The organism is Streptomyces sp. NPDC047917, from assembly GCF_043204345.1.
GTDB classification, from domain to species: Bacteria; Actinomycetota; Actinomycetes; order Streptomycetales; family Streptomycetaceae; genus Streptomyces; species Streptomyces sanglieri.
Map to the genome: position 1 here is coordinate 56,847 of NZ_JBIDCA010000018.1, position 56,085 is coordinate 112,931.

The window sequence follows — 56,085 nt, forward strand, 5'->3', positions numbered from 1 at the left end:
TCTCACCGGCGCGACAGCGCCAGTTCCGTTCCAGTACGGACATGCCGGCCTCGGCCAGCAGCCGCACCGCCAGATCCTCGCCGTACCGCCCGAGTGCCCCCCGTGCGTTCATTTCGGCACCACCTCCGGGACCGACTCTGACGCGTCCGGTCCCGATCGGTGGATCTTGGTGGAAAACCCCGGGATTGTGGATATCCCGGCCACCCGTAGGTGCGAATCAAGAGCGGACCGAAGGCGGACCGCATCGGACCCGGGCGGACCGCACCGAACCAGGAGGCGAACCACATCGGGTCAAGGGGCGGATCGCCGCCCCCGGAGGGCTCAGCCGCCCGGGGGGGGCTCAGCCGCCCGGGAGTTCGAGATCGCTCTTGTTGAGCTCCTCGATGTTGACGTCCTTGAAGGTCAGCACCCGGACCTGCTTGACGAACCGCGCGGGCCGGTACATGTCCCACACCCAGGCGTCCGCCATCGATACTTCGAAAAACACCTCGCCCTGGACCGAGTGCACCTGCATCTCGTAGTCATTGGTGAGGTAGAAGCGCCGTTCGGTCTCGATCACATATTTGAACAGACCGACGACATCTCGGTACTCCCGGTAGAGCTTCAGCTCCATCTCGGTCTCGTACTTTTCGAGGTCCTCGGCGCTCATTGGCATGTTCCCCTTCAGCCGTGCGTCCCCCCATTGTGCGCCAGGCCCCCGGCCCCCCGGGCCCTTAGGCGGTTTCGGGGTCGAGAACCAATGGCGTACGCGGAGGACCCTCGTCGAGCAGCGTGCGCAGCAACTCGGCGAGCCTGGTCGGGTACACCGTCTCACGCGCCGCCGACAGTTCGGCGGAGGTCCACCACCTCAGACCCGCGACACTGCGTTGCTCCAGCCCGGTCTGCCCACTGGTATCGGTGGCGGTCTGCCTCGTACGGGCCAGGAAATACCACTCGTCCTGATCCCAGCGGCGCCCGTCGAACGGGAACGAGCACATCCGCTGCCAGAGCAGCGGCCCCAGCTCGACCTCGGTGATCCCGGTCTCCTCCGCCAGCTCGCGCAGCGCGGCCTCCTCCCGGGTCTCGTCGCCCTCCACGCCGCCGCCCGGGGTGAACCACCAGGTGCTCGCCGGATCCGCCGGTTCGAAGCCGTGCACCAGCAGGATCCGGTCCTCGGGGTCCAGGAGGATCACGCGAGCGACCTTCCGCTTCTCAGTGCGCACCGGCGGGCACCCTTCCGCCCTTGTCCCGCGACGCCCGCGAAACCCGTGCGGCGATCGGGCCGTACGCCGCACCGCCCAGGATCAGCACCACGCCCACGAGCACCGCCGCGAGCTGCAACCTCAGCGGTCCGGTCGCCGACACCCCGCCGGGGAGGGCGGCGAAGGCCTCCGGACGCTCGATCATGCCGTTCATCGGCCAGGCGATGGCGTCCACCCTGGCCTGTACCGCGTCGCGGGGGACGGAGCCCTGGCCGGCGTCGTCCAGGTGCACCCGGGAGTCCAGCGACGCGCTGCGCTCGTCGCCCAGCAGGAAGAGCTGCCCCTTGGGCACCTCCGCCGTGAAGTTCTCCGCCGAGGCGAGGCCCTTGGTGTGCAGATACGGTTCGTCAATGGGCTGGCCGTTGACCGTGAGCCGGCCGCCCTTCCCGCAGCAGGCGATCTTGTCGCCGCCGACCCCGACGACCCGCTTCACCATCGGCATGTCGCCCCACACCGGATCGGTGAAGACCACCACGTCGCCGCGGCGCACCTCGCTGCCGTCGATGCGCTGCGCGAGCACCCGGTCGCCGGCGTTCACCGTCGGTGTCATCGACCCGGTCGGCACCGTGTACGGCTTGTAGACCACCGCCCCCCAGGCGAACCCGCCGAGGAAGAGCACACAGCCGACGGCCACGGCCAGCCCCGACAGCATGCTGCCGAGACGGCCGTGGCCGTCACCCGTACGTCCTTGTCCGCTCATCCCAGCGTCCCCCACTCCGGAGATCGACAATCGCTGATCCGAGTGGGCACCCTACCCGGCGGTACGCCCGCCGGTCAGCCTCCTGCGGCGCCACAGTACGAGAGGCAGCGCACCCGCGATACCGACGGCTCCCGGGGCCAGGCCCGCCGCCGCGCTGATCCCCGGCTGGTCGAAGGTGTCCGGGACCGCCAGCGTCGCCCAGCGGTTCATCGGCCAGGCCACGACCACGGCGCGCCCCACGACGTCCTTGACGGGCACGAAGCCCTTGGTCGCCTCGTCCGTGTGGTACCGCGAGTCCAGGGAGTTCTGCCGGTGGTCGCCCATCACCCAGATCTTGCCCTCGGGCACCTTGAAGGGCCCGAAGGGCTTGTCGTCACAGGCCGTGTTGCCGGGGAAGATGTACGGCTCGTCGAGCGCCTTCCCGTTGACCTTGACCGGACCGCCCTTGGCGCACTCCACGGTGTCGCCGCCGACCGCGATCGTCCGCTTGATCAGGTCCTTCTCCTTGGACGACGGCATCAGACCGATGAAGCTCAGGAAGTCCTGCACCACGTTCGACTCGGGGGTCGGTTCCCCGGCGAGCCAGTTGTCCGGGTCGTGGAAGACGACGACCTCGCCGCGCTCGGGCTCCGAGCCGAACCACGGGGTCAGCTTGTCCACCAGCACCCGGTCACCCCGCTGGAGCGTGTTCTGCATCGAGTCCGAGGGGATCGAGAACGCCTGCACCAGGAACGTCTTGATCAGCAGCGCGAGCACCAGGGCGACGACGATCAGCAGGGGCAGCTCCTTCCAGAAGGGGCGCTGCTTCCTCGCCGCCTTCTTGCCGTCCCCGTCCGGAGCCCGATCGTCCTCGGACGCGTCCGGATCCGGCACCCCTCCCACCGGAGCGACCGCCGGACCTCCCACCGGACCGGCCGCGGAATCCACCGCCGGTTCGACGGCAGGATCGGCGGACCGGTCGGGCTCCTTCGCGGAGTCTCCCTGTCCAGGTCGTGCACCGGCAGCCACGTCACTCACATCCAGTCCTCACTATGCGCCCCCGCCTTCTCCAGGACCCCGTCCGTTCAAAGGCCCACTGCCCCGAACAACGAGCGGGAGTTCCTGAGGCCCATGAAGAACACCCGGCGAGCGTCCCGCAACTATCCGATCTTGCCGTTTCCTCGGTCACAACGCCATCGCTCTGCCACGACGTCATCGTTCAGCCCCGCCGAACCTGTGCGGCCCGATGGATCATGACGGGACGTCAGTCACGTCCGCCGCTCGGAGGACAGCCGGATCCGCCTGCGCCAGAGCACGACCGGCACGGCCCCGGCGATACCGATCGCACCGGGCGCCATGGCCATCACGGCGTCAAGGCCCGGCTGGTCGAAGGTCTTCGGGATCGGCAGCGTCGCCCAGCGGTTGATCGGCCACGCCACGACGAAGGCCCGGCCGACGACCTCGTCGTTGGAGACCGTGCCGTTGCCCGGAAGTTCCTGGTGGTAGCGGGAGTCGCGGGAGTCCTGGCGGTGGTCGCCCATCACCCAGATCCGGCCCTCGGGCACCTTGATCGGGCCGAACGGCTCGTCGTTGCACGCCGTGTTGCCGGGGAAGATGAACGACTGGTCGTCCAGGGCCTTGCCGTTGACCACGACGGGGCCGTTCTCCTTGCACTCCACCGTGTCGCCACCGATGGCGATGACCCGCTTGATCAGGTCCTTCTCCTCGGCGGACGGCATCAGTCCGATGAAGCTGAGGAACTTCTGGACCACGTTCGGGTGGACCTCCTCGGTGTCGTCCAGCCAGCCGCCCGGGTCGTGGAAGACGACGACCTCGCCGCGCTCGGGCTCCGAGCCGAACCACGGGGTCAGCTTGTCCACCAGCACCCGGTCGCCCCGCTGGAGCGTGTTCTGCATCGAGTCCGAGGGGATCGAGAACGCCTGCACCAGGAACGTCTTGATCAGCAGCGCGAGCACCAGGGCGATGACGATCAGCAGGGGCAGCTCCTTCCAGAAGGAGCGCTGCTTCTTCATGGCCTTGCCGCCGCCGTCCGGAGTGGCGCCGTCACTCCCCGCGCGGCCCGCCGTCCCGGCGGACTCGGCATGCCCCGCATGGTCCGGCCGGTCCTCGGGCTCCTCGTGTCCGGATCGTGCGCCGACGGCCAAATCCCCCACATCCACTCCTCACTCCGTGCCACGCCTGCGTCCCAGCCGGTGCAGGCCCACCACTCCCATAACGAGCGGGAGTTCCGCAGGGGTCGGGAGAGGGATCATTCCGTTGAGATCCCGGGACGACACACTATTCGACCGGGCCGTCGCGCCGGCTGTCCCGGCGCGCGCGTCAGGCACCGAGCCGAACGTCGCCGGCTCCTCCAGTTTCCGCCAGTGACCGACCGGCCAGGCGATCACCACGGCCCGTCCGACGACCTCGTCCTCGGACACGGTGCCGTGTTCCGGCTCGTCCAGGTGATAGCGCGAGTCGGCCGAGTCGGACCGGTGGTCCCCCATCACGAAGATCCGGCCCTCCGGAACCTTTACCTCGAATTTGATGAGGGAGGGAGGATTCCCGGGATAGAGATAGGGCTCGTCGAGAGGTACGCCGTTGACGGTGACCCGGCCGTCCTTGCCGCAGCACTTCACCGTGTCGCCACCGACCGCGATCACCCGTTTGATCAGATCCTGTTCGTCGTCGGAGGGCAGCAGCCCGATGAAGGTCAGCGTCTCCTTCACCTGCTTGACGACGACGGGCGGTTCCTTCTTGTCTACGTTCTCCTGCTTCAGCCAGCCGCCCGGGTCCTTGAAGACGACGACATCGCCGCGCTGCGGCCGGGATCCGAACCAGGGCGTCAGCTTGTCCACGAGCACCCGGTCACCGATCCGGATGGTCTGCTCCATCGACCCGGACGGGATCACGAAGGCCTGCACCAGGAACGTCTTGAGCACCAGCGCGAGAACCAGTGCCACGACGATCAGCAGCGGGATCTCCCCCACCGCGGCCCCGCGCCGCCGCCGCTTGACCTTGCGGGCCAGCTTCCGCCGCGCCGCTCTGGTGGGCAGCGAGCCGGTGGCCGTCGGCTCCGTCCCGGGCTCCGACCCGCGGCGCCCGAGGCCGCGGTTACCCATGGCCCCCGCCCGGCGGCCCCACGGCGGCGAAGGCGGCGCTGTCCGGCAGCGAGCCCAGCCTGCTCGGCGGCCAGCCGATCCAGTCCACCCTGCCGATCACCATGTCGACCGGGACCATGCCACCGCCCGGCTCGCCCAGGTGGTCACGCGAGTCGCGGGAGTTGCTGCGGTGGTCGCCCATCATCCACAGCTTGCCGTCGGGCACGACGATGTCGAAGCGGACCTGGGAGGGAGCGTCCCCGGGATGCAGATAGTTCTCGACGACGGGCCGGCCGTTCACTTCGATCCGGTCCTCCTCGTCGCAGCAGACCACCCGGTCGCCGCCCACTCCCACCACCCGCTTCACGTAGTCGGTCTCGGCGGGCTCGGCCAGGCCCAGGGAGGCGGCCACCGAGTGCATCAGACCGGTGACGGGGTTCTTCGGCGGAGGCTCCTGGACGAACGATCCGGTGCCGTCGAAGACCACCACGTCGCCGCGCTGAGGCAGGGAGCCGGAGCCGTAGGCCAGCTTGTTCACCAGCACCCGGTCCCCCACCCGCAGCGTGGGCTCCATCGAGCCGCTGGGGATCAGGAAGGGCTGCACCACGTAGTTGCTCAGGAGCAGCACGAAGACCGCGCAGGCGGCCCCGAGCGCGGCGGTCCGCCGCCAGGAGATCGCGGCGGTCGGGAGTTCCGGGATACGCGAGGAGCGCGACCCCTCCTCCGGCGCCTTTGCGGGTGCGGAGGAGCGGTCGCGCTCCGAGGGCTTTGCTTCCGTGTCCATCGGGGCCAGAGCCTATCCGGCCGACCTGTGGACCTGGGAGTCAGCTCAGTTGTCGCGCTTCTCCTTGATCTTCGCGGCCTTGCCGCGGAGCTCACGGAGGTAGTACAGCTTGGCGCGGCGGACGTCACCGCGGGTGACGAGCTCGATCTTCTCGAAGATCGGGCTGTGCACCGGGAAGGTGCGCTCGACGCCGACGCTGAAGGAGACCTTGCGGACCGTGAAGGTCTCGCTGACGCCCGCACCCTGGCGGCGGATGACTACGCCCTTGAACTGCTGGATACGGGAGCGGTTGCCCTCGATCACTCGGACGTGGACGTTGACGGTGTCACCGGCGCGGAACGACGGGAGGTCGGTGCGCAGCGATGCGGCGTTGACGCCATCGAGCAGGGAAGCCATGTTGTCTGCTTTCTTCGCCGATGCCACAGGTCATCGACGGGAGATAGTGAGAGATGGGGTGCTGATCGCGTCGGGCGGACGTCGTTCCCCCTGTGGCAGGGGCGTACGCCGGACGTACAGCAGCGGCCTATTCTTCCACGGCCGCGGGCCTGCGCCAAAATCGGCCGCCGGGCTCCGGTGACCAGCCGAGGATCGAGAGCATCTCGCGGTCCTTCTTGTCGAACCCCTCGGCCTCGCAGCGCTCGATCAGATCGGGCCGGTTGACGGCGGTACGGCGGAACGCCTCGTCCCGGCGCCAGCGGGCGATCCGCCCGTGGTGACCGCTGAGCAGCACTTCCGGGATGCCCCGGCCGCGCCACTCGGGCGGCTTGGTGTAGACGGGCCCTTCCAGCAGGTTGGCCATCGCGCCGGGGGCGAAGGAGTCGTCCCGGTGCGATTCGGCGTTGCCGAGCACTCCGGGCAGCAGCCGGGCGACCGCCTCGGTGATCACCAGTACCGCGGCCTCGCCGCCGGCCAGCACGTAGTCCCCGATGGACACCTCGACGACCGGCATCCGGGTGGCGTACTCCTCCGTCACCCGCCGGTCGATGCCCTCGTAGCGGGCCGGGGTGAAGATCAGCCACGGCCGCTCGGAGAGCTCGACGGCCAGCTCCTGGGTGAACGGGCGGCCGCTGGGGGTGGGCACCACCAGCACCGGGGAGTGCGCCCCGGCCTCGTACCCGCCCGCCAGGGCGTCGTCCAGCGCCTCGCCCCACGGTTCGGTCTTCATGACCATGCCGGGGCCGCCGCCGTACGGGGTGTCGTCTACCGTGTTGTGCCGGTCGTACGTCCAGTCGCGCAGGTCGTGCACATGGACGTCGAGGCGGCCGCGGGCGCGGGCCTTGCCGACGAGGGAGACGTTCAGTGGTTCCAGGTACTCCGGGAAGATCGTGACGACGTCGAGGCGCATCAGTCGTCCTTCCCGGCCGCGGGAGCCCCGTCGCCGCCCTCTTCGCCGCCTTCTTCCCCGTCCCGGGCGGAGGCGATCACGGCCTGGTCCTCGTCGATCAGGCCGGGCGGCGGGGCGATCACCGCGCGCTGCTCCGCCAGGTCGATCTCGGTGACGATCTCCTCGACGAACGGGATCATCACCTCGCTGCCGTCCGGCCGCTCGACGATGAAGAGGTCCTGGGACGGCAGATGCGTGATCTCGGTGATCCGGCCGATCTCGGTACCGTCGGCGAGGACCACATCGAGGTCCATCAGCTGGTGGTCGTAGAACTCCTCGGGGTCCTCGGGGAGTTCCGCCGGGTCGACGTCGGCGATCAGCAGCGTGTTGCGCAGGGCCTCGGCGGCCGTGCGGTCGCGCACGCCCTCGAAGCGCAGCAGCAGCCGTCCGCTGTGCACCCGGCCGGTCTCGATCGTCAGCGGTCCGGCGCCGGCCGGTTCGGTGGCGAGCACGGCCCCGGGCCCGAGCCGCAACTCCGGCTCGTCCGTACGGACCTCGACGGTGACCTCGCCCTTGATGCCATGGGCCCGGCCGATCCGCGCGACTACCAACTGCACCTTGTGTCTCTCCTGTCATACGACGACGGGCCGGGGTGGGCGCATGGCCCTCCCCGGCCCGTGCCGGTGTTCAACTCTGTCAGCGAACCTGATCCACATCGACGAGGTCGACGCGGATGCCACGGCCGCCGATGGCGCCCACGACGGTACGCAGTGCGCGAGCGGTGCGGCCGTTGCGGCCGATCACCTTGCCGAGGTCGTCGGGGTGGACCCGGACCTCCAGCACGCGACCACGGCGCAGGTTGCGCGAGGCGACCTGCACATCGTCAGGGTTGTCGACGATGCCCTTCACGAGGTGCTCGAGAGCCTCCTCGAGCATGCTCAGGCCTCGGTCGACTCGGCGGGCGCAGCCGCGTCAGCAGCCTCGTCCGCCTTCTTGTCGGACTTCTTCGCCTTCTGCGTGATGGCCTCGCCCTTGGACTCGTCGCCGCCGTCCTTGGTCAGGGCCTCGAACAGGGCGCGCTTGTCGGCCTTGGGCTCCGGCTGCAGCAGCGGCGCGGGGGCCGGGAGGCCCTTGTGCGCCTGCCAGTCACCGGTGAGCTTCAGGATCGCGAGAACCGGCTCGGTCGGCTGGGCGCCGACGGACAGCCAGTACTGCGCACGCTCCGAGTTGACCTCGATGCGCGAGGGGTTCTGCACCGGGTGGTACAGACCGATCTCCTCGATGGCCCGGCCGTCACGGCGGGTACGGGAGTCGGCGACGACGATGCGGTAGTGAGGCGAACGGATCTTGCCCAGACGCTTCAGCTTGATCTTGACTGCCACGGAAGTGGTGTCTCCTGGTCTATGACGTGGGTGGGCACAACGAAGATGCCACGTGGGGTTGCGGTACTCGGGTGCCCGATGGACGCGTCAGCCGGAGGAGAGAGGGGTCCTATGCGACTGTCGAGTACAGCTAGCCATTGTGCCACACCGCGCCGGGTCACCCCACCGCGACCACTGCTTCCGGGATACGGAAGGGCTTCCCGCATCCTCCGCAGACGATCGGCGCCTGTGCCAGGACCGACGGGACGACCCGCACATTGCGGCCGCAGTCGCAGACGGCCTTGACGCGGACGCCCCCGCCGGAGGAGCCGTGCCGGGCGGCGGGCCCGCGGAAGGAACGCTTGGTGTCGGCGGCGGTGGCGACCGTGTGCGCCTTGAGGGCGCGCTGCAGCCGCTCGATCGTCGGACGGTAGCGGCGCTTGGCCTCGGGGTTGAGCGCGACCAGCGAGAAGCCACTGCTGGGGTGGGGCTCCTCGGCGTGGTCGAGGCCCAGCTCCTCGGCGATCGCGAGGAATCTGCGGTTGTGGTAGCGGCCGGCGCGCGAAGTGTCGCGGACGCCTCGCGCGGCGGCGATGCCGTGGACTGCCTCATGGAGCAGTCGCTCGAAGGAGAGTTCGGCGCCGCAGGCGGACGAGGACTCTCCGATCAGGGACTCGGGCGCGGCTAGATCCGGCAGCTCGGGGTGGTACCGCTGAATGTCGGCCCACGCCTGTGCCAGCTCTGCGGCAAGTACAGGTGGTGTCGTGCTCACGTCGTGACAACGAGCGCGAGTGCCCCGGTGTTCCGATTCCGGGCCATCCCAAATAATTTGCACGTACCAGTCAGTTGCCCTTGCATGCGCCCCGACGAGGGCGGGTGCGCAGATCTGCGGAGAAGCCTCACAGCTCGCACCAAGGTGGTACGTAGCGACGCGTACGCCCGGACGCGTAGGCGGCCACCGTACGCCGAGGGCCCGGGTGGCCGGGGTGGCGGGTGGGGCGTCAGTAGGCGCGTGCCACCAGGGCGACATTACCGGGCTCGTCGTCCGCCCCGGGCACCGACCCGTCCCCGGCGACCAGACACCGTACGGACACCCCGTGCTCCGCGAGCCGGGCCTCGCCCGCCGGGCCGAGCGCCGACCAGGCGATGCGCGCCCAGCCGCCCGCGGCCGCCGCCTCCACGGCCTCCGCCACCGTCGTCACGTCGCTGGTGGCCGACTCGCGGCGGCTCCGGGACTCCCGCAGCAGCGCCGCCTGGTCCTCCTCCAGGAGGGCCGGGAGCAGCGCGGGCAGGGCCTCGACGGGGACCGGCTCCTTCCCGCCGGGAATGCGCCGGGCCAGCGTCGCGGTGCCGCTCGCCAGATCGCGCGGGCCGATCTCGATCCGCACCGGCACCCCCTTCAGCTCCCAGTCGACCGCACGGCGGCCGAACGGGGTGTCGGTGCGGTCGTCGGTCCCGGTCCTGACCCCCGCCGCGCGCAGCCGCTCCGCGACGGTCCGGACCGCGTCCAGGACGGCCGCGTCCTCCTTGACCGCGAGAACGACCGCCTGGACGGGGGCGAGCCGCGGCGGGACGCGGAGCCCGTGGTCGTCTCCGTGGGCCATGATCAGACCGCCGACCATCCGGGTCGAGGAGCCCCAGGAGGTCTGCCGCACGAGCTCCTGCCGCCCGTCCCGGGACAGATAGCGGGTGTGGAACGCCTTGGCGAAATTGGTGCCGAGCTCGTGGCTCGTACCCATCTGGAGGGCCTTGCCGTCCCGCATCATCGCTTCGAGGGTGAGCGTGTTGACGGCCCCGGCGAACCGCTCGGCCGGGGTCTTGCGGCCGAGGACGACATCGATGCCCAGCACGTTGACCATGAAGTCCGCGTAGACCTCGCGGTGGATGTACGCGGCGAAGTCCCGGGCCTCCTCGTCGGTGGCATGGGCGGTGTGGCCCTCCTGCCAGAGGAATTCCGTCGTACGGAGGAAGATCCGCGGGCGCATCTCCCAGCGCACCACGTTGGCCCACTGGTTGATCAGGAGCGGCAGATCGCGGTAGCTCTGCACCCACTTCGAGAAGTACTCGTTCACGATCGTCTCGGAGGTCGGCCGCACCACCACGGGCTCTTCGAGCTCTTTCCCGCCGCCGTGGGTGACCGTCGCGAGCTCCGGCGCGAAGCCCTCGACGTGCTCGGCCTCGCGTGTCAGGTAAGACTGGGGGATGAGGAGCGGGAAGTAGGCGTTCCGGGCGCCCGCCTGTTTGATACGGGCATCCATCTCCTGCTGCATCCGCTCCCACAGGCTGTATCCGTACGGCCGGATGACCATGGTGCCGCGCACCGGGCCGTTGTCCGCGAGTTCGGCCTTGTTGATCAGATCCTGGTACCAGCGGGGAAAGTCCTCGGCCTGGGGCGTGAGAACGGGTGCCTTTGCCATGGCGCGCATCGTACGGCGACACCGCCCACCGCACGGGGCGACGGACCCCGGTGCCGCGGGCCTTCCCCACGGACACGTCACCGCCCCGCGCAACCATTGCCATCGCACCCCTGGACGAGGACGCGGACGCGCAGTTCTCTGACATACGGGGAGCGGGAGCACACACAGCGGGGGCATCCACTCGGGCACTACCGATCGGACACGGCCGACCTCTCGGCGGATTGGGGCGCTTTCCATGACACCCACGCTCGTCCGGCACCACAGCCACGCGGAAACGTCCACCCGGACGGACTCCGGCGACCGTGCCCGGGACTGGGCCGAGATCCAGGAGCGGATGCTGGCACCGCTGTACGAAGCGGTGTACGAGCGGCTCGAAGTGGGATCCGGTACCCGGCTGCTCTCCCTGGGCTGCGGCTCCGGTCTCGCGCTGCTGATCGCGGCCGCCCGGGGCGCGCGCGTCACCGGCGTGGACACCGACCTCGAACGTCTGGCGCTCGCCCGGACCCGGCTGCTGCCCGATCCGGGCAGCGCCGCCGCTCCCCCGGCCGGGCACCCGCGGCTCCTGGAGGGTGATCCGTCCGGGGCCCGGCCGTCCGACGGGATGCCGTACAACCTGATCACCGCGTTCACCCCGATCGGCTGCTCGTCCGACGACGGCGAGGGGCTGGTGGCCGAGCTGCGGTCCTCGGTTCCGCTGGCCGCGCGGGGCAGCACCGTGGTGCTCACCGGCTGGGGTCCGCCGGAGCGCTGTGCGACGGCGCCGGTGCTGCGGGTGGCGGGGCGGCTCTCCGACCGGGACCGGGCCCCCCGGGACGGCGACTGGCGGCCGTCGGGCCGGGACGACCTGGAGGAGCTGGCCTTCCGGGCCGGGCTGAATCCCGACGGCTCGGGCCGGGTGGCGTGCCCCTTCGGGTACGCGGACCCGGACAGCGCGGTACGGGGGCTGCTCTCCACCCGGCTCTTCGACGCGGCGGTCCGGGCGACGGACCGTACCCAGGTGGAGAAGGAGGTCGCGCAGGCGCTCCGCCCGCACCGCCGCCGGGACGGCACGGTCTGGATGCCGAACGTCTTCCGCTATCTCGTGTGCACCACCTGAACGGCCGCGGTGGCCGTCACTTCGCCAGCCGGGTGATGCCGGCCGCCCGGTACGCCTCGGCCTCGTCCAGCGTCTCGTTCGCGAGGAGCGCGGCGGAGAGCGAGTCCAGCCGGTCCCGGTTCTCGCGCAGCAGCCGGCAGGCCACCTCGTAGCACTCGTCGACGATCCGCCGCATCTCGCCGTCCACCGCGTCGAGCGTGGCGGGGGCCGCCGACAGTCCGTACGCCTGCTGGGCGTCGCTCGGGATCGCCGTCAGTCTGCCCACCTTGTGGCTCATGCCCCAGCGGCCGACCATGCCGCGGGCCAGGTTGGTGACCTGTTCCAGATCGCTCTCCGCGCCGGTGGTGATCACGCCGAAGACCACCTGTTCGGCCGCCATGCCGCCGAGCGCCCCGACGATGCGGCCGCGCAGGTACTCCTCGGTGTACGCGTACTTGTCGGCGTCCGGCGTCGAGAGCGTGACGCCCAGCGCGCGGCCGCGCGGCACGATGGTGACCTTGCGGACCGGGTCGGCGCCCGGCTGGACCATGCCCAGCAGGGCGTGGCCGCTCTCGTGGTACGCGGTCCTGCGGCGTTCCTCGTCGGACATGACCAGTGAGCGTTCGGCGCCGAGCTGGACCTTTTCCAGGGCGTCCGAGAAGTCGGGCTGGGTGACCTCGGACTGCCGGCGCTTGACCGCCAGGAGCGCGGCCTCGTTGGCCAGGTTGGCGAGGTCCGCGCCGGTCATGCCGGGCGTCGTGCCGGCCACCTGTGCCAGGTTCACATCGGGGGCGAGCGGGATCTGCCGGGTGTGGATCTCCAGGATCGCCTCCCGGCCGCTCCGGTCCGGCGGGCTGACCTGCACGATCCGGTCGAAGCGGCCGGGCCGGGTGAGGGCGGGGTCGAGCACGTCGGCGCGGTTGGTGGCGGCGAGCACGACGACGCCCTCCGAACCGGAGAAGCCGTCCATCTCGGTGAGGATCTGGTTGAGGGTCTGCTCGCGCTCGTCGTGGCCGCCCATGCCGGAGCCGCCGCCGCGGGCCCGGCCGATGGTGTCGATCTCGTCGATGAAGACGATGGCGGGGGCGACCTTGCGCGCCTCGGCGAACAGTTCCCGGACCCGGCTCGCGCCGACGCCGACGATCATCTCGATGAACTCGGAGGCCGACGCCGAGAAGAACGGCACCCCGGCCTCACCGGCGACGGCCCGGGCCAGCAGGGTCTTGCCGGTGCCGGGCGGCCCCGCGAGCAGCACCCCGCCGGGCATCCGGGCGCCCATCTTCCGGTAGGCCTGCGGGTTCTTCAGGAAGTCCACGACGTCGTTGAGCTCGCCCTCGACCTCGTCGATCCCGGCCACGTCCTTGAAGGTGGTGCGCTTGCCGTCCTCCAGTTCGACGGGCTTGGGCGGGGCCTTGCGGCCGAAGCCGCCCATCCCGCCGCCCATGCCCCTGGACATCCGCCGGGCGATGAACACCCAGAGCACGACGAGCAGCAGCATGGGTGCGAGGGAGATCAGCAGGTTGGCGAGGAAGCTGCGCTGCTGGACGACCGGCTCGGCGGTGACCGTGACGTCGTCCTTGACCAGTTCGGCCCAGAGGTTGTCGTCCGCGAAGGCCGGGCGCTGGGTTTCGAACTTGGTGTACTTGTCGTCGCTCCCCGGGACCTTCGCCTCCTTCTTGAGCTGCCCCTGGATGGCGTCGCCCTTGGAGTAGATCTTGGAGACATTGCCCGCGGTGACCTGCTTGCTGAACTCCGTGTACGCGATCGTCCGCTGCTCCTCCCCGTTGAAGAAGGAGAGCACCAGGTTGGCGATCAGATAGACGGCGAGCGCGGTCAGCAGCAGTCCGCCCCAGCCTCCGGGCATCTTCCGGCCGGGCGGCTGGGGCGGTGGGGCACCCTCGGAGCGCCACGGCTGATCGGTCCGGTCGCGGGGCGGTACGGGGTTGGTCACGCGCGCTCCTCTGCCGACTGCCGTTGAGGCGACAGTAAGGGAGGAAGGCGGACAAAGCCCTCCCAGGGCCTGCCCGATGGGCCCTTGGAGGGACGGCGTACGACAGCCGTGGCGAACCCGGGCCTGCCCGGCCCGGGTCCATCCGGTCCGGGTTCAGCCAGACCGGGTTCAGCCAGACCGGGTTCAGCCGGTCCGGGTTCAGCCCATGAACTTCTTGAACTCGTCCGGCAGCTCGAAGTTCTTGTCGTCCTGCGCGGGCAGACCGAACGCGCCACCCTGCGCCGCCTGCTCGCGACGGGCGGCAGCGGCCTGCTCCTCGGCCTTGCGCTTCATCGGGTTACCGCTCTTGCGCTTGCCCTTGGCCTGCTTGACCTGCTTCTTCTGCCGACCGGGGCCACCGCCCATGCCCGGCATCCCGGGCATCCCCGGCATGCCGCCGCCCTGGGCCATCTTCGACATCATCTTGCGCGCGTCGAAGAACCGCTCCACCAGGTTCTTCACCGCGCTGACCTCGACACCGGAACCCTTGGCGATACGGGCCCGGCGCGAGCCGTTGATGATCGTCGGTTCGGCGCGCTCCTTCGGGGTCATCGACTTGATGATCGCGGCGGTGCGGTCCACGTCGCGCTCGTCGATGTTGTTGATCTGGTCCTTGATCTGCCCCATGCCGGGCAGCATGCCGAGCAGCTTGGAGATGGAGCCCATCTTCCTGACCTGCTCCATCTGGGCCAGGAAGTCGTCGAGCGTGAAGTCCTTGCCCTTGCTGGACGCCAGCTTGGAGGCCATTTTGGCGGCCTCTTCCTGGCTGAAGGTCTTCTCCGCCTGCTCGATCAGGGTGAGCAGGTCACCCATGTCGAGGATGCGGGATGCCATCCGGTCGGGGTGGAAGGCGTCGAACTCGTCGAGCTTCTCACCGTTCGACGCGAACATGATCTGCTTGCCCGTGACATGGGCGATCGACAGCGCCGCACCACCGCGGGCGTCACCGTCGAGCTTGGAGAGCACCACGCCGTCGAAGCCGACGCCGTCGCGGAAGGCCTCGGCGGTGTTGACCGCGTCCTGGCCGATCATCGCGTCGACGACGAAGAGGATCTCGTCGGGGCTGACGGCGTCGCGGATGTCCGCGGCCTGCTGCATCAGCTCCTGGTCGATACCGAGGCGGCCCGCGGTGTCGACGACGACCACGTCGTACTGCTTGGACCGGGCGAACTCGATCGAGTCCTTGGCGACCTGGACCGGGTCGCCGACCCCGTTGCCCGGCTCGGGCGCGTACACCGCGACACCGGCGCGGTCGGCGACGACGCTGAGCTGGTTGACGGCGTTGGGGCGCTGGAGGTCACAGGCGACGAGCAGCGGGGAGTGGCCCTGGCCCTTGAGCCAGAGGCCGAGCTTTCCGGCGAGGGTGGTCTTACCGGCACCCTGGAGACCGGCGAGCATGATCACGGTGGGCGCGGTCTTGGCGAACCGCAGCCGCCGGGTCTCGCCGCCGAGGATGGAGACGAGCTCCTCGTTGACGATCTTGACGACCTGCTGGGCCGGGTTCAGCGCCTGGGAGACCTCGACGCCGCGCGCCCGCTCCTTGACGTTGGCGATGAAGGCGCGGACCACCGGCAGCGCGACGTCCGCTTCGAGCAGGGCGATACGGATCTCGCGAGCCGTGGCGTCGATGTCCGCCTCGGACAAGCGGCCCTTGCCCCTGAGGTTCTTGAAAGTCGCGGCAAGGCGGTCGGAGAGAGTATCGAACACGGCGCTCGTCGGTCCTCAGGGTCGGGGGCAAACAGGATTCGGTACCCCAGGGTATCCGGCTCGGCAGAAACGATGACCCCCTGCCCGGCAAATCCCGGGGCGGACCACCCGCGCACGGTTCCCGCGTCACGCCCGGAGCGCGGTCTCCACCGCGTCCGCCACCGCGAGCGCCCGTTCCCCGGGCAGCGGCTTCCCGTCGGTGTCCGTGACGTAGAAGGCGTCCACCGCGTTCGCCCCCAGGGTCGACGCATGGGCGCTGCGCACCCGTACCCCGCTCTGCTCCAGCGCCCGGCCGATCCGGTGCAGCAGCCCCGGGGCGTCCTGGGCCCGCACCTCGATCACCGTCGCCAGCCGGGAGCCGGCCGCCGCGACGGTCACCCTGGGCGGCGGGGCCTTCACCCCGCGGCGGCGCGGGTAGGCGGCCTCGCGCTCGGCGAGCCGGGCCCGGATGTCCAGGGAGCCGTCCAGGGCGCGTACGAGGTCGGCGCGGAGCCGGGCGGCCTGCGGCAGGGAGCCGTACTCGGCCGCGACCCGCCAGCTGAGCAGCAGCACGTCCGCGGGGCCGCCCAGCCGGGTGGGCAGTTCCACGGCGCGCAGGTCGGCGGCACGCACGGTGAGGCGGTGCAGGGCGAGGACGCCCGCCGCCGCGGGCAGCACGCCGGGCCGGTCGGGCAGGGCGATGTGCAGCTCGACGCCGACGGGTTCCGGTTCGCCGTCCTCGTCCGGGGCCCCGGCCTGGGCGCGCAGGGCGAGGACCGGGCCGCCGGTGCGCAGGGCCTCGATCGCGAGGCGTTCCTGTTCGGCGCCGGGTGCGGCGGGTTCCGGTTCCTGGGGGGCCTGACCGGCGAGCACGGCGGCGACACGTCCCACCAGGTCGCCGACCAGGGAGGCGCGCCAGGAGGACCAGGCGGCGGGCCCGGTGGCGAGCGCGTCGGCCTCGGTGAGCACGTGCAGGAGTTCCAGGGTGGTGGCGGAGCCGACGGCGGTGGCGACGGAGCGGACGGTCGCCGGGTCGTCGAGGTCGCGCCGGGTGGCGGTCTCGACGAGCAGCAGATGGTGGCGTACGAGAGTGGCGATGATGCCCACGTCGTGCTGGTCGAAGCCGATCCGGGCGGCCGTGTCCCGGGCGATGACCTCACCGGCCGCGGAGTGGTCGCCGGGCCAGCCCTTGCCGATGTCGTGCAGCAGCGCGGCGACCAGGAGCAGATCGGGGCGGCCGACGCGGCGGGTGAGGGCGCCGGCGCGGACGGCCGCTTCGACGAGGTGACGGTCGACGGTCCAGGTGTGGACGGGGTTGCGCTGGGGGCGGCAGCGGACGCGTTCCCAGTCCGGGAGCAGCCGGGTGATGAGCCCTTCGGCTTCGAGCGCCTCCCAGACGGGGACGGTGGCCTCGCCCGCGCCGAGGAGGGTGACGAATTCCTCGCGGGCCTCGGCGGGCCAGGGCACCGGCAGCGGCTGCGCGGCGGTGGCGAGCCGGCGTACGACGTGGCGGGAGAGCGGGAGCTCGGACTGGGCTGCCGCGGCGGCGGCGCGCAGCGTCAGGACGGGGTCGCGTTCGGGGCGGGCGGTGCGGGCGAGGACCACTTCGCCGTCGGCCTCGACGACGCCCTCGGCGAGCGGGGTCCGTTCCGGGGCGGACGCCCTGCCGCCGCCGAGGAGCGCGCGCAGCCTGGGGCGCACGGACCGGGCGCGCAGGACCCGGTCGACCTCGCGCCAGGTGATGTCGGTGGCGTACGAGATGGTGCGGGCGGCCTCGTAGACCTGGCGGAGCAGGGCGTCCGCGTCGAGGAGTCCGAGGGCGTCCGCGACCTGGTCCTGTTCCTGGAGGGCGAGGCGGTCGGTGGCGCGGCCGGTGGTGAGGTGGAGGGCGTCCCGGGCGTCGGACAGGACGCGGCGGGCGTCGGCGAGCCCTTCGCGGGGGGCGTCGGCGACCCAGGACGCGGCTACGGCGCGCAGTGCGGTGGCGTCCCGCAGTCCGCCGCGGGCCTCCTTGAGGTCGGGTTCGAGGAGGAATTGCAGCTCGCCCTGGCGTTCGGCGCGTTCGCGGCAGAGTTCGTGGAGTGCGGGCAGGCGTTTGGGGGCCTGGTTGCGCCAGTCGGCGAGGATCGCGGTGCGCATCGCGGCGACGAGCCCGAGGTCCCCGGCGACGGGCCGGGCGTCGAGCAGTCCGAGCTGGACCTTGAGGTCCTCGGCCGCGGTCCCGCGCGCCTCGGCGGGGCTGCGCACCGAGTGGTCGAGGGCGAGGCCGAGGTCCCAGACGGGATACCAGACCCGGTCGGCGAGGGCGGCGACGGACGCGGGGTCGGTGTTCCCGTCGTGCAGGAGCAGCAGGTCGAGGTCGCTGCGCGGGGAGAGCTCCCCGCGTCCGTAGCCGCCGACGGCGACGAGGGCGGCACCGTGGACGCCGGTCTCCGCGGCCGCGGTGGTGAACAGCGCGGTGAGCCAGTCGTCGGTGAGCGAGGCGAGGGCCGCACGGCGCGGCGGCCCGGACCGCGCCTCCTCCTGGAGAAGGCGCAGCCGGGCCGCCGCGTAGCCGCCGGGTTCCGGGTCTGCGGATCCGGTGGTGGTCTCGGTGCTCGTCACCCGGCTGCCTTTCGTTTCGGGACCGTCGGTGTTCCGGGACCGTCGGCCTTCGGGACCGCCGGTCTTCGGAGCCATCGCTGCTTCGGGACCGTCGGATCTTTCGGGACCGTCGAGTCTTCAGAGCCACAGATCTTCGGAACCACAGGTCCTCAGAACCACAGGTCACTCAGAACCACAGGTCCTCAGAACCACAGATCTTCGGGACCACAGATCTTCGGGGCCAAAGGTCAGAGCGCGTCCGGGCCGCGTTCGCCCGTGCGTACCCGGACCGCGGTCTCGACCGGCACGCTCCAGACCTTGCCGTCACCGATCTTGCCGGTGCGGGCGGCCTTCACGACGGCGTCGATGAGCTGTTCGGAGTCCTCGTCCTCGACCAGGACCTCGATCCGGATCTTGGGCACGAGGTCGACGGTGTACTCGGCGCCCCGGTAGACCTCGGTGTGGCCGCGCTGGCGTCCGTATCCGCTGGCCTCGGTGACCGTGAGGCCCTGGACGCCGAAGGCCTGGAGGGCCTCCTTGATCTCGTCCAGCCGGTGTGGCTTCACGACCGCGGTGATGAGCTTCATGCGTCCACCTTCTTCGTCTTCGCTGCTGCCGAGCCGCCCGGTGCGGAGCTCGTGGTGCGTGGGGCCGTGCCGCCGCCCGCTCCGCTGAAGTCGTACGCCGTCTCGGCGTGTTCGACCTGGTCGATGCCGGAGATCTCGTCGTCCTCGGGGACCCGCATCCCGATCGTCCGGTCCAGTAGGAAGGCCAGGATCGCGGAGACGACCAGAGAGTACGCGAGGACGGCGAGGACGCCGACGGCCTGCTTGCCGAGCTGTTCGAGGCCGCCGCCGTAGAAGAGGCCCTTGGCGTCGGACTGGACGCCGCCGGTGGCGAAGAGACCGACGAGGAGGGAGCCGGCGATGCCGCCGACGAGGTGGACGCCGACCACGTCCAGGGAGTCGTCGTAGCCGAAGCGGTACTTCAGTCCGACGGCCATGGCGCAGAGCACACCGGCGATCGCACCGACCGCGATCGCGCCGAGCGGGCTGACCGCGCCACCCGACGGGGTGATGGCGACGAGCCCGGCGACCGCGCCGGACGCGGCGCCGAGGGTGGTGAAGGAGCCGTGGCGGAGCTTCTCGTAGCCGAGCCAGGCGAGCATCGCGGCGGCGGTGGCGACCTGGGTGTTGACGAACATCACCGCGCCGACACCGTCGTCGTTGCCGAGCCACGAGCCGGCGTTGAAACCGAACCAGCCGAACCAGAGCAGCCCGGCGCCGAGCATGACCAGCGGCAGGCTGTGCGGCCGCATCGGGTCCTTCTTGAAGCCGACGCGCCTGCCGATGACGAGGATCACGCCGAGTGCCGCCGCACCCGCGTTGATGTGGACGGCCGTGCCGCCCGCGAAGTCGATGACGCCCATCTCGAACAGCCAGCCGCCCGCGCCCCAGACCCAGTGGGCGACGGGGAAGTAGACGACGGTGACCCAGAGCGTGATGAACAGGGCCCACGAGGTGAATTTGACCCGGTCGGCGAGGGCGCCGCTGATCAGGGCCGGGGTGAGCACGGCGAACATCAGCTGGAACACGGCGAACACGTAGACCGGGATCGTGTAGCCGTCCCAGAGCTGGGTGACGCCGATCCCGCTGAGCCCGAGGTAGTCCGAGCTCCAGCCGACGACGGAGCCCAGGTCGGTGCCGAAGGCGAGGCTGAAACCGAAGAGCACCCACAGGACGGTGACGATCCCGAGGCTGATGAAACTCATCATCAGCATGTTGAGGGTGCTCTTGACGCGGACCATGCCTCCGTAGAAGAAGGCCAGGGCCGGGGTCATCAGCATCACCAGGGCGGAGCAGATCAGCATGAACCCGGTGTTGGCGGCAGACAGTGTCGGGGTGTCTGCGGCAAGCGTCGTGATGCCTGGGGGCATCGGCGTCTCCTCGTCGTCGGTGCGGCCGCGTGCGGGCGATGGGAGCGGCACCACGTGCGGGACCACTGGGGAAAGGGTGCGGGCCGGTTATGGACCAGAGACTCGCCCGGTGCGGTTTCCGCCGATGCCGCACGGTGTTTCACCGTGGTGACGAAGAGGTCCGGTGTGTTACGTCGCCATGAACCGGCGGTGGCCAGACCGGCGTCGGGCCCGTCCCGCGGCCGGGGCCGCATACGGTGCGGTTACGACTCTCCCGCACGGGCACGGCAACGCGAACCGGCCACGCCGACCACCCGCTGACCTGGCAATCGGGGGAGCCGAAATCGGTCCGTGCGGGGCGGTCGCCGTGGCCGGGGCCGGGGGTGCTGCTCAGACCGCTTCGGCGGTCTCCGGCAGCTGCTCGGTGAGGAGATCGGTGAGCTCGGCGACATCGGGGATGTCCCCGAAGTCCCTGGCGGCGGTGTCGACGGTCTTGCGGAGCCGGGTGTTGACGCGCTCCGAGCGGATCTTCCTGGCGACGCGCAGGGCCTTCCCGGCCAGCACCGTGGACTGTTCGGGCTCGCGCTTGAGGAGGTGGACGGTGGCGAGACCGATCAGGTTGAGCGCGTAGGAGCGCTGGTGCTCGTCGTCGTCGCCGAAGAGCTGGACGGCCTTCTCCATCAGGGGCTCGGCGAGCGAGGCGTACGTGGGGCTGCGGCCCGCCACATAGGCGAGATCGCGGTAGGAGTGGGAGTTCTCGCCGTTGAGCTCGGCCTCCGAGAAGAAGCGGATCCAGTCGGGCTCGGGCTCGCCGTCGATGCCCACGTCGAGGAAGGTGTCCTCGGCCATCCGGACCGCTCGTTTGCACTTGCTGGGCTGGCCCATGTTGGCGTACGCGCGGGCCTCCATCGCGTACAGCATGGCCTGGGTGCGCGGGGTGGCGCAGTCCCGGCTGCCGTACTGCGCGAGGTGGATCAGTTCGAGGGCGTCGTCGGGCCGTCCGAGGTGGATCATCTGACGGCTCATGCTGGACAGGACGTACGAGCCCAGCGGTTTGTCACCGGCCTCCTTGGAGGCGTGCAGCGCGAGGACGAAGTACTTCTGCGCGGTGGGCTGGAGGCCGACGTCGTAGCTCATCCAGCCGGCCAGCTCGGCCAGCTCGGCGGCGCACCGGAAGAGCCGCTTGGCGGTGGCCTCCGGCTGCGGTTCCTGGAGCAGGTCGGTGACCTCGTGGAGCTGTCCGACGACGGCCTTGCGGCGCAGTCCGCCCCCGCACTGCGCGTCCCACTGGCGGAACATCGCGGTGGTGGACTCCAGCAGATCGAGCTCGGGGCCGGAGAGCCTGGAGGGGCGGCGGGACGTCGCCGGGTCCGGCTCGGCGGGGCCGGCGGCGGAGACGGGGACCAGCCAGCGCTGCATGGGCTCGATGAGCGAGGGTCCGGCGGCCAGGGCGAGCGAGGAACCGAGGAATCCCCGGCGGGCGAGCATCAGGTCGCTGCGGGAGAACTCGCTGAGCAGGGCGACGGTCTGCGGGCCCGCCCAGGGCAGGTCGACGCCGGACACGGACGGCGACTGGTGCGCGGAGCGCAGTCCGAGGTCCTCGATGGCGACGACCGAGCCGAAACGCTCCGAGAAGAGCTCGGAGAGGATGCGCGGGATCGGCTCGCGCGGCTGCTCGCCGTCGAGCCAGCGCCGCACCCGGGAGGTGTCGGTGCTGATGTGGTGGGCGCCCATCTGCCGCGCCCGGCGGTTGACCTGGCGGGCCAGCTCGCCCTTCGACCAGCCGCTTCGCACGAACCATGAGCTCAATTGCCCGTTGGGGCGCTTGCCGGCATTCGAATCGCCTGCGCCGCTGCCACTCACTGGAACGCCCCCATCCGCCGAATACCTGTCGCGCGAACCATTACCAGAATGCCCTGAGCCGATGCCGCCCATGCGGAGGTCGCGCACCATCGAACATGAAATCGGGTTGCCTCCGGCATACCCACGGGCGCACATACTTCCATGGTTCGTGTACCGACGGTAATCCTACGATCACCCCCCGGGCGAGGGCGCTTACAGAAACGCCACCATTCGCCACCCCTTCGAATGAACGCCACCCCTGTTGGACGCGATTCACTTGACACACGGCGATCCACAAGGGGCGCAGTGAGGCGCAACGGGGCGCGCGAAGAATGGCGCACAACCCCGAATACCACCGGCGTACTCCGGATCACCGACGGCGACGGAGCGTCACGACTCCAGTCCGCGTCGTAACCACCGGCGAGTCGGACCCGTTGGAGGGGGCATGGGCTTCACGATCGGCGGCATCCGGGAGATGCGCACCGGCTCACGGCGCCGCGGCCGTGCGGCCGAGTACACGGCGGTGGCCGAGTGCACGGGACTGTGGGGCTGGGCCGTCGCGCCGGGCGCTCGGGCAGCGGCCGGGCGCTGCTCCTGCGGGCAGCCCGGCTGCCCCTCCCCCGGCGCCCATCCGCTGGACTTCGCCCCCGAGGTCCCCGCCGGCGCCACCCTCGACGCGGCCGCCGACGTCTGGGCCCGGACGCCGGGCGCCTCGATGCTGCTGCCGGTCGGGCGCACCTTCGACGTCCTCGATGTCGCCGAGGCGGCCGGGCGCCGGGCCCTGGTGCGGATGGAGCGGATGGGGCTGCCGCTCGGCCCGGTCGCGGTGACCCCCGGCGGGCGGGCGCAGTTCTTCGTGGCCCCGGGCGCCGCCGCCGAGCTCCCGCAACTGCTGTACCGGATGGGCTGGGACGACGCGGGGCTGGACCTGCGGGCGCTGGGGCCCGGCTGCCACATCACCGCCCCGCCGTCCGACGAGGGCGGCCTGGGCCCGGTCCGGTGGCTGCGCCCCCCGGAGCTGGACACGGCGACCGCGCCGCCGCAGGCCCGGCTGCTGCTGGGCACGCTGGCGTACAGCTGCCATCGCGCACCGCTCTGCGGCTGAGCCGGGGCCGGACACGCGGGGCGGGCCCGGCCCCGACCGCGGACACCCCCTGAAGCCGAGGAGCCCGGCCGCTGCTGTGCAGCGCGGCCGGGCTCCTCGTGTACGGCGTACGGGGGTCAGTCCCCGATCAGGGCGTCCACGAACGCCTCCGGCTCGAACGGGGCCAGGTCGTCCGGTCCCTCACCGAGACCGACGAGCTTCACCGGCACGCCCAGCTCGCGCTGGACGGCGACGACGATGCCGCCCTTGGCGGTGCCGTCCAGCTTGGTGAGCACGATGCCGGTGATGTCCACGACCTCGGCGAACACCCGGGCCTGCACCAGGCCGTTCTGCCCGGTGGTGGCGTCGAGGACGAGCAGCACCTCGTCGAGCGGACCGTGCTTCTCGACGACCCGCTTGACCTTGCCGAGCTCGTCCATCAGTCCGGTCTTCGTGTGCAGCCGTCCGGCGGTGTCGATGAGGACCACATCGGCGCCCTCGGCGATGCCCTCCTTCACCGCGTCGAAGGCGATCGAGGCGGGGTCGCCGCCCTCGGGCCCGCGCACGGTGCGGGCGCCGACGCGCTCGCCCCACGTCTGGAGCTGGTCGGCGGCGGCCGCCCGGAAGGTGTCGGCCGCGCCGAGCACGACGCTGCGGCCGTCGGCGACGAGCACCCGGGCCAGCTTGCCGGTGGTGGTGGTCTTGCCGGTTCCATTGACGCCGACGACCATCACGACGCCGGGGGTGTCGAGGCCGCTCTCCGTCTTGACCGCGCGGTCGAAGTCGGTGCCGAGCAGGTTGAGCAGCTCCTCGCGCAGCAGCGCGCGCAGCCCCTCGGGGGTACGGGTGCCGAGCACGCGGACGCGCTCGCGGAGCCGCTCCACCAGTTCCTGGGTGGGCGCGACGCCGACATCGGCGGTGAGGAGCGTGTCCTCGATCTCCTCCCAGGTGTCCTCGTCGAGGTTGTCACGGGACAGGAGCGTGAGCAGCCCCTTGCCGAGGGAGTTCTGCGAGCGGGCGAGCCGGGCGCGCAGCCGTACCAGACGGCCGGCGGTGGGCTCGGGCACTTCGAGGGCCGGGGCGGCCGGCGCCTCCGGCTCGACGGCCTCGGGGACCTCCTCGGCGGGGGCCTCGGGCGGACCGACCTCCTCGATGGTGCGGCGCGGTTCCTCGCGCGGCGTCTCGGCTTCCTCGCCGACATGGGGCTCGGCGGGAGGAGTGATGGTCGGCGTGCTCGACGGTGCCGGGGGCAGCTGCTTCTTCTTGCGGCTGCTGACCACGAGCCCGCTGATCACGCCGACCGCGACCAGGGCGATGACTACAGCAAGGATGACGAATTCCATAACCCACCCAGTATCAGTCACGTCCGCCCGCGGGGGCCGTCCCGAAGGATCCGCCGAGTTTCCCCCAGGACGTTATGCACCTTTTGGCGGTAAAGGTACGATCCTGCCTGTGGAGACCCGCGGCCTTGAGCCCGTCCCCGACGACGAACGCACCGGCCGGGTCCGGACCCTCTTCCCCACCTGGGTCGGCGCGAACCTGACCGTGCTCCTGCTCACCGTCGGCGCCGGGCTCATCGTCTTCAACGGGCTCAATCTCTGGCAGGTGCTCGCGGTCGCGCTCACGGCCTCGGTGATCGGCTTCGGGCTGGTCGGCCTGGTCTCGATCGCGGGCAGACGGGGCGGGGCTCCCGGCATGGCGCTCTCCCGGGCCGTCTTCGGCCAGCGCGGCAATCTGCTGCCCGGTGCGCTGACCTGGGTCGCCCGTTGGGGCTGGGAGACCGTGAACGCGGTCACCGGCACCTATGCGGTGCTCGCCGTGCTGGATCTGCTCCTCGGCGTCACGGGCAGCGAGCGGCTGACCCTGGTGACGCTGCTCGCCTTCGTGGGCTGCAGCTGCCTGCTGTCGGGGCTGGGCCTGGGTGCGCTGCGGGTGTGCTGCACCTGGTCGGCGTACCTCTTCGGTGGCGTCAGCGTGCTCGTGCTGGTCCATCTGATCGGCGCGACCGACTGGCGGGAGGTACTGGACCGGCCGGCCGGACCGGTGACGATGATGATCGCCGGGGTCGGCACCCTGGCGGCGGGCGGTCTCAGCTGGGCCCCGTCCGGCCCCGACTTCGCCCGTTATCTGCCGCACACGGCGTCCGGCCGGGCGATGATCTGGGCCACCGTGGGCGGTGCGGGGATCGTGTACGTACCGATGGTGCTGATGGGGGCCGTGATGGCGGTCGCCGAACCGGGCCTGGCCGTCACCCGCGACCCGGTCGCGTTCATCGGCCCGCTGCTGCCCGGCTGGCTCTCGGTGCCGTATCTGCTGTTCGCCGTGGTCGGCATGGTGCTGATCAACGCGATGTCGCTGTACTCGGCCGGATTCACCGCGCAGACGCTGGGATTCACGATTCCCCGCACCTGGGCGGTCGGCGTGAACGCCGCCATCAGCCTGCTCCTGGGCGCGACGCTGATGCTCACGGCCGCGGGCTTCCTGGACTCCTTCATCTCCTTCCTGACGCTGCTCGCCGTGACGTTCTCCGCATGGATCGGGGTCTTCGCCGTGGATCTGCTGCGGGGCCGTACGTACGATCCGGCGGCGCTGCTGGACACCACGCCGGCCGGTGCCTACTGGTACACCGGGGGCTTCGCCGTGCCGGCCGTGGCCGCATGGGCGACGGGGCTGGTGACGGGCCTGCTCCTCACCGGCGTGCGGTGGTTCCAGGGGCCGCTCGCCACCACCTGGATCGGACGCCAGGGGCTGGGCTGGGCGGCCACGATCACCGTCTCCGCCACTCTGTACGCGGTCCTGCCGCGGTACGCCGGACGGGCCGGGAGCGAGCGCGACGGACCGGACGGCGGCACACCCCTACACTTCTGACGCTACGTCAGTTACTGTCCCGCCTCGCCGTGCCCGCCGACGATGGGGACAAGTCTCATGGCCTTCACTGTGGTCCGGTTCAATCTGGTCGATCCCGATGCCGCCCCCGAGTCGCTCTCGGCCCGCTACCGCGCCGCGCTGGAGATGGCCGCGTACGCCGACGAGCACGCCGTCGACACCGTGCAGACCGAGGAGCACCACGGCGCCGCCAACTCCTGGCTGCCCTCGCCCTTCGTCTTCGCCGGTTCGGTCTTCGGCGCGACCCGCCGGATCGCGGTCACCGTCTCGGCGATCATCGGCCCGCTGCACGACCCGCTGCGGCTGGCCGAGGACATCGCGGTACTGGACCTGCTCAGCGCCGGCCGGCTGGTCACGGTGGCGGGGATCGGCTACCGGCCCGAGGAGTACGAACGGGCGGGGGTCGAATGGGGCCGGCGCGGCAGGCTCCAGGACGAGCTGCTGGAGACGCTGCTGCTGGCCTGGACCGGCGAGCCGTTCCCGTACCGGGGCCGTACGGTCAGGGTCACGCCGCGTCCGTACACCCGGCCGCATCCGCTGCTGCTGGTGGGCGGCAGTTCGCGGGCGGCGGCGCGGCGGGCGGCCCGGCTCGGACTGCCGTTCTTCCCGAGCGCGCATCTGCCGGAGATCGAGGCGTACTACCAGGAGCTGCGCGCCGGGTTCGGGACGGACGGCTTCTGCATGATGCCCGCCGCCGAGACACCGCTGCTGCATGTGTCCGAGGACCCGGACCGGACCTGGGCCGAGTACGGCGAGTACTTCCTGCACGAGGCGCGTACGTATGCCTCCTGGCAGTCCAAGGACATCCGCTCCGCCGTGCGTTCGGCGGCGACGACGGTGACGGAGCTGCGGGCCGAGGGGGTCTACCGGGTCGTCACGCCCGACGAGTGCGCCGCGTCGGCCGCGGAGCTGGACAGCCTGGTGCTGCATCCGCTGTGCGGCGGGATGCCGGTCGAGGAGGGGTGGCGCAGTCTGCGGCTGTTCTGCGACGCGATCGCGCGCTGACCGCGGACGGCAGGGCCCGGGACGGAGGGGCCCGGGGTCAGCCCATCTCCTCCAGCGCCTTGCCCTTGGTCTCCTTCACGAACTTGAGCACGAAGGGGATCGAGAGCGTGGCGAAGCAGGCGTAGATGACGTACGTGCCCGACAGGTTCCAGTCGGCCAGGCTCGGGAAGCTCGCGGTGATCGCCCAGTTGGCGATCCACTGCGCGGACGCGGCGACGCCGAGCGCGGCGGCGCGGATCTTGTTGGGGAACATCTCGCCGAGGAAGACCCAGACGACGACACCCCACGAAAGGGCGAAGAAGAGCACGAACACATGGGCCGCGATCAGCGCCACCGCGCCCTGGGGGCTGGGCAGTTTGCCGTCGACCAGATCGGCGGAGAAGGCCCAGGCCTCGCAGGCCAGGGCGACGGCCATGCCGGTGGAGCCCGCCAGCGCGAGCGGCCTGCGGCCCACCCGGTCCACCAGCACCATCGCGATGACCGTACCGATGATGTTGATGATGGAGGTGGTGAACGAGTAGAAGAACGAGTCGGTCGGGTCGATGCCGACGGACTGCCAGAGCGTCGCCGAGTAGTAGAACGCCACGTTGATGCCGACGAGTTGCTGGAAGACCGAGAGGCCGATGCCGACCCAGACGATCGGCAGGAAGCCGAAGCGGCTGCCGAGCAGGTCCGTGAACCTGGACTTGTGCTCGCGGTGCATGGCGGTCTCGATCTCGTTCACCCGGGCGTCGAGGTCGACGTCCTTGCCCTCGACCTCCTCCAGGATCTTCCGGGCCCGGTCCTTCTTGCCGACCGAGATCAGGAACCGCGGCGACTCGGGGATCGCGAGGGACAGCAGCCCGTACAGCAGGGCCGGGACGACCATGACGCCGAGCATCCACTGCCAGGCTTCCAGCCCGCCGATCCTGCCGCGCTGGTCACCGTCGGCCAGTTGCAGAATGCCGTAGTTGACCAGCTGGGAGATGGCGATGCCGACGACGATCGCCGCCTGCTGGAAGGAACCGAGCCGGCCCCGGTAGGCGGGCGGCGAGACCTCCGCGATGTACGCCGGGCCGATCACCGAGGCCATGCCGATGGCGAAGCCGCCGATGATGCGCCACATCGCCAGGTCCCAGAGGGCGAACGGGAGCGCGGAGCCGACGGCGCTGATGGTGAAGAGCACGGACGCGATCTGCATGCAGCGGATCCGGCCGATGCGGTCGGCGATGCGCCCCGCGGTGGCCGCACCGATCGCACAGCCGATCAGGGCGATGGCGATGACCTGGGCGAGTGTTCCCGAGCCGATGTCGTAGCGGCTGCGGATCGCCTCGACGGCGCCGTTGATGACGGAGCTGTCGTAGCCGAACAGGAAGCCGCCCATCGCGGCGGCCGCGGTGATGAAGATGACATGGCCGAGGTGGTCCGGGTGGGCCGCTCGGGCTCCGGACGCCGGTCCCTGCGAGGTGCTGGTCACATGAACTCCTGATGCCTGGCCGCGTCGTCAGGTGGGGACGAACCCTTCCAAGTGGCACACAACTTCCCGGCTGCCACCACTTGAGTGGACCGGCCCGGGGAGCACCCGGTGAGCAGGGCTCAGCGCAGCCGCTGGCTGATCACCTTCGAGACGCCGTCGCCCTGCATCGAGACGCCGTACAACGCGTCGGCGACCTCCATCGTCCGCTTCTGGTGCGTGATCACGATGAGCTGCGAGCTCTCCTGGAGCTCCTCCATGATCCGGATCAGCCGCTGGAGATTGGTGTCGTCGAGCGCCGCCTCGACCTCGTCCATCACATAGAACGGGCTCGGCCGGGCCTTGAAGATGGAGACCAGCAACGCCACCGCCGTGAGCGAACGCTCACCGCCGGACAGCAGCGAGAGGCGCTTGACCTTCTTGCCGGGCGGCCTCGCCTCGACGTCCACACCGGTGGCGAGCATGTTGTCCGGGTCGGTCAGGACGAGCCGGCCCTCGCCGCCCGGGAAGAGCCGTGAGAAGACGCCCTCGAACTCGCGGGCCGTGTCCCGGTACGCCTCCGTGAACACCTGCTCGACCCGCTCGTCGACCTCCTTGATGACCTGTATCAGATCGGCCCGGGTCTTCTTCAGGTCTTCGAGCTGCTCGGAGAGGAACTTGTGCCGGTCCTCCAGCGCCGAGAACTCCTCAAGGGCGAGCGGATTCACCTTCCCGAGTTGCTGGTACGCCCGTTCGGCCGACTTCAGCCGCTTCTCCTGCTCGGCCCTGTCGAACGGCTTCGGCCGGTTGCGCGGATGCTCCGGATCCTGCGGCAGCTCCTCCCCCTCGGCGGCGGGTGACGGCGGTACGAGCTGGTCGGGGCCGTACTCGCCGACCAGTCCGGCCGGCTCGACGCCCAGCTCCTCCAGCGCCTTCGCCTCCAGTTGCTCTATCCGCAGCCGCTTCTCGGCGCCGAGCACCTCGCCGCGGTGGACGGAGTCGGTGAGCTTGTCCAGCTCGCCCTTGAGGTCGCGGCCCCGGCCGCGCTCGGCCGCCAGCTCCCGCTCCCGCTCCGCCTTGGCCGCCTCGGCCACGAGCCGCTCCTGCCCGGCCCGTACGACGGACACCTCGACGTGCGCGAGCAGCTGACGGGCACCGGACTCGACGGCGGAGGCGACGGCCGCCTCGTGCCGCAGCCGGGCCCGGCGCCGCTCGGCGCGGGCCCGGGCCTCCCGCTCGGCGCGGGCGCCCCGGTCGAGGGAGTCGGCACGGCCGGCCAGCGCCTTGACCCGCTCCTCGTGGGTACGCGCCTGGAGACGGGCCTCCATCTCGGTCTGGCGGGCGTTGGCACCGTCGGCTGCGAGCCGGTCCCGTACGGAGGTGTCCGGCTCCTCCTCGACCGGCATCTCCTCGGCTACGAGCAACCGCTCGGCCAGCTCCTCGGCCTCCTCCGTCGCCCGCTCCAGCGCCTCCTGGGCACGGGCGGCCGACGCGGTCGTCCGCTCGGCCTCGCCCGCAGCACCACGGGCCTGCCCGGCCAGCCGCCCCAGCTGCTGGGACACCCCGGACTTCTCCCGCTCGGCGGCCCGGCGCCGCTCCCCCAGCTCCTCGACCAGCGCGGCACCGGCCCGGCGCCGCTCCCCCGCGATCCGCTGCGCCTCGGTCAGTTCGGCGCACCGCACGGCCAGTTCCTCCAGCTGGGCCGCCGCCTCGTCGACCGAGGCCTGTACTTCGAGGAGGCTCGGCGCCCCGGCGGACCCGCCGTGCGCGAAGTGCGCCGAGAGGATGTCCCCCTCGGCCGTCACGGCCGTCAGCTCCGGGTGTACGGCGACGAGGTCCTCGGCGTCCTCCAGGGTGCCGACCACCACCATGTCCCGCACCAGCCTGCGCACGGCGCCCATCAGTTCGACGGGCCCGCGGACGAGGTCGGCCACGGCGGGCGCCCCGCCCACGGCAACGGTCGCGACCTGAGCGCCCAGGGGTGCCCCGTCCACCCCACCGGGCCCCTGCACCTGCCCAGGCACATGCACAGCAGCAGCCCCACCGGAACCACCGACGCCAGAACCGACGCCAGAACCACCGGCAACACCGCCGACGCCAGAACCACCGGCACCGCCACCACCACCGCCAGGACCATCAGAGACACCCGCCGCACCGGCACCACCGGAGTCATCCGCAGCGCCGACACCGTCGGCACCACCGGAGTCGCCGGCACCACCGACCCCGGCCGCCTCACCAGCACCACCAGCACCACCAGCACCAGGGGCGCCCCCCTGGTCAGGGACCCCGGCGCGCACGCCGCCCAGCAGCAGCGCGGCCCGCCCCGCGTCCTGCTTGCGCAGCAACCGGATCGCTTCCGCCGCCGTGGCCGGGTCCGTCACCGCGACCGCGTCCGCCGCCGCGCCCAGCGCCGCCGCCACCGCCACCTCGTGCCCCGGCGTCACCGTCAGGAGCTCCGCCGCCGGACCGAGCAGCCCCGACAGCCGGTCCCGCGCCCCGAGCAGCGCGCCCGTGCCGTCCTTGCGGCGCAGACCGAGGGCCAGCGCCTCGTGGCGGGCGGCCACCGCCGCCCGCTTCCGTTCCGCGGCGGTGGCCGCCTCCCGGGCCGCGGAGTGCGCCGCCTCCGCCTCGGCGAGTGCCCGCCTGGCGGCTTCGTACTGTTCACCGAGCTCCTGATCACCGGCGTCCAGGCCCTCGACCTCGGCCTTGAGCTGCTCGTACTCCTCCTGGGCGGCGACCGCCCGCTCCTGCGCCTCGTCCCGGGAGGCGGCCAGCCGGTCGATCTCGGCCTGGGCCGAACCGGCACGGCTGCGGGCCGCGTTGACCTGGCCGTTCAGCCGGGCGAGTCCCTCTCGGCGGTCCGCGATGGCGCGGGCGGCGTCCTTGAGCCGGCGCTCCTCGGCCGCCAACTCCCGTTCCAGTTCGGCGCGGTGGGCCGCGGTGTCCTCCAGCGCGTGTTCCGCCGCCTCCAGCGCGGCCGTCAGCTCCGCCTCCTGTTCGCGGATCCGGGCCGCCTCCCGCTCCATGCTTTCGGGGTCCCTGAATCCCGTCCCGCGCCGCTCCTCCTCCACAGGGGCCGAGGCGCTCTTCACCCGGGCGCCGGCCAGCGAGATCGTGCCGCGCACCCGCTCGGCCAGCTGGGACAGCTCGTACCAGGTCTGCTGGGCCCGCTGGAGCCGCGGCGTCAGCCGCCGTACCTCGCCCTCCAGCTCCGCCTCACGGGCCAGGGCCGCCTTGAGTTCCGCCTCCGCGGCCTCGCGGCGCTGCTTGAGCGCCGCCTCGTCGGCGATCTCGCCGCGCAGCGCCGTGCGCAGCCGCACCAGGTCGTCGGCGAGCAGCCGCAGCTTGGCATCGCGCAGATCGGCCTGGATGACGGCGGCCCGGCGCGCCACCGCGGCCTGCCGGCCGAGCGGTTTCAGCTGCCGCCGCAGTTCGTCGGTGAGGTCCTGGACGCGGGCGAGGTTGGCGCCCATCGCGTCCAGCTTCCGCAGCGCCTTCTCCTTGCGCTTGCGGTGCTTGAGCACACCCGCGGCTTCCTCGATGAAGGCGCGACGGCCCATCGGATCGGCGTGGAGCACGGAGTCCAGCTGGCCCTGACCGACGATGACGTGCATCTCGCGGCCGATTCCGGAGTCCGAGAGGAGTTCCTGGATGTCCAGGAGCCGGCAGGTGTCGCCATTGATCTGGTACTCGCTGCCGCCATTGCGGAACATGATCCGAGTGATCGTCACTTCGGCGTACTCGATGGGCAGTGCGCCGTCGGAATTGTCGATGGTCAGCGACACTTCGGCCCTGCCGAGCGGCGGACGCCCGGTGGTACCGGCGAAGATCACGTCCTCCATCTTGCCGCCGCGCAGGGATTTGGCGCCCTGTTCCCCCATGACCCAGGAGAGCGCGTCCACCACATTGGACTTGCCGGACCCATTGGGGCCGACGACGCAGGTGATACCGGGTTCGAACCGCAGCGTCGTGGCGGAGGCGAACGATTTGAAACCACGCAGGGTCAGGGCCTTGAGGTGCACGCCGCCGGACTCTACCTTTCACTCTCGGTTTCGCTGATGAAGGTGCAGGGCACATCAGACGGTAAGGGAAGGGGTGTACGCCGGGGGCGGGTCTCGCGCAGCTTCTGCGGAAATGGGATCCGGAAGATCCGGGGATCCGAACGGAAAAAGAAAGAAGGGACGCCGAAGCGCCCCTTGGTAAATCTTGTGCGGTGTTACGCCCGAGCCCTGTCGGGCCTGAGCGGTGATACCCGCGTATTGCTGGTGCAGCTGTGCATGACGGATCAAGGACATGTCACGAAGGTGACAGATCAAGAGCAGTGATCTTCAATGATCCGGCGACGATCCGGGTGATGATCTCCGACGGCTGACGCGTGTGGCCCGACCGGCCCCTGGGGGCCCTCGGTCAGGTCAGCGCCGGCTCCGCCTGAGGTACGTCGATGTCGATGCTGTCGAGCAGCGACTCTTGGTGCTGGGCGGCGGCGTTCAGCGCGTCATTCTCGTCCTGAATCCGTACGAGCTCGGATTCCAGGTCCTGGACGCGCTGCTGGAGCCGTCGCATCTCGGCGAGGAGTCGCGGGTCGGAACCGCCGACGTAACCGAGAAGCGCCTTTGCCATGATGGATGGTCCTCCACACTGAGTGACCGACCGATGCGGTGTGGGTCGTGAGGGAATCGCACCCGCGGTGCTCGGCAGTGCTCTGTAGTCACTGCTGTTCTGCTGCCAAACAGCTCTGCCAAACAGCTAAGGTGCGCGGGGATTTCAGCGTCTCACCAAAAAGTTTGACGGTCAACACGATCACACCCTGTAGAGGCAGGCAGCCCGGGGGCGCGCGGCTCGGCGATCATGCGGCGCGACTCTCCTGCGGGGCCCTGCTGGGCATGGAGATCATCCTTACTGCCGCAGCCTGGCACGGTAACCGAATCTTGGCAACCACCCGGACATTCCGCAGGTCATTTCATGTGTACGCAGATGAGCGCCCCACTTGGTAACCGCTTGCCGCGCTTCGAACACGGTCCGAACACGACCGGCTTCGCACCCCCGTAACGGACCCGGATCAGCGGATCGCGAAGCCCTCGTAACCGCCGCGCGGGGTGTCCCATATCTCAGTGACTCCGTCCACGCGGCCGGGTGTGTCGTCCGAGCGCAGCCAGTCCAGCAGCCGGTGGCAATTCTCGCGCCGCCCCTCGGCCACGACCTGTACCCGGCCGTCGTCGAGATTCAGGGCGAAGCCGGTGAGGCCACCGATCTCCAGGGCGTTCGCCCTCGTGAACCAGCGGAATCCGACCTGCTGCACTCGGCCGCGCACCCATGCGGTGAGTCGTACATCTTCGTTCATGCCCGAACGCTAACCGTCCAATTGCCCTCCGGGCACGTCCCGCCGTGGGGCCATGGCGTACAGTCCCGACGCAATGGGATCACTCGAACGGGTGAGACGCGTTGACGCCGGAAGCGGCGTCCGGATCGTCGGAAGGGCTCGGTAGATGGGACGCCATCGACTCTCCGCCACAACTGCCACTGCCGAGGAGCAGGCGGGGGGTGCGGAACGCAGGCGGGGCGGGCACCGCAGGAAGCGGTCCGCGGCTCCGGTCCGTACCGGACTGGTCGGCCTCTCCGCGGCCCTGGCCGTGGGAGCCGTGGCGATGACCTCCGGCCTGCTGCCCGGCGGTGATACCTACACCTTGGGCGGTGGCGGCTCCGACCGGGTGCGCACCGAGGGCTCCCCGGATCTGCTGGGCCAGAGCGGCTCGTCCGCCGACCCGGCCGACCGCGGCACCACGTCCGACCCGGCCAGCCGCGGTATCGGCCGGGCCGGGGGCCCGGCGAAGGCCCAGTCCCCCACCGGATCCCCGTCCTCCGATTCCTCCTCGAAGGCGTCCGCGCCGGCCGAGGAGAAGAAGCCGTCCGAGTCCGCGTCGCCGAAGGCCCCTTCGGCCGGCAAGGGGAAGAGCGACACCCCCGCAGCCGAGAAGCCGTCGGCCGCGCCGAAGACCGCCGCTCCCGCCCCCCGCAGCGCCGCGGCCCCCGCCGACTCCTCCGCCCAGTCCGCGGTGCTCGCCCTGGTCAACCAGGAGCGCGCGAAGGTCGGCTGCAGCCCGCTGACCGCCAGTTCCTCGCTCGCCTCGCTCGCCCAGGACTTCAGCGAGGACATGGCCGTCCGCGGCTTCTTCGACCACACCGACCCCGACGGCCGCAGCCCGTGGGACCGCGCCTCCAAGGCCGGCGTACAGGGCCTCGCCGGCGAGAACATAGCCCGCGGCCAGGCGAACGCGCAGGCCGTGATGGAGTCCTGGATGAACAGCGAAGGCCACCGCGCGAACATCCTGAACTGCGACTACAAGACGCTCGGCGTCGGTGTGCACCGCGGCCCCGGCGGTCCCTGGTGGACCCAGGACTTCGGCTTCTGACCGTACGCCCGCACAGCGCTCACCCGCAGAAAGCGCAACCCTGCGGTGAGCGCTGTGCGGGCGTACGCTGCTCGGTATGGACGAGAACACCCGGCTGGACGCGCTCGCCTTCGACGTGTTCTCCAGACAGTGCCCCTCACGCGCCACGCTGGAGCACGCCACCGGACGCTGGGGCAGCCTGACGCTGGGAGCGCTGTACGAGGGCGGCTTCCGGTTCAACGAACTCCGCCGCCGGGTCGACGGGGTCAGCGAGAAGATGCTCTCCCAGACGCTCCACGCCCTGGAACGGGACGGCCTGGTGCACCGCGAGGCCCGGCCGACCAATCCGCCGCGCGTCGACTACGAGCTGACGCCCTTGGGCCGGCAGGTGGCCGAGCGGCTGCTGGCGCTGATCGAGCTCGTCGAGGGCCGGATGCCCGAGGTGCTCGCGGCCCGTACCCACTACGACGAGGCGCACCCCGGCCGTTAGGCGGTCGTGCGCGGCGGCCGCTGGCAGCGCGGGCAGAAGTAGCTGGAGCGGTTCATCCAGGGGCGGCGGCGCATGGGGGTGCCGCAGCGGTGGCAGGGCTCGTCCTCGCGTCCGTAGGCGTCGAGCGAGCGGTCGAAGTAGCCGGACTCGCCGTTCACATTGACGTAGAGGCTGTCGAAGCTGGTGCCGCCCTGATCGAGCGCCGCGGACATCACGTCGCGGACATGGCCGAGCAGCTCCGCGGACCTGGGGCGGGTGAGGGTCGCGGTCGGCCGGTCGTAGTGCAGTCTGCTGCGCCAGAGCGCCTCGTCCGCGTAGATGTTGCCGACGCCGCTGATCAGCGACTGGTCGAGCAGGGCCCGCTTCACGGTCGTGCGGCGCAGTCGCAGAGCCGTGTGGAAGGCGGCGTCGTCGAACGCCGGGTCCAGCGGATCACGGGCGATGTGCGCGATGGTGTCGGGCAGCCCCTCGGGGGTGTTCTCGTGGAGCGAGAGCCCGCCGAAGGTCCGCTGGTCGACGAAGCGGAGCTCGGTACCGAGGGAGTCCTCGAAACGGATCCGGACGCGCAGGTGCTTCTCGTCCGGTGCGTCCTGCGGCTGTACGAGCAGTTGGCCGCTCATCCCCAGATGGCCGAGGAGCGAGCTGGACGCGTCGTCCAGCGGCACCCAGAGGTACTTGCCGCGGCGCATCGCCGTTCCGAAGCGGGCGCCGCCGAGCCGGGCCGCGAAGTCCACGCCACCGGCGAGATGGCGGCGGACCGCACGCGGGTGCAGCACCTCGACGTCGCCGACGGTGCGGCCGGCGACCCAGCGTTCGAGACCACGTCGTACGACTTCGACCTCGGGCAGCTCGGGCACGGTATCGCTCCTGAAGGGATGCTCTGGAAAAAACAATACGGTTCTGGACAGGAAGAACCCCCCGGTGCACGAGGCACCGAGGGGTTCTCGGGGTCAGGCCGGAGCCGCGTCCGTGGTCGGTGCCGGGCCGGCCGGGGCGTCGGTGGCCCCGCCGTCGGCAGCGGCCTTCGCCGCGGCCTCCCGTTCCTCCGCGGCGGCGCTGATCTCGCGCCAGGCGGACTCCGCCGCCTGCTGCTCCGCTTCCTTCTTGCTACGGCCGGTGCCGGTGCCGTACGAGACACCACCGACGCGAGCAGCAGCAGTAAAGGTCTTCTCGTGGTCCGGGCCGGTCTCCGTGACGATGTACTCGGGGACTCCGAGGCTCTCGCCGGCGGTGAGCTCCTGGAGACTGGTCTTCCAGTCCAGGCCGGCACCGAGGTTGGAGGACCTGTCGATCAGCGGGTCGAAGAGCCGGTGCACCAGCTCCGAGGCCGCGCTGAGGCCCTGGTCGAGATAGACCGCGCCGATCACCGCTTCGAGCGTGTCGGCGAGGATGGACGCCTTGTCCCTGCCGCCCGTGCCCTCTTCACCGCGGCCGAGCCGGATGAAGGAGCCGAGTTCGAGGCCGCGGCCCACTTCCGCAAGCGCACGAGAGTTGACCACCGCGGCCCGCAACTTGGCCAGCTGGCCTTCGGGCAGGTCGGGGTGGGTGCGGTACAGCGTGTCCGTGACCACCAGTCCGAGCACCGAATCCCCGAGGAATTCGAGTCGCTCGTTGGTGGGCAGACCGCCGTTCTCGTATGCGTACGAACGGTGGGTCAGCGCACGCACCAGAAGGGCGGTCTCGAGTCGATACCCGAGCCGCCCTTCCAGAAGCGTGTGGGACGAGGCTGTGTTGACGTTGTCTGCCTTCTTCTTGGCGTTGGACAACTCAGACATCGGGCCTCTCACCAGCCGCTCAGACCTCGAGGACCTGGCGCTTGTTGTACGTGCCGCAACTGGGGCACGCGATGTGCTGCAGCTTCGGCTCCTGGCAACGCTCGCACGAAACCAGGGTGGGGACCGCAGCCTTCCACTGCGACCGGCGGTGGCGCGTGTTGCTGCGCGACATCTTCCGCTTCGGAACAGCCACGGCTACTTCTCCTGCTTCTCGTCGACGCCCGCTTCGGCGCCGCCCATGTTGTCCTTCTCGCCGTCCTGAACGGTGTCGGCGAGTCCCTGCAATGCCGCCCAACGAATGTCGACGGCATCATGGTGGTGACCCGGGTTCTCGTCCAGCCTGATTCCGCATTCGGAACACAGACCGGCACAGGACTCCCGGCACACCGGCTGCATCGGCAGTGCGAGCACCACCGCATCACGCAGCACTGGTTCGAGGTCGAACAGGCCGTCCTCGATGAAGAGCCTGTCCTCGTCGTCCTCGGCGTCGTCGGCCGGCTCCGCCTTGCTGCTGCGGCCCCGGTCATCGGCGTCAGGGTACGAGAACATCTCCTGGAAGTCCGCCGCGACCTCTTGGCGCAGCGGCTCCAGACACCTTACGCACTCCCCCTCGGCCGACGCACGGGCGGTGCCTGTGACAAGCACCCCTTCCATGACCGACTCAAGGCGGAGGTCCAGCTCCACGGGTGCGCCTTCCGGCACACCGATGACCCCTTCGATGCCGAGGACCGACGGCGGACCGGGTGCGTCCACCGTGCGGGAGAGCCGCTGGAGGGCACCGGGACGCCGGCCCAGCTCGTGCGTGTCGAACACGAGGGGGTTTCGGTGGTCGAGGTGGCCGTTCAGGGCTTTTCCTGCTTTCGAAATCATGTGCAACGCACATCGTGGGGAGGGCCGCCCGGATTCGGAGTCGAAACGGGCAGCTGGGATCGCGGACATACGCGCGACCGAAGAGCCAGGATACTGGACGCGCCGCCCAGCTCCCAATCCGGGCCGTCGAGGCCTCCGGCACCGGGCTCCGGCACCGGCGGCCCCGTCCGGTCAGCGCTCCTGTTCGTACCGGCGGAGCTGGTCCAGGTCGATCATGCTGGTGTCGAACAGACTGGTCTCGTCGAGGGCGCTCTCGCCCTGCGGCTGGAGCGCCTGCTGGGGCTGCACGGGCTGCTGCTGCCAGTTGTCGTAACCCTGCACGGGGACCTGGGACTGGACCTGGGACTGGTCGTAGCCCTGCTGCTGATAGGCCGCGGCGTACGGGTCCGGCTGCTGCTGGTACCCGTAGACGTCCTGCTGCGGCTGCTCCTGGTACGCGTAGGTCTCCGCGTAGCCCGGCTGGGCCTGGGCGGGGAAGTGCGGCTGGGGCTGCTGCTGCGCCGGCTGCGGCTCCGGGGTGGCGATCTCGGCGAGGCCGGCCCAGTGGTCCTCGTCGCTCATGTGCGTCTGGTTGCCTGCCGCATCCTGGGCGGCCACGTGCGCGCCGAGCTCGTCGGTGGCGACCCGGCCGTGCAGCTTCTGCCGGCCGCGGCCGACCGCCTCCAGGGTCTTGGCGAGCACCGCCTCGAAGGCGCCGAGCTTGGTGTCCACGTACTCGTCCGCCCGGCGCTGGAGCGTGGCCGGGTCGGTGCTGCGCTCGGGGGCCTCGGCGAAGTCCGGGTCCTCGTAGCCCTGCTCGTCGAAGGGCCGGCCCCGGCCGAGGAGCTTCTCGCGGCCGCGGTCGACGGAGCCGATGGTCTTGGTGAGGACGACCTCGAAGTTGGCGAGCTTGCTGTCGACGTACTCGTCGGCGTCGCCGCGTACCTCGGCGGCCTCCCGGCGGGCCTCGTCGAGAATGCGGTCGGCCTCGCTGCGGGACTGCCTGGCGATCTCGGTGTCGGAGATGAGCGAGGTGCGTTCGGCGCGGGCGGCGCCGATGATCCGCTCGGCCTCCTGGCGGGCCTGCTCGGCCAGCTGCTCCTGGCCGCCGATGAGCTCCTGGGCGTGGGCGAGCGAGCCGGGCAGGGCCTCGCGCACCTCTTCGAGCATCGCGAGCAGTTCGGCGCGGTTGACCACGCACGAAGCCGACATGGGCATCGACCGGGCGTTCCCGACCGTTTCGACGATCTCGTCGAGCTTCTTCTGCACGTCCACCGTGTGCTCGCCACTCTCTACAGCCGATTGGAGACGGACGGGACGACTGTACGGCCAGTCGGCGCCCGTCCGACACCTGGTGACGGACCGTCAGCCGCTCACTGCTGGGCGAGACGCCCGGTGAGGGCCTCGTGGACCAGCGGGGGGAGCAGATGGGAGACGTCTCCGCCCCAGGTCGCGACCTCCTTGACCAGGGAGGACGACAGGAAGCTGTAGGTGGGATTGGTCGGCACGAAGAGCGTCTCGACGCCGGAGAGGCCGTTGTTCATCTGGGCCATCTGGAGCTCGTAGTCGAAGTCGCTGACGGCCCGCAGGCCCTTCACGATCGCCGGGATGTCGCGCTGCTTGCAGAAGTCGACCAGGAGGCCGTGGAAGGACTCCACCTGGACGTTGCCGAAGTCCGTGGTGACCTGGCGGATCAGGTCGATCCGCTCGTCGACCGTGAACAGACCCTTCTTGGACTGGTTGATCATCACCGCGACGTGTACGACGTCGTACAGCTTCGAGGCGCGGCCAATGATGTCGAGGTGTCCATTGGTGATGGGGTCGAATGACCCCGGACAGACGGCGCGGCGCAACTTGATTCCCTCGCTCTCCGGTCCGGTCATCGTGCGTCTTCGCACGTAGAGGCGGCGCGACCGTACCAAAGCGTCCCTTCGCCGTAGCGACGGGCCCGCAACGGCTCGAATCCCTCGGGCCAGCCGAATTCTCCGCCTCTGGTGCTGCGTTCCACGGTGACGAGAGCATCGGCCGTGAGCCAGCCCTGAGCACGGAGTGTGAGCAGTATCTCGCCAAGATCGTCGTCGGTGACGGCGTACGGCGGGTCCAGGAACACCACGTCGTAGGGGTCTTCCGGTGCCGGTCCCGTCACGATCTGTTCGGCTTTGCCCGTACGGACCTCGGCGCCGGGCAGGCCGAGGGTGCGGACGTTGTCCCGGACGGTGCGGACGGCCCTGGGATCGGCCTCGACGAGCAGGGCGTGCGCCGCGCCCCGGGAGAGCGCCTCCAGGCCGACGGCCCCGGAGCCCGCGTACAGATCGGCGATACGGATGCCCTCCAGGCTGCCGAGGAGCGCCTCCCAGGTGGAGAAGAGGCCCTCGCGCGCACGGTCGGAGGTGGGGCGGGTGCCGGTGCCGGGCGGAACGGCCAGGCGGCGTCCGCCGGCCGAGCCGGCGATCACGCGGGTCATGGGTGTCTGGTCCTCGGTTCGTGGGCGGCCCGCGGGGTGCCGCGGCGACGTGCCACCCACGATATGGCGTGGCGGCCGATCGGGCCCCCGCACCCGGCGTACCCCGCCCCTCCCGGTCAGCCCTTGTCGAGGTACTGCTCGCGCTCCTTGTCGAGCAGCGCGTCCAGCGCGGACCGCAGCTGCGGCAGTCGTCCGAGCTCCGGGTCGGCGGCGACGATCGCGACGGCCTCCTCGCGCGCGGCGGCGATGACCTCCTCGTCGTCGATGACGGTGAGCATCCGCAGCGAGGAGCGGACCCCGGACTGGGCCTGGCCGAGGACATCGCCCTCGCGGCGCTGTTCCAGGTCGATCCGGGAGAGCTCGAAGCCGTCCAGGGTGGCGGCGACGGCGGAGAGGCGGGCACGGGCGGGACCGGCCTCATGGGCCTCGCTGACCAGCAGACAGAGCCCGGGGGCGGAGCCCCGGCCGACCCGGCCGCGCAGCTGGTGGAGCTGGGAGACGCCGAAGCGGTCGGCGTCCATGATCACCATGGCGGTGGCGTTGGGGACGTTGACCCCGACCTCGATGACGGTGGTGGCGACCAGCACGTCGACGTCGCCCGCGGCGAAGCGGCGCATCACGTCGTCCTTGTCGTCCGGGTTCATCCTGCCGTGCAGCACCTCGATGCGCAGGCCGGCCAGGGGGCCCTTGGTGAGCTGCTCGGCGATCTCCAGCACGGCGAGCGGCGGGCGCTTGTCGCCGTCGTCCTCGGGGGCCTTCTTCTTCGTCTTCTTCCCCGCCGCCTCGTCCTCGGCGTCGTCGCCGATGCGGGGGCAGACCACGTACGCCTGGTGCCCGTTCTCCACTTCTTCCCGGACCCGCTCCCAGGCGCGGCTGAGGAAGTGGGGCTTGTCCTTCGCGGGCACGACATGGCTGGCGATGGGCGAGCGGCCGGCCGGGAGCTGGTCCAGTACGGAGGTCTCCAGGTCGCCGAAGACGGTCATGGCGACCGTACGGGGAATGGGGGTGGCCGTCATGACCAGCAGATGGGGCGGCTGTTTGCCCTTCGAGCGGAGGGCGTCGCGCTGCTCGACCCCGAATCGGTGCTGTTCGTCGACGACGACCAGGCCCAGGTCGTGGAACTGCACCTTGTCCTCGATCAGGGCATGGGTGCCGATCACGATGCCGGCCTCGCCGGTGACGAGGTCGAGGAGCGCCTGGCGGCGGGACGCGACGCCCATCGAACCGGTGAGCAGCACCACCTTGGTGCCCTGCTCGGAGCCGCCGAGCATGCCGCCCTCGGCCAGCTCTCCCATCATCTCGGTGATCGAGCGGTGGTGCTGCTGGGCGAGCACCTCGGTGGGCGCGAGCATGGCGGCCTGGCCGCCCGCGTCGACGACCCCGAGCATGGCGCGCAGCGCGACCATGGTCTTGCCGGAACCGACTTCGCCCTGCAGCAGCCGGTGCATCGGGTGCTCGGTCGCGAGGTCGTCGAAGATCTCCCGGGATACCTTCTGCTGGCCCTCGGTGAGGGTGAAGGGCAGTTTGGCGTCGAAGGCGTCGAGCAGTCCGCCGGGCGTGGGTCTGCGGGCCACTGCCGGGAGCTGCGTGTCGGCGTACCTGCGGCGGGCCAGCGCGACCTGGAGGACGAAGGCCTCGTCCCACTTCAGCCGGTCCCGGGCCTCCGCGATGTCCGCCTTGGTCTGCGGCCGGTGGACCTTCAGCAGCGCCTCCGGGAGCGGGGTGAATCCGCGCCCCTCGCGCAGGGCCGGCGGCAGCGGGTCGACGACCTCCTGCGCGCTGGGCAGCACCGTGTCGACGGCCTTGGCGATCCGCCAGGAGTCGAGCTGCTTGCAGGCCGGGTAGATCGGCAGCAGCCGCCCGGCGAAGGCGTCCACCGCCTCCGTGGCCTCGGCCCCGTCGATGGACTCGGCGTCCAGAAGCTGGTACGTGGGGTGGGCGAGCTGCATCTTCCGGTTGAAGACGGAGACCTTGCCCGCGAACATCGCCCGGCGGCCGGGCAGCAGTTCCTTGTGCGGCTTGTGCACACCGTGGCCGAAGAAGACCAGCTGGAGCCGGCCGTGGCCGTCGGTGAGGGTCACTTCCAGGCGCTTGCCGCGGCCGTTGTTGAACATCAGGACGCGGGCGTCGGCGACCTGGGCGACCACCGTCACGTGCTCGTCCAGCGGGAGGTCGGCCAGCGCCGTGAGCCGGCCGCGCTCCTCGTACCGCCGCGGGTAGTGGTGCAGCAGGTCACCGACCGTGTGCAGGTCCAGGTGTTCGGCCATCACCTTCGCGGTGGCTCCGCCGAGCAGCTTCTTGAGGGGTTCATCGAACGCAGACACGCGATCCATTGCACACCACGGCACTGACAGATGTCCGGCGGACACCGTCCGGGCGTGCTGCTTCCGCCGTGCGTCCGGCCCGGCGGACCGGCCACCGGGGGTGTCCGGACGTCGGCGGGAGGACCGGCCCGGCCGGTGCCCCGGGTGCGGCGTGCTCCGCTACTCCACCCCGATGAGCAGCGGGGCGCGCTGGTGGCCGCCCCGGTACACCACGGTGTCCACCGCCAGATAGCCCTCGCGCACGTGCTCCTCCAGCGTGTCCGCGAGGCTGTCGGGAGTGTCCTCGCCCAGGACCAGGGTGACCAGTTCGCCGCCCGCCGCCAGCATCCGGTCGAGCACGTCGCGGGCGGTCCGCGGTACGTCCCCGCCGATCACCGCGACATCGCCGTCGATCAGTCCCAGGACGTCGCCGGCCTGGCAGATGCCCGCCATGGTCCAGGACTGCCGTTCGGCGAAGGCGAGTTCCGCGTAGCGGGTGGCGCCGGCGGCGGCGGTCATCGCCACCACGTCCTCGTCGAAGCTGCGGTCGGGTTCGTGGACGGCGAGGGCCGCGATGCCCTGGACGGCCGCCCTGGTGGGGATCAGGGCGACCCGGATGCCCTGGGCGCGGGCCTGTTCGGCGGCGGCCGCGGCGGTGTGGCGCAGCTCCGCGTCGTTGGGCAGCAGGACCACCTCGCGGGCGTGCGCCCGGTGGATCGCGTCGGCCAGTTCGCCGCTGGCGGGCGGTTCCCCGGGGCGGGCCAGGACCGTCGTGGCCCCGGCCTCCTTGCACAGGTCGCGGAGCCCGTCGCCGGGGACCACCACGACGACCGCGCGCTGCACGGGCTCGGTCTGCGGGTGCACCCGGTCCGCGCCGAAGTGGGTGATCCGGATCCGGTACGGCCGCCCCGCCTCGACCCCGGCCTCCACGGCCGCGCCCGCGTCGTCCACGTGCACATGGACGTTCCACAGCCCGTCGCCGCCCACCACCACGAGCGAGTCGCCGAGCCGGTCGAGCCGGGTCCGCAGCCGGCCCACCGCGTCGTCCGTGGCCTCCAGCAGGTAGATGACCTCGAAGGCCGGTCCGCCCTCCGGGTCGGCCTCCGCGCAGTCGTCCGGAACCGGAAGGACGGGCACCGCGGCCTGGCGGTGTTCGGGCGCCCGTCCGCAGACCGCCTCGACGAGCGCCCCGAGCACGGTCACCAGTCCTCGGCCGCCGGCGTCCACGACGCCCGCCCTGCCCAGGACCGCGAGCTGTCCGGGGGTCGCGTCCAGGGCCGTGCGCGCCCCTTCGTACGCCGCCCGTGCGACCGCCGTGGTCCCGGCGCCGCCCGCGGTGCGGGCGGCGGCCTCGGCGGCGGCGGCGGCCACCGTGAGCACGGTGCCCTCGACGGGGTGGGCCACGGCCTGCCGGGCCGCGGCGGCGGCGACGGCGAGCGCCTCGCGCAACCGGTCCGCGTCATGGCCGTCGGCCAGCACTCCGGCCATTCCGCGCAGCAGTTGGGCCAGGATCGTGCCGGAGTTCCCGCGGGCGCCGATCAGGGCGCCGTGCGCCATGGCGCGTACGGCGTCGGCCGTCGCGGGCACCGTCCCGCCGGTCTCGTGGCCGGCGAAGACCGCTTCGACGGCCTGGGCCGCGGACTCCACGGTGAGATAGAGGTTCGTCCCGGTGTCCCCGTCGGCGACGGGGTACACATTGATCGCGTCGATCGCCTCGCGCTCCCGGCCCAGCGCCTCCAGGGCCAGTGAGCACCAGGTACGCACCGCGACGGCGTCCATGTCGTCGGCGGTCTGCGGCACCTGTCGGTCCTCCTCGGATTCGGCCGTGGGCGGCCGGCTGCATCGCAGAGTAGCCCCCCGCGCACCGGGTCCGGCGGGAACAGGGGGCGGGAGGGGGTCGGTGAAACCCATGGTAGTTTCGTTCTACCGACGCAGCCGTTGTATGCTGCTTCGGTTGCCCGATGAGAGTCGGGCCATCCCTCCGGCACCGCCACTTCATTCAATTGATTCCGGCGCGCCGGATTTCACTGTAAGTGCATCTGAAGTCTTTGGAGTGACCCGTGGCTGCCAACTGCGACGTCTGCGGCAAGGGGCCGGGCTTCGGCAACAACATTTCGCACTCGCACCGCCGTACGTCCCGTCGCTGGAATCCCAACATCCAGCGCGTGCGTGCCGTGGTCGGTCGGACGCCGAAGCGGCTCAACGTCTGCACCTCGTGCATCAAGGCCGGCAAGGTCGCGCGCTGACGTTCCCGTCGTAGCGCAGCCTTCCGGTTGCCCAAAAAGCCGGTCCACCTCGGTGGACCGGCTTTTTGCTGTGCCCGGGCCCCTCATCCGTTGCGGGTCCGCCAGCCGTGGTCGACCGGGCCGATCCCGGCGCCCAGCGGGAAGCCCGCCATGATCGCCCCGGTGACGTACGCCTTCGCGTGCCGCACCGCCGTGGGCACCTCCTGTCCCAGGGCCAGTCCGCAGGCGATGGCCGAGGCCAGGGTGCAGCCGGTGCCGTGGGTGTGGCGGTTGTCGTGCCTGGGGGCGGGCAGCCAGTGCTCATCGGTGCCGTCGGTCAGCAGGTCGACGGGGTCGCCCGGCAGATGACCGCCCTTGATGACGGCCCAGCGCGGCCCGAACTCCAGCACCGCGGCGGCCGCCCGCCGCATTCCGGCCTCGTCCTCGACGCGGACTCCGGTGAGCTGTGCCACCTCGTCCAGGTTGGGGGTGGCGACCGCGGCGACGGGCAGGAGTTTCGTCCGTACGGAATCGAGCGCCTCGGCGGCCAGCAGCGGATCGCCGTGCTTGGAGACGCCGACCGGATCGACGACGGCCGGGGCATCGGTGGCGGCGAGGAGTTCGGCCACGGTCTCCACCAGGACGGCCGACGACAGCATCCCGGTCTTGACCGCCTGCACCCCGATGTCGTCCACCACACTGCGGTACTGGGCGCGCACCGCCTCGGCCGGCAGTTCCCAGGCGCCCTGCACCCCCAGCGAGTTCTGGGCGGTGACGGCGGTCAGCACGCTCATTCCGTGCACGCCGTGCGCCAGCATCGTCTTCAGGTCGGCCTGGATGCCCGCACCGCCGCCGGAGTCGGATCCGGCGACGGTGAGCACACGGGCGGGTATAGCAGCAGAAAGGGGCATGCGCCGAATCTACTGGGCGTCCTCGATGTCCCCGAAGTGGTCCCAGCCGCTCTTGCTGGTCCACGGCGCCCCGTCGACCGTCACCTGCGGCAGCGCGGACGGGTTGAGCACCTCGCCGATCACCTTCCAGCGGGCGGGCAGCTTCACGTCCGGCGGGAAGGTGGCGACGATCGCGTGGTCCTCGCCGCCGGTCAGTACCCACTGGAGCGGGTCGACGCCGACGGCCTGGCCGATGTCGGACATCTGCGAGGGGATGTCGATGAGCCCGGAGCGCAGATCGATCCGGACCTTGCTGGCCTCGGCGATGTGCCCGAGGTCGGCGACGAGCCCGTCACTCACGTCCGTCATGGCGGTGGCGCCGAGCCCGGCGGCCGCGGGGCCGGCGTGGTACGGCGGTTCGGGACGCCGGTGGGCCTCGACGAAGGCGCGCGGCGAGCGGAAGCCGCGGGAGAGCACCGCGTATCCGGCGGCGGACCAGCCGAGCCAGCCGGTGACGGCGACGACGTCGCCGGGCTGGGCGCCGGAGCGGGTGACCGGCTCGTGGTTGCGCAGGTCGCCCAGCGCGGTGATCGAGACGGTGATCGTCTCGCCGCGCACCACGTCTCCGCCGACCACGGCCGCGCCCGCGACCTGGCACTCGTCACGGATGCCGTCCATCAGTTCGCCGGCCCAGGTGACCGGGAGTTCGGCCGGGACGACCAGGCCGAGCAGCAGCGCGGTGGGCACCGCGCCCATGGCGGCGATGTCGGCGAGGTTCTGGGCGGCGGCCTTGCGGCCGACGTCGTACGCCGTCGACCAGTCCCGGCGGAAGTGCCGGCCCTCCAACAGGATGTCCGTACTGGCCACGACCCTGCGGTCGGGAGCGGTCACCACCGCGGCGTCGTCGCCGGGGCCGAGCCGTACCGCCGGAGTGGTGGTGAGCCGGGAAGTGAGCTCCCTGATGAGCCCGAACTCCCCCAACTCGCCCACGGTTCCCTTCACCGAGTCTCACCTCTCATCTATCGCGCCGGACGCTCGTCCGGGCTGCTTCGGCGGCCGGGGGTCCGCGCCATGGACCGGCCGCCGCCCCGGGGAGCGGTCCGCACCGCTGGTCAACGCCATGCCCGTCCCCCTTCCGGACCGCTGCGCTTGCGGTCGCGGGCCGTCACTGCTGTCGGTACTGTCAAGAGATACGTCAACCTGGGGCTTGTGTACGCCACGCTGCGGGCGTCAACGCCCCCCAGGTCTCCCCGCGGCACGCGGCAACGCGATACCGTGGCGTCCCTTTCTCCCCCACATGATCCTCGTGGCCACCCTGGAGGTTCCGTGGTACAGGCGTACATCCTTATTCAGACCGAGGTGGGCAAGGCGTCGACCGTCGCCGAGACCATCGCCAGAGTTCCGGGAGTGATCCAGGCAGAGGACGTCACCGGCCCCTACGACGTGATCGTGCGCGCGCAGGCCGACACGGTCGACGAACTCGGCCGCATGGTGGTCGCCAAGGTCCAGCAAGTGGAGGGCATCACCCGAACCCTGACCTGCCCGGTCGTCCATCTGTAGTCCCGTCTACGCTGGGCCGGTGACATCATCGCGCCGGCTCTGGCACCCCGTGTTCCTCGGTACGTCCGTCGCCGCGCTGCTGCTGGCCGCGACGGGCTGCTCCTCAACGGACGCCGCGGTGTCGATCACGGTTCCCACGCCGTCCCCGGAAGCCGCGGCCTACTGCCGTGCGCTGCACAAGGAGCTGCCGAAATCCGTTGCCGGACTCGACCGCGGTGATGCCGAGCCGAGGTCCGAGCTGACCGCCGAGTGGGGGGACGGGGAGATCGTACTGCGCTGCGGTGTCCCTCGGCCCGCGAAGATGGACGACCCGATGGCGAAGGGCACCGAGGCGAACGGGGTCAACTGGCTGCTGGAGCAGTCCGAGGGCGCCGGTCCGCGCTTCACGACGACCTACCGCAAGGCGTACGTCGAGGTGACGCTGTCGGCGGCGTACGCGCATGACGCGAGCCCGCTGGCCGCGTTCGCCCCGGCCGTCAGCAAGGCGGTTCCCGGGCTGTAGGGCGTGTGCTCCCGGGCGGGAGCACACGCCCTGCGGCGCGGGACCGGGCTCAGCGCAGTCCGGTCGGGCGCCTCAACGCCGCCTGGATCAGCCGGTCCACCAGCTCCTGGTAGCTGACGCCGCTCTCCTGCCACATCCGCGGGTACATGGAGATCGGGGTGAAGCCCGGCAGGGTGTTGATCTCGTTGATCACGAAGGTGCCGTCCTCGGTGAGGAAGAAGTCGGCACGGACCAGCCCCTCGCAGGACGTGGCCTCGAAGGCCTCGATCGCGAGCCGCTGCACCTCGGCCGTCTGCTCATCGGTGAGCGGCGCGGGCAGGATCCCGGAGGCCGAATCGATGTACTTGGCCTCGAAGTCGTAGAAGTCGTGCGAGGTCACCGGCGGGATCTCGGCGGGCACGCTGGCGCGCGGACCGTCCTCGAACTCCAGCACCCCGCACTCGATCTCGCGGCCCCGCAGCAGCGACTCGACCAGGAACTTGGGGTCGTGGCGGCGGGCCTCCTCGATCGCCTCGTCGAGCCCGGAGAGGTCGTCGACCTTGGTGATGCCGAAGGACGAGCCGGCGCGTGCGGGCTTGATGAAGAGGGGCCAGCCGTGCTCACCGGCGAAGTCCACGATGCGCTTGCGGGCGCCGGAGGGGTCGTTGTCCCATTCGCGGGGACGGACCACGAGGTACGGGCCGACCGGCAGCCCGAAGGAGATGAAGACCCGCTTCATGTACTCCTTGTCCTGGCCGACCGCCGAGGCGAGCACACCCGCGCCGACGTAGGGCACACCGGAGAGCTCCAGCAGCCCCTGGAGCGTGCCGTCCTCGCCGTACGGGCCGTGCAGCACGGGGAAGACGACGTCGACCTCGCCGAGCGCCTTGGGGACCGAGCCGGGCTCGCTGTACACCACTTCGCGGCTGCCGGGGTCGACGGAGAGCACCACGGCGCCCTCGGTGGACTCGGCCAGCTGGGCCACCTCCGGCATCTTCCGGTCCGTGATGGCCATGCGTTCGGGTTCGTCCGCGGTGAGCGCCCAGCGGCCGTCCGTCGTGATGCCGATCGGCAGGACGTCGTACTTGGTCCGGTCGATGGCGTTCAGGACGGCGCCGGCCGTGACGACCGAGATGCCGTGTTCGGAGCTGCGGCCGCCGAACACGACGGCCACACGCGGCTTGCGGAGCTGCTGCTCCGGGCTCTGGGGGAGGTTCTCGCTGCTCATATCGCGTTGAGCGTACCTGCTGGTACCACTTGAGTCAGCGCGGCCGGGGCGGCCGGAGCGGTGACCGGGAAGGTTCACCGCTCCGGCCGCCCCGGCCGGTCTCAGCGCCGCTCGGGCTTCGCGCTGCGCGACATCAGCTCGGCCAGCGCGACCATCGGAGGCTTGCCCTCGTGGACGATGCCGACGACCGTCTCGGTGATCGGCATGTCGACGCCGTGCCGGCGCGCCAGATCGAGCACCGATTCGCAGGACTTGACGCCCTCGGCGGTCTGGCTGGTGACGGCGATGGTCTCCTGGAGCGTCATGCCGCGGCCGAGGTTGGTGCCGAAGGTGTGGTTGCGCGAGAGCGGCGAGGAGCAGGTCGCCACCAGGTCGCCGAGGCCCGCAAGTCCGGAGAAGGTCAGCGGGTCGGCGCCCATGGCCAGGCCGAGGCGGGTCGTCTCGGCGAGGCCGCGGGTGATGAGCGAGCCCTTGGCATTGTCGCCGAGGCCCATGCCGTCGGCGATGCCGACCGCCAGACCGATGACGTTCTTCACCGCGCCGCCGAGCTCGCAGCCGACCACGTCGGTGTTGGTGTAGGGGCGGAAGTACGAGGTGTGGCAGGCGGTCTGGAGGCGCTGGGCCACGGACTCGTCCCGGCAGGCGACGACGGCCGCCGCCGGGCGGCGTTCGGCGATCTCCCTGGCCAGGTTGGGGCCGGTGATGACGGCGACCCGGTCCGCGGAGACCTTGGTGACGTCCTCGATGACCTCGCTCATCCGCTTCGCGGTGCCGAGTTCGACGCCCTTCATCATCGAGACGAGAACGGTGTCGGAACCGAGGTGCGGGGTCCAGTCGGCGAGGTTGGCGCGCACGGTCTGCGAAGGCACCACGAGGACGGCGAAGTCGGCGCCGTCCAGCGCCTCGGCGGCGTCGGTGGTGGCCCGCACCGATTCGGGGAGCTCAATTCCCGGCAGGTAGTCCGGGTTGGTACGGGTCGTGTTGACGGCCTCGGCGATCTCGGCGCGGCGGCCCCAGAGGGTGACCTCGCAGCCCGCGTCCGCGAGGACCATGCCGAAGGCCGTACCCCATGAGCCGGTTCCGAAGACGGCCGCCTTTGCGGGGTGCGTCACTTGGGTCCCTTTCCTTCTGCCTTGCGCCGCTGCTCCGCACGGGCCTTGCGATGGTCGTAGGGCTCTGCGGGGGCCTGCTCGCCCCGCACGATCTCCAGCTGCGCGGTCACCGCGGCCATGATGACCTCGGTCGCCTCGCGCAGGACGTCGGGCGTCGGCTCCCGGCCGTAGAACCTGGAGAGGTCCACGGGCGGTCCGGCCTGCACCTGAAGGGTCTTGCGGGGGAACAGCCGGAGCTTGTCCTCCTTGGCGTACGGCGGCATCGCGAAGTTGGCGCCCCACTGGGCGACGGGGATGACCGGGGCCCTGGTCATCAACGCGACGCGGGCGGCACCGGTCTTGCCGGCCATCGGCCACATGTCGGGGTCGCGGGTGAGGGTGCCCTCCGGGTAGAAGGCGACACATTCGCCGCGCTCGATGGCGTCGACGGCGGCCCGGAAGGCGTCCAGCGCGTTGGTCGTCTCGCGGTAGACCGGGATCTGTCCGGTGCCGCGCAGCATCATTCCGACAAAGGGGGTCTTGAACAGGCCCGCCTTGGCGAGAAGCCGCGGCACCCGTCCGGTGTTGTACTGGAAGTGACCGTAGGAAAGCGGGTCCAGATAGGAGTTGTGATTGACCGCGGTGATAAATCCACCGTCGGCCGGAATGTGTTCCATCCCCCGCCAGTCACGCTTGAACAGAACCACCAACGGCGGTTTTGCGATGACCGCCGCCAGGCGGTACCAGAAGCCGATTCTGCGGCGGGACACTCGGACACCTTCCTCTAAGGACCTGAACTCTGCCTGGCTACCGACGGTCAAGTCTCGCCCCAGGCCCCTGCTCTGTCGAGAACACCGTACGCCCCGCTTTCGGGACCGACCCTCCGGGTTCTCGCACCGGACAGGCGAGAATAGGCGGCGACGCGCATCGAGGGGGAGATCGCCACGAACACCGACCCGACAAGTCTTTGGTCCCTGGTCGTCCCGTTGAAGCCGCTGGCGCGGGCCAAGAGCAGGCTGACGCCCGCGACCGGGGCCGGACTGCGCCCCCGGCTCGCCCTCGCTTTCGCCCGGGACACCGTGGCCGCCGTCCTGTCCTGCCCGGCGGTGCTGGATGTGGTGGTAGTCACGGACGACCCGGAGGCCGGGGCGGCCCTCACGGCGGCCGGGGCGCGGATCGTCCCCGACGCACCCGGCCGCGGACTCAACGCCGCGCTGGCACACGGTGAGCGGGCGGCGCGGGCCGGGCGGCCCCGGGCCGCGGTCGCCGCACTCAACGCGGATCTGCCCGCGCTGCGCCCCGCGGAATTGGCCCGGGTACTCGATTATTCCGCCGAATTCCACCGCGCATTTGTGACCGATGCGGCAGGAATCGGTACAACATTTCTGTCGGCCGGGCCGGGGGTGGAATTGCGCCCGGCTTTCGGCGGACCTTCCCGGGCTCGGCACCTGGAGTCCGGTGCGGTGGAAATCGATCTGACCGGCATCGATTCGGTCCGCCAGGACGTGGACACCGGCGACGATCTGCGGGCGGCGCTGGCCCTGGGCGTCGGCGCGCACACGGCGGAGCACTGGGCCGCCGGAGCCCCGGGCGCCGAGCACGCGACGACCCCCTGAGAGCGGCCCCGACCGATAGGCTGCCGTCCATGCAGGCGACCTCGTACACCTACGACCCCGAGACCCGCACCGGCAGCGTGCTGCTCGACGACGGCACCCCGGTGGAATTCGACGCCCGGGCCTTCGACGCGGGCGGTCTGCGGCTGCTGCGTCCGGGGCAGCGGGTGCGGATCGAGGGCAGCGGAGAGGGTGCGCGGCTGCGGATCACCCTGGTGACCCTCCAGACCTTCTGAGGTCCGCGAACCTTCCGGGGACCGCGCGCGAAAGCGCCCACAACAGCCCGCGGGCCGGGCTCCCCGAGGGGAGCCCGGCCCGGCGCGTGTGAGTAGCCCTGTGCTGCTCGGTCTCACTTCTTCCGTGCGGTGGCCTTCTTCGCCGTGGTCTTGCGCGCCGTGGTCTTCTTGGCGGGCGCCTTCTTGGCCGTGGCCTTCTTCGCGGGCGCGGTCTTGCTGGCGGTGGCCTTCTTGGTGGCCGTCGCCTTCTTCGCCGCCGCCGCGGTGGTCTTCTTCGCGGGCGTCGCCTTCTTCGCCGCCGCCGCGGTGGTCTTCTTCGCCGTGGTCTTCTTGGCCACGGTGGTCTTCGCCGCCGTGGTCTTCTTCGCCGTGGCCTTCTTCGCCGTGGCCTTCTTCGCGGCGGCCTTCTTGGCGGCGGCCTTGGTCGTCGTACGGGTGGAAGGACCGCCAGAGAGGCTGCCCTTGGGCGCCTTCTTCACGGACACCTCGCCGCCCTTGGGGAGCTTCTTCGAGCCGCTCACCAGGTCCTTGAAGCCCTGTCCCGCACGGAAACGGGGAACCGAGGTCTTCTTGACCCGCACGCGCTCGCCCGTCTGCGGGTTGCGGGCGTAACGGGCCGGGCGGTCGACCTTCTCGAACGAGCCGAAGCCGGTGACCGAGACCCGGTCCCCCGCGACAACCGCACGGACGATCGCGTCGAGTACCGCGTCGACGGCGTCGGCGGCCTGCTGGCGGCCTCCGACCTTGTCGGCAATCGCTTCTACGAGCTGCGCCTTGTTCACGTCTTCCCCTTCGGAGACATTGCCAGAACGAAAGTGTTCAAGCGTTTTCGCACGTTAGGCAGATATATACCGCAAATCAAACACGAAACGGGCTAATCACCCTAGTGCCGCAACGAAGTCGACCGCTGCGCAGTTCCGCAGAGTCAGTCACCTTCGGGGAATCGGCCCTCATCGAGGTCCTTCATCAACCGGTCCAGACGCCTTGCCGCATCCGGGAGATCGTGCTTAGCCGCGGCCGTGATGACCAACAGCTTCCGGGACAGCGCCATCCTTACGCCCTCCGGGACTTGCAGTGCGCGCACTCTTGTGTGCGCTTCCTTCAATCGGTCGGCGACTTGGCCGTAAAGCTTGAGTTGGCTGTCGCGTTCCATGCACCGATTGTGCCATCTGGGGCGAGTTGTCGCCCGACGGGGTCTCAACAAGCGACTGCGCCCCCTACCAGATGGCAGGGGGCGCAGTCCTGGAAACGCGCTGCTCAGGCGTTAATTGTACGCGGCTTGTGGGTCGGCCTGGCCGCCTCATAAGTCGCGATGTCCGCTTCGTTCTGAAGGGTGAGGCTGATGTCGTCCAGCCCGTTGAGCAGTCGCCAGCGGGCGTTCTCGTCGAGCTCGAAGTCGGCCGTCAGCCCGGATCCGCCGGGGTCCCCGGCGCGGACCTGGCGCGCCTCCAGGTCGACGGTGATCTCGGCGGTGGGGTCGGCCTCGGTCAGTTCCCAGAGCGCGTCGACCACCTGCTGGTCGAGCACCACGGTCAACAGCCCGTTCTTCAGCGAGTTGCCGCGGAAGATGTCGGCGAACCGGGAGGAGATGACGGCCTTGAAGCCGTAGTTCTGCAGGGCCCACACGGCGTGTTCGCGGGACGAGCCGGTGCCGAAGTCGGGGCCGGCCACCAGGACCGTGGCGCCCTTGCGCTCCGGACGGTTGAGGACGAAGTTCTCGTCCTTGCGCCAGGCCTCGAAGAGCCCGTCCTCGAAGCCGTCCCGGGTGACCTTCTTCAGCCAGTGAGCGGGGATGATCTGGTCGGTGTCCACGTTGCTGCGGCGCAGCGGGACGGCCCGGCCGGTGTGTGCGGTGAAAGCTTCCATGGTTCTCAGACTCCGGCGGGCGTACGGACGTCGGACAGGTCGGCGGGCGAGGCCAGGTGGCCCAGCACGGCGGTGGCGGCGGCGACCTGCGGGGAGACCAGGTGCGTACGGCCGCCCTTGCCCTGCCGGCCCTCGAAGTTGCGGTTCGAGGTGGAGGCGGAGCGCTCGCCGGGGGCCAGCTGGTCGGGGTTCATGCCGAGGCACATCGAGCAGCCGGCGTGCCGCCATTCGGCGCCCGCGGCGGTGAAGACCTTGTCCAGACCCTCCGCGACGGCCTCCAGGGCGACCCGGACGGAGCCCGGGACGACCAGCATCCGTACGCCGCTCGCGACTTTGCGGCCGTCCAGGATCGCGGCCGCGTTGCGCAGGTCCTCGATCCGGCCGTTGGTGCAGGAGCCTACGAAGACGGTGTCCACGTTGATCTCGCGCAGCGGCTGCCCGGCGGTCAACCCCATGTATTCCAGGGCCTTTTCGGCGGCGTTGCGCTCCGAGGCGTCCTCGTACGAAGCAGGGTCGGGGACGTTGGCCGACAGGGGCGCGCCCTGGCCGGGGTTGGTGCCCCAGGTGACGAACGGGGCCAGTTCGGCCGCGTCGATGACGACCTCGGCGTCGAAGACCGCGTCGTCGTCGGTGCGCAGCGTCTTCCAGTACGCGACGGCGGCGTCCCAGTCCTCGCCCTGCGGGGCGTGGTCGCGGCCCTTCAGGTACTCGAAGGTGGTCTCGTCCGGGGCGATCATGCCCGCGCGGGCGCCCGCCTCGATCGACATGTTGCAGATGGTCATCCGGGCTTCCATCGAGAGCTTCTCGATGGCGGGGCCGCGGTACTCCAGGATGTAGCCCTGGCCGCCGCCGGTGCCGATCCGGGCGATGATCGCGAGGATCAGGTCCTTGGCCGTGACGCCGTCGGGCAGTTCGCCGTCGATGGTGATGGCCATGGTCTTCGGGCGGGCCAGCGGCAGCGTCTGGGTGGCCAGGACGTGCTCGACCTGGCTGGTACCGATGCCGAACGCCAGCGCGCCGAAGGCACCGTGCGTGGAGGTGTGGGAGTCGCCGCAGACGACCGTGGTACCCGGCTGGGTCAGCCCCAGCTGCGGGCCGACCACGTGCACGACGCCCTGCTCGACGTCGCCCAGGGGGTGCAGTCGTACGCCGAACTCCGCGCAGTTCTTGCGCAGGGTCTCCAACTGGGCACGGGAGACCGGGTCGGCGATCGGCTTGTCGATGTCGAGGGTCGGGGTGTTGTGATCCTCGGTGGCGATGGTGAGATCGAGGCGCCGCACCCGGCGTCCGGCCTGCCGGAGGCCGTCGAAGGCCTGGGGGCTGGTCACCTCGTGCAGCAGGTGCAGATCGATGAAGAGGAGGTCGGGCTCACCTTCGGCGCGCCGGACGACATGGTCGTCCCAGACCTTCTCCGCGAGTGTCCTACCCATCGCTTTCCCTCCGGCCGGCGTCTTCGCCGGCCCAACTAGAGATTCGGTGCGCCGCCGTCCGGACCCCCGTGCGGGGCGGTGGCTACGGGCCGTTGTGTGGCCGCCCGTACAGGTTCGCAACTTCCGCCGAATATTGAACTTGCGTTTCACAGAGTGAGACGGGAGTATCGTCGTATGGACAACTCTAGCGGCGTCGGCGTTCTCGACAAGGCGGCTCTGGTATTGAGCGCCCTGGAGTCCGGTCCGGCCACCCTCGCCGGGCTGGTCGCGGCGACCGGGCTCGCACGACCCACGGCCCATCGACTGGCCGTGGCACTGGAACACCACCGCATGGTGGCGAGGGACATGCAGGGCCGTTTCATTCTCGGCCCCCGGCTGGCGGAGCTCGCGGCCGCGGCGGGCGAGGACCGCCTGCTGGCCACGGCGGGACCGGTGCTCACCCACCTCCGGGACATCACCGGCGAGAGCGCGCAGCTCTACCGCAGGCAGGGCGACATGCGGATCTGTGTGGCGGCGGCGGAGCGGCTGTCCGGTCTGCGGGACACCGTGCCGGTCGGCTCCACGCTCACCATGAAGGCCGGCTCGTCGGCCCAGATCCTGATGGCCTGGGAGGAGCCGGAGCGCCTGCACCGCGGCCTCCAGGGCGCCCGATTCACGGCGACGGCGCTCTCCGGCGTACGGCGCAGGGGCTGGGCCCAGTCGATCGGCGAGCGCGAGCCCGGGGTGGCCTCGGTCTCGGCACCGGTGCGCGGCCCGTCGAACCGGGTGGTCGCCGCCGTCTCGGTCTCCG

55 protein-coding genes and 1 pseudogene (2 of these 56 running past the window's edge) are annotated in these 56,085 nt (G+C 70.9%); 12 read left to right on the forward strand and 44 right to left on the reverse strand.

Translation table 11 applies throughout. The annotated features are described in order from the left end of the window. From ACGF8B_RS35975 to proS, 15 genes and pseudogenes are all read right to left on the reverse strand, one after another. Positions 1 to 112, reverse strand: partial view of a YraN family protein gene (locus ACGF8B_RS35975; RefSeq protein ID WP_392746525.1) — the 5' portion only. It extends 248 nt beyond the left edge of the window; only the first 112 of its 360 coding nucleotides appear in the window; its start codon is at positions 110 to 112; the stop codon falls past the left edge of the window. 228 nt (positions 113 to 340) lie between these two features. Then, entirely contained in the window at positions 341 to 649 is a 309-nt protein-coding gene (locus tag ACGF8B_RS35980; RefSeq protein ID WP_003965949.1) for a DUF2469 domain-containing protein, read from the reverse strand. 64 nt (positions 650 to 713) lie between these two features. Then, positions 714 to 1,202, reverse strand: a complete 489-nt coding sequence (locus ACGF8B_RS35985; RefSeq protein ID WP_392746527.1) for an NUDIX hydrolase — start codon at positions 1,200 to 1,202, stop codon at positions 714 to 716. Then, positions 1,192 to 1,941 (reverse strand): signal peptidase I, encoded by a 750-nt coding sequence (gene lepB / locus ACGF8B_RS35990; RefSeq protein ID WP_392746529.1) that lies wholly within the window; start codon positions 1,939 to 1,941, stop codon positions 1,192 to 1,194. Before lepB (ACGF8B_RS35990) ends, ACGF8B_RS35985 begins: the two co-directional genes overlap by 11 nt. A 51-nt stretch (positions 1,942 to 1,992) precedes the next feature. Next, complete coding sequence (gene lepB / locus ACGF8B_RS35995) at positions 1,993 to 2,949, reverse strand: signal peptidase I (RefSeq protein WP_392746695.1); 957 nt, start codon at positions 2,947 to 2,949, stop codon at positions 1,993 to 1,995. Between the two features lie 239 nt (positions 2,950 to 3,188). Continuing rightward, positions 3,189 to 4,085 carry a signal peptidase I gene (gene lepB / locus ACGF8B_RS36000; RefSeq protein ID WP_392746697.1) on the reverse strand — a complete coding sequence of 299 codons (897 nt, stop codon included), beginning with the start codon at positions 4,083 to 4,085 and terminating at the stop codon, positions 3,189 to 3,191. After that, a pseudogene (gene lepB / locus ACGF8B_RS36005) lies at positions 3,985 to 5,042 on the reverse strand (signal peptidase I). The gene lepB (ACGF8B_RS36000) and the pseudogene lepB (ACGF8B_RS36005) overlap by 101 nt, the downstream one beginning before the upstream one ends. After that, entirely contained in the window at positions 5,035 to 5,805 is a 771-nt protein-coding gene (gene lepB / locus ACGF8B_RS36010) for a signal peptidase I (RefSeq protein WP_392746531.1), read from the reverse strand. The pseudogene lepB (ACGF8B_RS36005) and the gene lepB (ACGF8B_RS36010) overlap by 8 nt, the downstream one beginning before the upstream one ends. A gap of 45 nt (positions 5,806 to 5,850) precedes the next feature. Further along, positions 5,851 to 6,201, reverse strand: a complete 351-nt coding sequence (gene rplS / locus ACGF8B_RS36015; RefSeq protein WP_392746533.1) for a 50S ribosomal protein L19 — start codon at positions 6,199 to 6,201, stop codon at positions 5,851 to 5,853. A gap of 127 nt (positions 6,202 to 6,328) precedes the next feature. Then, on the reverse strand, positions 6,329 to 7,150 hold the full coding sequence (gene trmD / locus ACGF8B_RS36020; RefSeq protein WP_392746535.1) for a tRNA (guanosine(37)-N1)-methyltransferase TrmD: 822 nt from the start codon (positions 7,148 to 7,150) through the stop codon (positions 6,329 to 6,331). Then, positions 7,150 to 7,746 (reverse strand): ribosome maturation factor RimM, encoded by a 597-nt coding sequence (rimM, locus tag ACGF8B_RS36025; RefSeq protein WP_392746537.1) that lies wholly within the window; start codon positions 7,744 to 7,746, stop codon positions 7,150 to 7,152. Before rimM ends, trmD begins: the two co-directional genes overlap by 1 nt. A gap of 79 nt (positions 7,747 to 7,825) precedes the next feature. Then, complete coding sequence (locus tag ACGF8B_RS36030; protein ID WP_005311361.1) at positions 7,826 to 8,065, reverse strand: RNA-binding protein; 240 nt, start codon at positions 8,063 to 8,065, stop codon at positions 7,826 to 7,828. 2 nt (positions 8,066 to 8,067) lie between these two features. Next, complete coding sequence (gene rpsP, locus ACGF8B_RS36035) at positions 8,068 to 8,511, reverse strand: 30S ribosomal protein S16 (protein WP_072487234.1); 444 nt, start codon at positions 8,509 to 8,511, stop codon at positions 8,068 to 8,070. A gap of 157 nt (positions 8,512 to 8,668) precedes the next feature. Then, complete coding sequence (locus tag ACGF8B_RS36040) at positions 8,669 to 9,262, reverse strand: hypothetical protein (RefSeq protein ID WP_124716133.1); 594 nt, start codon at positions 9,260 to 9,262, stop codon at positions 8,669 to 8,671. Positions 9,263 to 9,491: 229 nt separating this feature from the next. After that, entirely contained in the window at positions 9,492 to 10,907 is a 1,416-nt protein-coding gene (gene proS / locus ACGF8B_RS36045; RefSeq protein WP_392746538.1) for a proline--tRNA ligase, read from the reverse strand. 235 nt (positions 10,908 to 11,142) lie between these two features. On the opposite strand from proS, the gene ACGF8B_RS36050 reads away from it, so the two are divergent. Further along, positions 11,143 to 12,003 carry a class I SAM-dependent methyltransferase gene (locus ACGF8B_RS36050; RefSeq protein WP_392746540.1) on the forward strand — a complete coding sequence of 287 codons (861 nt, stop codon included), beginning with the start codon at positions 11,143 to 11,145 and terminating at the stop codon, positions 12,001 to 12,003. Positions 12,004 to 12,019: 16 nt separating this feature from the next. Here the strand turns inward: ACGF8B_RS36050 and ftsH are convergent, their stop codons facing one another. The 6 genes from ftsH to ACGF8B_RS36080 form a co-directional block, all read right to left on the reverse strand. Then, positions 12,020 to 13,933 (reverse strand): ATP-dependent zinc metalloprotease FtsH, encoded by a 1,914-nt coding sequence (gene ftsH / locus ACGF8B_RS36055; protein WP_384759617.1) that lies wholly within the window; start codon positions 13,931 to 13,933, stop codon positions 12,020 to 12,022. Positions 13,934 to 14,131: 198 nt separating this feature from the next. Continuing rightward, entirely contained in the window at positions 14,132 to 15,679 is a 1,548-nt protein-coding gene (gene ffh, locus ACGF8B_RS36060; RefSeq protein WP_392746542.1) for a signal recognition particle protein, read from the reverse strand. A 126-nt stretch (positions 15,680 to 15,805) separates the two neighbouring features. Then, entirely contained in the window at positions 15,806 to 18,262 is a 2,457-nt protein-coding gene (locus ACGF8B_RS36065; RefSeq protein ID WP_392746543.1) for a [protein-PII] uridylyltransferase, read from the reverse strand. Positions 18,263 to 18,489: 227 nt separating this feature from the next. Further along, the gene (locus ACGF8B_RS36070) at positions 18,490 to 18,828 is read right to left on the reverse strand and encodes a P-II family nitrogen regulator (RefSeq protein ID WP_392746545.1); all 339 of its coding nucleotides are present in this window, start codon (positions 18,826 to 18,828) and stop codon (positions 18,490 to 18,492) included. After that, on the reverse strand, positions 18,825 to 20,177 hold the full coding sequence (locus ACGF8B_RS36075) for an ammonium transporter (protein ID WP_392746547.1): 1,353 nt from the start codon (positions 20,175 to 20,177) through the stop codon (positions 18,825 to 18,827). Before ACGF8B_RS36075 ends, ACGF8B_RS36070 begins: the two co-directional genes overlap by 4 nt. 369 nt (positions 20,178 to 20,546) lie before the next feature. After that, positions 20,547 to 22,019: a hypothetical protein gene (locus ACGF8B_RS36080; RefSeq protein ID WP_392746549.1), complete on the reverse strand. Its 1,473-nt coding sequence runs from the start codon at positions 22,017 to 22,019 to the stop codon at positions 20,547 to 20,549. Positions 22,020 to 22,443: 424 nt separating this feature from the next. On the opposite strand from ACGF8B_RS36080, the gene ACGF8B_RS36085 reads away from it, so the two are divergent. Then, on the forward strand, positions 22,444 to 23,103 hold the full coding sequence (locus ACGF8B_RS36085) for a bifunctional DNA primase/polymerase (RefSeq protein WP_392746551.1): 660 nt from the start codon (positions 22,444 to 22,446) through the stop codon (positions 23,101 to 23,103). A gap of 116 nt (positions 23,104 to 23,219) precedes the next feature. Here ACGF8B_RS36085 and ftsY read toward each other — a convergent pair whose 3' ends face one another. After that, positions 23,220 to 24,425, reverse strand: a complete 1,206-nt coding sequence (gene ftsY, locus ACGF8B_RS36090) for a signal recognition particle-docking protein FtsY (protein WP_392746552.1) — start codon at positions 24,423 to 24,425, stop codon at positions 23,220 to 23,222. A 109-nt stretch (positions 24,426 to 24,534) separates the two neighbouring features. Here ftsY and ACGF8B_RS36095 point away from each other — a divergent pair, with 109 nt between their 5' ends. Together ACGF8B_RS36095 and ACGF8B_RS36100 are read left to right on the forward strand one after the other, a co-directional pair. Continuing rightward, positions 24,535 to 25,950, forward strand: coding sequence for a purine-cytosine permease family protein (locus tag ACGF8B_RS36095; protein ID WP_392746554.1), 1,416 nt, complete (start codon positions 24,535 to 24,537; stop codon positions 25,948 to 25,950). 57 nt (positions 25,951 to 26,007) lie between these two features. Continuing rightward, on the forward strand, positions 26,008 to 26,973 hold the full coding sequence (locus tag ACGF8B_RS36100; RefSeq protein ID WP_392746556.1) for an LLM class flavin-dependent oxidoreductase: 966 nt from the start codon (positions 26,008 to 26,010) through the stop codon (positions 26,971 to 26,973). 37 nt (positions 26,974 to 27,010) lie between these two features. Here the strand turns inward: ACGF8B_RS36100 and ACGF8B_RS36105 are convergent, their stop codons facing one another. The 4 genes from ACGF8B_RS36105 to ACGF8B_RS36120 all read right to left on the reverse strand — a co-directional run bounded on the left by ACGF8B_RS36105 (position 27,011) and on the right by ACGF8B_RS36120 (position 33,746). Next, the gene (locus ACGF8B_RS36105; protein WP_392746557.1) at positions 27,011 to 28,429 is read right to left on the reverse strand and encodes a sugar porter family MFS transporter; all 1,419 of its coding nucleotides are present in this window, start codon (positions 28,427 to 28,429) and stop codon (positions 27,011 to 27,013) included. A 119-nt stretch (positions 28,430 to 28,548) separates the two neighbouring features. Further along, on the reverse strand, positions 28,549 to 32,427 hold the full coding sequence (locus ACGF8B_RS36110; RefSeq protein ID WP_392746559.1) for an AAA family ATPase: 3,879 nt from the start codon (positions 32,425 to 32,427) through the stop codon (positions 28,549 to 28,551). 385 nt (positions 32,428 to 32,812) lie between these two features. Next, positions 32,813 to 33,025, reverse strand: a complete 213-nt coding sequence (locus ACGF8B_RS36115; protein ID WP_018551753.1) for a hypothetical protein — start codon at positions 33,023 to 33,025, stop codon at positions 32,813 to 32,815. 439 nt (positions 33,026 to 33,464) lie between these two features. Next, the gene (locus ACGF8B_RS36120) at positions 33,465 to 33,746 is read right to left on the reverse strand and encodes an acylphosphatase (RefSeq protein WP_026242487.1); all 282 of its coding nucleotides are present in this window, start codon (positions 33,744 to 33,746) and stop codon (positions 33,465 to 33,467) included. A 145-nt stretch (positions 33,747 to 33,891) separates the two neighbouring features. On the opposite strand from ACGF8B_RS36120, the gene ACGF8B_RS36125 reads away from it, so the two are divergent. Both ACGF8B_RS36125 and ACGF8B_RS36130 read left to right on the forward strand, forming a co-directional pair. After that, on the forward strand, positions 33,892 to 34,815 hold the full coding sequence (locus tag ACGF8B_RS36125) for a CAP domain-containing protein (protein ID WP_392746561.1): 924 nt from the start codon (positions 33,892 to 33,894) through the stop codon (positions 34,813 to 34,815). A gap of 76 nt (positions 34,816 to 34,891) precedes the next feature. Then, entirely contained in the window at positions 34,892 to 35,284 is a 393-nt protein-coding gene (locus ACGF8B_RS36130) for a winged helix-turn-helix transcriptional regulator (RefSeq protein WP_392746563.1), read from the forward strand. Here the strand turns inward: ACGF8B_RS36130 and mutM are convergent. From mutM to ACGF8B_RS36175, 9 genes are all read right to left on the reverse strand, one after another. Beyond that, positions 35,281 to 36,141: a bifunctional DNA-formamidopyrimidine glycosylase/DNA-(apurinic or apyrimidinic site) lyase gene (mutM, locus tag ACGF8B_RS36135; RefSeq protein ID WP_342280581.1), complete on the reverse strand. Its 861-nt coding sequence runs from the start codon at positions 36,139 to 36,141 to the stop codon at positions 35,281 to 35,283. The genes ACGF8B_RS36130 and mutM overlap by 4 nt on opposite strands. Before the next feature lie 93 nt (positions 36,142 to 36,234). Further along, positions 36,235 to 37,059 (reverse strand): ribonuclease III, encoded by an 825-nt coding sequence (rnc, locus tag ACGF8B_RS36140; RefSeq protein WP_342280580.1) that lies wholly within the window; start codon positions 37,057 to 37,059, stop codon positions 36,235 to 36,237. Positions 37,060 to 37,078: 19 nt separating this feature from the next. Further along, positions 37,079 to 37,252 (reverse strand): 50S ribosomal protein L32, encoded by a 174-nt coding sequence (gene rpmF / locus ACGF8B_RS36145; RefSeq protein ID WP_003965982.1) that lies wholly within the window; start codon positions 37,250 to 37,252, stop codon positions 37,079 to 37,081. Between the two features lie 2 nt (positions 37,253 to 37,254). Next, positions 37,255 to 37,929, reverse strand: coding sequence for a DUF177 domain-containing protein (locus tag ACGF8B_RS36150; protein ID WP_342280579.1), 675 nt, complete (start codon positions 37,927 to 37,929; stop codon positions 37,255 to 37,257). A 171-nt stretch (positions 37,930 to 38,100) separates the two neighbouring features. Beyond that, entirely contained in the window at positions 38,101 to 39,183 is a 1,083-nt protein-coding gene (locus tag ACGF8B_RS36155; RefSeq protein WP_392746565.1) for a cell division initiation protein, read from the reverse strand. A 98-nt stretch (positions 39,184 to 39,281) separates the two neighbouring features. Further along, on the reverse strand, positions 39,282 to 39,761 hold the full coding sequence (coaD, locus tag ACGF8B_RS36160) for a pantetheine-phosphate adenylyltransferase (RefSeq protein ID WP_392746698.1): 480 nt from the start codon (positions 39,759 to 39,761) through the stop codon (positions 39,282 to 39,284). A 26-nt stretch (positions 39,762 to 39,787) separates the two neighbouring features. Further along, positions 39,788 to 40,372: a 16S rRNA (guanine(966)-N(2))-methyltransferase RsmD gene (gene rsmD, locus ACGF8B_RS36165; protein WP_392746567.1), complete on the reverse strand. Its 585-nt coding sequence runs from the start codon at positions 40,370 to 40,372 to the stop codon at positions 39,788 to 39,790. Positions 40,373 to 40,488: 116 nt separating this feature from the next. Then, positions 40,489 to 42,705 (reverse strand): ATP-dependent DNA helicase RecG, encoded by a 2,217-nt coding sequence (recG, locus tag ACGF8B_RS36170; RefSeq protein ID WP_392746569.1) that lies wholly within the window; start codon positions 42,703 to 42,705, stop codon positions 40,489 to 40,491. Positions 42,706 to 42,855: 150 nt separating this feature from the next. Further along, positions 42,856 to 44,475: a DAK2 domain-containing protein gene (locus tag ACGF8B_RS36175; RefSeq protein WP_392746570.1), complete on the reverse strand. Its 1,620-nt coding sequence runs from the start codon at positions 44,473 to 44,475 to the stop codon at positions 42,856 to 42,858. Between the two features lie 260 nt (positions 44,476 to 44,735). Here ACGF8B_RS36175 and rpmB point away from each other — a divergent pair, with 260 nt between their 5' ends. Next, positions 44,736 to 44,921 (forward strand): 50S ribosomal protein L28, encoded by a 186-nt coding sequence (gene rpmB, locus ACGF8B_RS36180; RefSeq protein ID WP_030928661.1) that lies wholly within the window; start codon positions 44,736 to 44,738, stop codon positions 44,919 to 44,921. Positions 44,922 to 45,004: 83 nt separating this feature from the next. On the opposite strand, the gene thiD is transcribed toward rpmB, so the two are convergent. Next, positions 45,005 to 45,811, reverse strand: coding sequence for a bifunctional hydroxymethylpyrimidine kinase/phosphomethylpyrimidine kinase (gene thiD / locus ACGF8B_RS36185; RefSeq protein WP_392746572.1), 807 nt, complete (start codon positions 45,809 to 45,811; stop codon positions 45,005 to 45,007). A gap of 9 nt (positions 45,812 to 45,820) precedes the next feature. Beyond that, positions 45,821 to 46,792: a thiamine-phosphate kinase gene (locus ACGF8B_RS36190; protein ID WP_259934913.1), complete on the reverse strand. Its 972-nt coding sequence runs from the start codon at positions 46,790 to 46,792 to the stop codon at positions 45,821 to 45,823. 324 nt (positions 46,793 to 47,116) lie between these two features. Between ACGF8B_RS36190 and ACGF8B_RS36195 the strand changes: the two genes are divergently transcribed. Together ACGF8B_RS36195 and ACGF8B_RS36200 are read left to right on the forward strand one after the other, a co-directional pair. Then, positions 47,117 to 47,350: an Lrp/AsnC family transcriptional regulator gene (locus ACGF8B_RS36195; RefSeq protein ID WP_072487263.1), complete on the forward strand. Its 234-nt coding sequence runs from the start codon at positions 47,117 to 47,119 to the stop codon at positions 47,348 to 47,350. 19 nt (positions 47,351 to 47,369) lie between these two features. After that, positions 47,370 to 47,852, forward strand: a complete 483-nt coding sequence (locus ACGF8B_RS36200) for a DUF3515 domain-containing protein (RefSeq protein ID WP_392746575.1) — start codon at positions 47,370 to 47,372, stop codon at positions 47,850 to 47,852. Positions 47,853 to 47,901: 49 nt separating this feature from the next. On the opposite strand, the gene ACGF8B_RS36205 is transcribed toward ACGF8B_RS36200, so the two are convergent. The 3 genes from ACGF8B_RS36205 to ACGF8B_RS36215 all read right to left on the reverse strand — a co-directional run bounded on the left by ACGF8B_RS36205 (position 47,902) and on the right by ACGF8B_RS36215 (position 50,920). Beyond that, a complete protein-coding gene (locus tag ACGF8B_RS36205; RefSeq protein WP_392746577.1) occupies positions 47,902 to 49,059 on the reverse strand; it encodes a D-alanine--D-alanine ligase family protein in 1,158 nt (385 codons plus the stop codon). A 101-nt stretch (positions 49,060 to 49,160) separates the two neighbouring features. Then, complete coding sequence (locus tag ACGF8B_RS36210) at positions 49,161 to 50,171, reverse strand: NAD(P)H-dependent glycerol-3-phosphate dehydrogenase (RefSeq protein ID WP_392746578.1); 1,011 nt, start codon at positions 50,169 to 50,171, stop codon at positions 49,161 to 49,163. Beyond that, on the reverse strand, positions 50,168 to 50,920 hold the full coding sequence (locus ACGF8B_RS36215) for a lysophospholipid acyltransferase family protein (protein ID WP_392746580.1): 753 nt from the start codon (positions 50,918 to 50,920) through the stop codon (positions 50,168 to 50,170). Before ACGF8B_RS36215 ends, ACGF8B_RS36210 begins: the two co-directional genes overlap by 4 nt. Positions 50,921 to 51,076: 156 nt before the next feature. Here ACGF8B_RS36215 and cofC point away from each other — a divergent pair, with 156 nt between their 5' ends. Both cofC and ACGF8B_RS36225 read left to right on the forward strand, forming a co-directional pair. Then, a complete protein-coding gene (gene cofC / locus ACGF8B_RS36220; RefSeq protein ID WP_392746700.1) occupies positions 51,077 to 51,766 on the forward strand; it encodes a 2-phospho-L-lactate guanylyltransferase in 690 nt (229 codons plus the stop codon). A gap of 29 nt (positions 51,767 to 51,795) precedes the next feature. Continuing rightward, entirely contained in the window at positions 51,796 to 51,999 is a 204-nt protein-coding gene (locus ACGF8B_RS36225) for a hypothetical protein (RefSeq protein WP_266911658.1), read from the forward strand. A gap of 113 nt (positions 52,000 to 52,112) precedes the next feature. On the opposite strand, the gene ACGF8B_RS36230 is transcribed toward ACGF8B_RS36225, so the two are convergent. From ACGF8B_RS36230 to leuC, 4 genes are all read right to left on the reverse strand, one after another. Further along, the gene (locus ACGF8B_RS36230) at positions 52,113 to 52,781 is read right to left on the reverse strand and encodes an HU family DNA-binding protein (RefSeq protein WP_392746581.1); all 669 of its coding nucleotides are present in this window, start codon (positions 52,779 to 52,781) and stop codon (positions 52,113 to 52,115) included. 143 nt (positions 52,782 to 52,924) lie between these two features. Then, on the reverse strand, positions 52,925 to 53,152 hold the full coding sequence (locus ACGF8B_RS36235; RefSeq protein ID WP_072487271.1) for a hypothetical protein: 228 nt from the start codon (positions 53,150 to 53,152) through the stop codon (positions 52,925 to 52,927). A 104-nt stretch (positions 53,153 to 53,256) separates the two neighbouring features. Beyond that, the gene (gene leuD, locus ACGF8B_RS36240) at positions 53,257 to 53,865 is read right to left on the reverse strand and encodes a 3-isopropylmalate dehydratase small subunit (RefSeq protein ID WP_392746583.1); all 609 of its coding nucleotides are present in this window, start codon (positions 53,863 to 53,865) and stop codon (positions 53,257 to 53,259) included. A gap of 5 nt (positions 53,866 to 53,870) precedes the next feature. Next, the gene (gene leuC / locus ACGF8B_RS36245; RefSeq protein WP_392746584.1) at positions 53,871 to 55,295 is read right to left on the reverse strand and encodes a 3-isopropylmalate dehydratase large subunit; all 1,425 of its coding nucleotides are present in this window, start codon (positions 55,293 to 55,295) and stop codon (positions 53,871 to 53,873) included. Positions 55,296 to 55,469: 174 nt separating this feature from the next. Here leuC and ndgR point away from each other — a divergent pair, with 174 nt between their 5' ends. Further along, positions 55,470 to 56,085 carry the 5' portion of an IclR family transcriptional regulator NdgR gene (gene ndgR, locus ACGF8B_RS36250; RefSeq protein WP_014048551.1) on the forward strand. 101 nt of this gene lie beyond the right edge of the window, so the window shows 616 of its 717 coding nt (coding positions 1-616); its start codon is at positions 55,470 to 55,472; the stop codon falls past the right edge of the window.

Excerpts from the sequence above, each read along its gene's own strand:
- ACGF8B_RS36235 (WP_072487271.1), bottom strand. The coding sequence starts at position 53,152 with ATGGAACGCGACAGCCAACTCAAGCTTTACGGCCAAGTCGCCGACCGA.
- ACGF8B_RS36085 (WP_392746551.1), top strand. The coding sequence starts at position 22,444 with ATGGGCTTCACGATCGGCGGCATCCGGGAGATGCGCACCGGCTCACGG.
- ACGF8B_RS36150 (WP_342280579.1), bottom strand. The coding sequence starts at position 37,929 with ATGATTTCGAAAGCAGGAAAAGCCCTGAACGGCCACCTCGACCACCGA.
- ftsY (WP_392746552.1), bottom strand. The coding sequence starts at position 24,425 with ATGGAATTCGTCATCCTTGCTGTAGTCATCGCCCTGGTCGCGGTCGGC.
- rsmD (WP_392746567.1), bottom strand. The coding sequence starts at position 40,372 with ATGACCCGCGTGATCGCCGGCTCGGCCGGCGGACGCCGCCTGGCCGTT.
- ACGF8B_RS36030 (WP_005311361.1), bottom strand. The coding sequence starts at position 8,065 with ATGCTCGAGGAGGCTCTCGAGCACCTCGTGAAGGGCATCGTCGACAAC.
- ACGF8B_RS35980 (WP_003965949.1), bottom strand. The coding sequence starts at position 649 with ATGAGCGCCGAGGACCTCGAAAAGTACGAGACCGAGATGGAGCTGAAG.
- thiD (WP_392746572.1), bottom strand. The coding sequence starts at position 45,811 with ATGCCCCTTTCTGCTGCTATACCCGCCCGTGTGCTCACCGTCGCCGGA.
- ACGF8B_RS36115 (WP_018551753.1), bottom strand. The coding sequence starts at position 33,025 with ATGGCAAAGGCGCTTCTCGGTTACGTCGGCGGTTCCGACCCGCGACTC.
- proS (WP_392746538.1), bottom strand. The coding sequence starts at position 10,907 with ATGGCAAAGGCACCCGTTCTCACGCCCCAGGCCGAGGACTTTCCCCGC.
- leuD (WP_392746583.1), bottom strand. The coding sequence starts at position 53,865 with ATGGAAGCTTTCACCGCACACACCGGCCGGGCCGTCCCGCTGCGCCGC.
- ACGF8B_RS36070 (WP_392746545.1), bottom strand. The coding sequence starts at position 18,828 with ATGAAGCTCATCACCGCGGTCGTGAAGCCACACCGGCTGGACGAGATC.
- ACGF8B_RS36120 (WP_026242487.1), bottom strand. The coding sequence starts at position 33,746 with ATGAACGAAGATGTACGACTCACCGCATGGGTGCGCGGCCGAGTGCAG.
- leuC (WP_392746584.1), bottom strand. The coding sequence starts at position 55,295 with ATGGGTAGGACACTCGCGGAGAAGGTCTGGGACGACCATGTCGTCCGG.
- recG (WP_392746569.1), bottom strand. The coding sequence starts at position 42,705 with ATGGATCGCGTGTCTGCGTTCGATGAACCCCTCAAGAAGCTGCTCGGC.
- ACGF8B_RS36125 (WP_392746561.1), top strand. The coding sequence starts at position 33,892 with ATGGGACGCCATCGACTCTCCGCCACAACTGCCACTGCCGAGGAGCAG.
- lepB (WP_392746529.1), bottom strand. The coding sequence starts at position 1,941 with ATGAGCGGACAAGGACGTACGGGTGACGGCCACGGCCGTCTCGGCAGC.
- ACGF8B_RS36205 (WP_392746577.1), bottom strand. The coding sequence starts at position 49,059 with ATGAGCAGCGAGAACCTCCCCCAGAGCCCGGAGCAGCAGCTCCGCAAG.
- ACGF8B_RS36050 (WP_392746540.1), top strand. The coding sequence starts at position 11,143 with ATGACACCCACGCTCGTCCGGCACCACAGCCACGCGGAAACGTCCACC.
- ACGF8B_RS36075 (WP_392746547.1), bottom strand. The coding sequence starts at position 20,177 with ATGCCCCCAGGCATCACGACGCTTGCCGCAGACACCCCGACACTGTCT.
- ACGF8B_RS36100 (WP_392746556.1), top strand. The coding sequence starts at position 26,008 with ATGGCCTTCACTGTGGTCCGGTTCAATCTGGTCGATCCCGATGCCGCC.
- ACGF8B_RS36130 (WP_392746563.1), top strand. The coding sequence starts at position 34,892 with ATGGACGAGAACACCCGGCTGGACGCGCTCGCCTTCGACGTGTTCTCC.
- rnc (WP_342280580.1), bottom strand. The coding sequence starts at position 37,059 with ATGTCTGAGTTGTCCAACGCCAAGAAGAAGGCAGACAACGTCAACACA.
- ACGF8B_RS36225 (WP_266911658.1), top strand. The coding sequence starts at position 51,796 with ATGCAGGCGACCTCGTACACCTACGACCCCGAGACCCGCACCGGCAGC.
- rplS (WP_392746533.1), bottom strand. The coding sequence starts at position 6,201 with ATGGCTTCCCTGCTCGATGGCGTCAACGCCGCATCGCTGCGCACCGAC.
- trmD (WP_392746535.1), bottom strand. The coding sequence starts at position 7,150 with ATGCGCCTCGACGTCGTCACGATCTTCCCGGAGTACCTGGAACCACTG.
- lepB (WP_392746531.1), bottom strand. The coding sequence starts at position 5,805 with ATGGACACGGAAGCAAAGCCCTCGGAGCGCGACCGCTCCTCCGCACCC.